Consider the following 47,831-nt stretch of genomic DNA (forward strand, 5'->3'; position numbering starts at 1 on the left):
GGCGGGCAAGCCTGTGCAGGCGCAAGTCGATCTGGCCATTGCCCGTAGCGCTGCAAACAATGCCGACCAGATGAACAGCGTGGCCTGGATATTGGTCATTCGCGACGCAGCCTTGCCTGCAGCGCTAGGGTTCGTGCGGTCGGCCCTGGACAAGGAGCCGCGCGCGGTGGCGTTTCTCGACACCTACGGTTTGGTTCTGCTTCGGCTCGGGCGCCACGCAGAAGCGGTGCAACAGTACGATGCCCTGCTGGCCATGCAGCCGGGTATGGCAGACTCCCGGTTCGCGCGCGGCATCGCCAAGCGCCGCCAGGGCCAGACTGCCGCTGGCGACGCCGATCTGGCGGCCGCGCGTGCAGTCAATCCCACCGTCGATGCGCTCTATGCCACCTACGGCATCACACCGTAAGCTGGCGCACCGAACTCCCCCAATGGCAGAGGTGCCAGGCTCCCGCGCGCGGTACACTCGCGGGAGCCTAATTCACAAGGAGTTGCCATGATCGACCGCCACACCGCCCACTACGTCCCGCTGGCTACCGCCCGCACCAAGGACGTGGTCAAGAACCTGCTCGCCCCCGGCGAGCGCCACAAGATCGACATCGTGCGCATCGGCGACCGCCACCAGCGCGCCGAAGTCGATGCCTGGATCGTCGCCGACGAAGACGGACCGGTGCACTTCTTCTACCAGGACGGCGTGGGCGGCCACGACGTGCAGTTCGGCTTTGCCGACGAGGTGCGCGAAGCCATCGACGAAGCGGAAACCGAAATCTAAGCAGTATCCTTAGCCCCGCCTTAATGGAGGTGGCGAAATAATGGCGGGCCTTTACCATTCATCTATCGGGAACCTCGTTTCCCATCCAAGATGACACGTAAAGGACCGCCATGAACCTCAACAAAACCCTGCTGCTGCCGCTGCTGGCCGCCTGCACCCTTCTTATTGCCGTGGCCAGCCAGGCTGCCGCGCCGCTGGTCAAGACCCAGGCGCCCGGCTATTACCGCACCATGCTGGGCGACTTCGAAATCACCGCCCTTTCCGATGGCAGCCACCCGTTCCCCATCGATACGGTGATGACCCATATCGAGGCGTCCATCATCAAGCAGGACCTGGCCAAGGCCGACCTGGCGCAGCCGGTGCAAGGCTCGATCAACGCCTTCCTGATCAACACCGGCAAGAAGCTGATCCTGGTCGATGCCGGCGCTGGGGTGCTGTACGGCGACTGCTGCAACAAGCTGCTGACCAACCTGCGCGCTGCCGGCTACCGGCCGGAGCAGGTAGACGAAGTGCTGCTCACCCACCTGCACAAGGACCACGCGGGCGGCATCATGTCGCAAGGGAAAGCCGTATTCCCCAACGCCGTGCTGCGCCTGTCGCAAACCGAATCGGACTACTGGCTGTCGGCATCCAACAAGGCCAAGGCGCCCGACTTCCTCTCGAGCTTTTTTGATGCCGCAAAGGCGGCCGTGGCGCCGTACCAGGCGGCACAACGCTACCAACCCTACAAGGAATTCGGGCCGCTCGATACCGGCATCGAAGCGCTGCCGGCGCCCGGCCACACGCCGGGCCACGCCATGTACCGCGTGCAGAGCGCCGGCCAGACGCTGCTGATCTGGGGCGATATTGTGCACGTCACAGCGATCCAGCTCGAACACCCCGAAGCGACCGTCAAGTACGACAGCAGCGAAGCCGACGCTGCCGCCACCCGCGCGCGCCTGCTGCAATCGCTGGCCAACGATCACACGCTGATTGGCGCCGCCCACATCGCCTTCCCCGGCCTGGGCCGCATCCGCCAGAACGGCAAAGCCTACGACTGGCTGCCGCTCAACTATGACGGCACGCCCGGCACCGTCAACTAACCGAGGAGATGCCCAGTATGAAACAGCCCAAGCAACCGCCAGCGCCATCGGAAAACCCGCCGGCAACGCCCGCCACGCCAGCGCAGCACCAGCAGGACGCCCTCGACGAAGCCCTGGCCGAATCGTTTCCGTCCAGCGACCCGATCGCCATCACCGTGACACGGGACGCCCCACCCAAACGTTAGCAATGGCCCTGCACTTTTGGCAGGAGCTTTTCAACAGTGCGATCACTACACTGGTTTCGTAGTCACCACTCACACACACCAAGGAGTCACAACATGGCAAACAGCAATCTCTCAGTCGACAGCGTCATCACCGAAGATGGCACCCGCATCCATTTCAAGGACTGGGGCACCGGCCCTGCCGTGGTATTCAGCCATGGCTGGCCGCTGCAAAGCGACGCCTGGGAAGACCAGATGATCTTCCTGGCCAGCAAAGGCTACCGCGTGATCGCTCATGACCGTCGCGGCCATGGCTTGTCGAGCCAGCCCTGGGGCGGCAATGACATGGACACCTACGCCGACGACCTGGCCACGCTGCTGAACGCCCTCGACATCAAGGAAGCCACGCTGGTGGGCCACTCCACCGGTGGCGGCGAGGTGGCGCGCTACATCGGCCGTCACGGCAGCGCCCGCGTCAAGAAGGCCGTGCTGGTGGGCGCCGTGCCGCCGCAAATGGTCAAGTCCGCAACCAACCCGGGCGGCTTGCCGATGGACGTGTTCGACGGCATCCGCGCCAGCGTGCTGGCCGACCGCTCGCAATTCTTCAAGGACCTGACCTTGCCGTTCTACGGCTACAACCGCCCCGGCGCCAAGGTATCGGAAGGCGTGCGCGATACGTTCTGGGCCCAGGGCATGCAATGCGGCATCAAGAGCGCGTATGACTGCATCAAGCAGTTCTCGGAAACCGACTTCACCGAAGACCTGAAAAAGATCGACGTGCCGGTGCTGGTGGTACACGGCAGCGACGACCAGATCGTGCCGATCGACGCCGCCGGCAAGGCCTCGGCCAAGATCATCAAGGATGCCAAGCTGGTGATTTACGAAGGCGCACCGCACGGCCTGCCTACCACCCACAAGGACAAGCTCAACGCCGATCTGCTGGAATTCCTGCAATCGTGATCACCCGATAGAGTTAATCAAAACCCTCCCCTGTTCAACTTTCTGCCTCACTCTTTCGGAGCTAAGCGCCATGGCGATCACGGTCCATAATGAATCGGCAGGCAGAAAGCATTTTTTAAAGGAAGCACATCATGAGCAAAGCAAACACCAAGGAAGTATTGCAGGATTTCGGTTCATTGACCGACGTGCGCATCGGCCTGTCGACCGAGACACGCGCCCACAGCGTGCGCGCCCTGAACCGCCTGCTGGCCCACACCATGGCCATCCGCGACGCCTACAAGAAAGCCCACTGGCAAGTGTCGGGCGCTACCTTCCACCAGTTGCACCTGTTGTTCGACCAGCACTACAACGAGCAGGTCGCCATCATGGACACCATCGCCGAGCGCGTGCAAACCCTGGGCGGCGTGACCTTCGCCCTGGCGCAGGACGTGGTGGAAGAATCGACCATTTCGCGCAACGCCCCGCGTGGCCGCGAAACGGCGGCAGCCCAGCTGTCCGGCCTGCTGGACGCCCATGAAACCATCCTGATCGAAGCCCGTCCGCTGGCGCGCGCTGCCGCCGACAACGGCGACGACGGCACCAACGACCTGATCATCAGCCAGGTTGTGCGCAGTAACGAGCTGCACAGCTGGTTCATCGGCGAACACCTGGCCGCGCAAACCCAGGCCGCCAGGTAGGCACGATGCCGGCGCCTGCAGACCTGGCGACGGACCAGTCGCTCGACAACGAGCAATTGTACCGTCGCTACCTGGCCGAAAAAGCCCGCCGCCTGCAGGCGGAAGAGGCGCTGCGGGAAACCGAGGAAGAACTGGCCAGGCTGGCGCGCATCTCGTCCATGGGCGAGTTTGCCGCCTCCCTGGCGCACGAGGTCAGCCAGCCGCTGGCGGCCATCGTGCTGCAGGCCGAAGTCGGACTGATGTCCCTGCAATCACAGAATACCGAGCGGGTGCGCGATGCGCTCCAGCTGATCCGCCACGCCGGCGCCACTGCGGCCGACGTAGTGCGCAGCATCCGCGGCATGTCCTGCCGCACCAATTCCGAACCCACCACGTTCGATCTCGATGAAGCGCTGCGTGAAGTGCTGCGCATGTTGCGCGCCGAATTCCACAAGCACGGCATCGAGGTCCACGACGCCCTGGCCCTGAACGGCCACCAGCTGTGCGCCGACCGCGTGCAGTTGCAGCAAGTGATGATGAACCTGGTCCTGAACGCCATCGAGGCGATGAAAGACGTCCACACCCGGCCGCGCCAGCTGCACGTGCGCTCGGTGCTGGCAGATATTGCCGGCACCGTGCGCATCAGCGTGGAAGACAACGGCGTGGGCGTGCCGGCCAAGCTGGCTGAACGCCTGTACCACCCGCTGTTTTCCACCAAGCCCGGCGGTACCGGACTGGGGCTGGCGATCTGCCGCACCATCGTCCAGGCCCATAACGGGCGTATCTGGTCCACCTCGCGCCAGCCGCATGGCGCCGCCTTTCACATCAGCCTCAAAGGACATCCCGGATGAACACTTATGCCGACGCCAACGCCGACCTTATTACCGTCCTGATCGCCGACGACCACCCGCTGATCCTGGCCGGCCTGGCCGCCCTGGTGGACGCCACGCCCGGCCTGACCCTGGTGGGGCAAGCCGATAACGGCGCGCGCGCGGTGGAACTGTACCGCCAGCATCGTCCGCAAGTGACCATCATGGACCTGAGCATGCCGGTGATGCACGGGCTGGAGGCCATCGGCCAGATCCTGGCGTTCGATGCGGCAGCCCGCATCGTCATCCTCACCACCTACCAGGGCGACGAAGACGTGCGCCGGGGCATGCGCGCGGGTGCACGCGGGTATTTACTCAAGGACAGCGGCCCGGAACAACTCGTGGCGTGCATCCACGCCGTGGCGCAAGGCCGCCAGTTTTTGCCGCCGGAAGTCGCCAGCAAGCTGGCCGAACGGACCGACGTGGCGCGCCTGTCGCCACGCGAACTGGAAATCCTGGCGCACCTGGCCACCGGCAAGAGCAACAAGATGATCGCCCGCAGCGCGGCCATCGAGGTGGGCACGGTGAAATTCCACGTCAACAATATTCTTGCCAAGCTCAACGTAGGAAGCCGCACCGAGGCCGCCACAGTGGCGTCCCGGCGCGGCTTGCTCAGCGCGTTCTGACTGCTTATTTTGCGGGGACCGGCGCCAGGGTTTTATGGTCCGGGTTGGCGCGCGAAGCGGCCTTGTGCACCATGGTGTAAGCGTAGTCCACGCCCATGCCGTAGGCGCCCGAGTGTTCCTTGACGATGGCCATCACGTCGTTATAGGTTTCCTTGTGGGCCCAGTCGCGCTGCCATTCCAGCAGAACTTGCTGCCAGGTCACCGGGATCACGCCGGCCTGCACCATGCGCAGCATGGCCATGTCGTGCGCTTCTTTCGACGTGCCGCCCGACGCATCGGACACCATGTAGATTTCGTAACCGCCTTCGAGCATGGCGCACAGGGCGAAAGTGGTATTGCACACCTCGGTCCACAGGCCCGACACGATCACTTTCTTTTTGCCGTTGGCAGCGAGTGCGTCGCGTACTTTCTGGTCGTCCCACGAGTTCATCGAGGTACGCTCCAGGATGTCCTTGCCGGGGAACACGTCCAGCAGTTCAGGGTAGGTGTGACCCGAGAACGATTCGGTCTCGACGGTGGTGATGGTGGTCGGGATATTGAAGACCTTGGCGGCCTTGGCCAGTGCAACGGTATTGTTTTTCAGAACCTGGCGGTCGATCGACTGCACGCCGAACGCCATTTGCGGCTGCTGGTCGATGAAGATCAGCTGCGAGTTTTGCGGGGTCAGGACTTCGAGTTTTGGGTTCATCATCATGCTTCCAGAGTGGTGTAAAAGAAGCTTCATATTAGGGACCGAAAAGACTCCACACCACTGCAATAAGATAGGCTCCACCATAGGGGGGACTCTGCTAAGCTGCGGCCATCCCATAGCCAACTTACCCACAGGAATCCGCCATGAGCATCGACGACACTGCGCAACGCGCCAAACTGACCGGCCTGGGCCGCGCCCTGCGCGACCTGCACAAGCAACTGATCCACATCGAGAGCCAGTATTTTGGCAATGTAGGCAGCCCGCTGGAACTGCTGCAACTGGTCACCAATCACCCCAACTTCGCCTGGCTGCAAAAAATGTCGGGCCTGATGGCGCAAATGGATGAGCGCCTTGACGATGAAGAACCGGTCACGGCCGAGGAAGCGGTGACCTTCCGGCGCGCCATCGAAGCGCTGATCGGCCCGTCCGAACAGGGCGACCTCGAGTTTCGCGCCAAGTACAACGCCATGCTGCACGACGGCCCGGAACTGGTGATGGCGCATGGCGCCGTGCGCAAGCAATTGTCCGAAATCGTCGCGGTATAAAGATATCCACACGTTTTGTGGATAAGCTTGTGAATAACCGCCACTTGACAGCCGGGAACGCCTTTAATGGCGGGCGTTTCAACAAAATGCTGAAACGGAAGGCAATATTTTAGGCGAATAAAATCAATGACTTACAGCGGGAGCCACGGGGCTCCCGTTTCTTTTTCAGCCTGCTTGAAAAATATTTTTGTGTGCATAAATACGGTGTATGAAACATCGGGCCTCGAAGTCTTTGACAAATCCGCACACGAGGAATAGTGTAACTCCGACGTTCGAAATTTCTTCCAAGAACTCGTTTCGGGATCGGTGCATGAATCAGAATGATGACGATACAGACTGGATGATCGACGACGGCGATGCTGGCGCCGACGAGGCGCACGCTGGCAGCAAGGAAGCGGCGGCCGCCCCGCTGCCGTGGAAGGTGCTGATCGTGGACGACGATGTCGATGTCCACGTGGTGACGAAATTTTCTCTGAGCAACGCCTGCTTCCGTGGCCGACGCCTCAGTTTCCTGCATGCCTACAGCGGCGAGGAAGCGCTGACCACGCTGCGCAATACCCCCGATATCGCACTGGTGCTGCTGGACGTGATCATGGAAACCAGCGATGCAGGGCTCAACGTCGCGCGGCAAATCCGCGACAGCCTGCACAACAGCCTGGTGCGCATCGTGCTGCGCACGGGCCAGCCGGGCCAGGCGCTCGAGCACAGCATCATCCTCGATTACGACATCAACGATTTCTGGTGCAAGACCGACCTGACCACCCGCAAGCTGTTTACCACCGTGATCTCGTCGCTGCGCGCCTACGCCGCCCTGCAGGAGGCGCAACAACACGCCAGCGCCCTGCAAGCCGAGCTGAACCATGCAAAACGGCTGTTGGGCGCTGTCGATCAGCACGCGGTGATCGCCGCGTTCGATGCGCGCGGCCGCATTGCCACTGTCAACGACAAGTTTTGCGCCAAGTTCCAGTTTGCCCGTCACGAGCTGGTGGGCGCCGACCTGCGCCTGCTGCACACCCCGCCCTATCCGCCCGACCAACTGGCCGACGCGCTGAGCGCGCTGCGCGCGGGCGAAACCTGGACCGACGTGGTGACCGCCTGGCGCCGCGACGGCCAGGAACTGCGGCTGCGGGTGACCGCCAGCGTGGTGGACGACCCGGCAGCACCGTACGTGGTGGTCGGCAGCGTGATGCAGCCCTTGAAGAAACCGCTTTGATCCGGCTCAGCGTCGCCGATGCTCGCTAACCATCGCTAAGTACAGGATTCTCAAGCGTTTTTTACGATATCCACAAGCTCTGTGGATATCTATGTGGATATCCCCCCATTGACAACGAAGCGCGCCTGTAACGGCGCGGGGTTCAACAAACTGCCCATCCAACAGGCAGTTTTTATCCCTATATAAATCAAGCACTTACGTTGATATATTTTTCGACACGAAAAATTTAAAAAATCATTCTTGCCATCATGATGTGTGCATAAGTAAACCTGCAACTAGTGGGTCGCTTGCCGCCGTTGCTCGGGATGGAGCAGCACCCGTTCGATGATTTGCGGCTGGACGTTGTGCGAGCGCAGGTATTCGATGGCACACACGGTGTTGAAGGTCGATTGCACGATGATGCCGCGCTCGACGATGGCGCTGCTGTGCTGGTCGCTACGCTGGTATTGTTGCTGCATCACCGGGGGAAAGTGCAAATCGTTCATCATGAGCCTCGCTAAAAAGATAGGGGTTTTGATTGAGATCAAGCGGATACGCTAGGGGAGTATGCGCGACCGTGCCGTAAAGTCAATGTCAGGCTCCTATCATTTCACAATTAAAATCTTACCCGGAATTGATGTGCGTGGACACGCAGCAACGACCGGGGTGATAATGCCAAGATGACGCCAGAATCACCACGCCCACAACCCAGTTCCCTCACCGACCTGTTCATTTCGTTCACCTTGCTGGCCTTGCAAGGCTTCGGCGGCGTGCTGGCCGTGGTCCAGCGCGAAATGGTCGAGCGCAAGCGCTGGCTCACCCAGGAAGAGTTCATCGAAGACTGGGCCGTGGCGCAGGTGATGCCCGGGCCTAACGTGGTCAACCTGTCGCTGATGATCGGCGACCGCTATTTCGGCCTGCGCGGCGCCATGGTGGCGCTGGCCGGCATGCTGACCCTGCCCTTGTTGCTGGTGCTGTGCCTGGCCGTGCTGCATTCGCACTACGCCAACCACCCGGGCGTGGCCGGCGCATTGCGCGGCATGGCGGCGGTGGCTGCCGGCCTGATCGCCGCCACGGGCGTCAAGCTCGCGTCCTCGCTGCGCGTGCACCCGCTGCCCGGCTGGTTCAGCGGCGCCGCCGCCGTGCTGTGCGTGGCGCTGCTGGTGGTGTTCAAGGTGCCGCTGGGGTGGACCCTGCTGCTGCTGGGCGGCGTGTGCGTGGGCCTCACCTACAGGATATTGAAACAGCGCAGCCTGAAAGCGGGCCATCTGATCAAGGAGCGGCCATGAGCGGCGCCCCGCTCCACATCGTCCTCAGCATGGCGGACTGGTGCAACCTGTTCGGTCACTACCTGCTGCTGTCGCTATTGTCGGTGGGCGGCGCGATTTCCACCACCACCGAGATGCACCGCTACCTGGTGCTCGAACAGGGCTGGCTCACGCAATCGCAGTTCAACGACTCGGTCGCCATCGCCCAGGCTTCGCCCGGTCCGAACGTGCTGTTCGTGGCGCTGATGGGCTGGAACGTGGGCCTCAATGCGGGCAGTTACGCTGCGGCGTTTGCCGGCGTGGCGGTGACCATGTTCGGCATCCTGATCCCCAGCACCACCCTCACCTACCTTGCCGCGCGCTGGGCCCGGCGCCACCGCGACAAGCTGGGCGTGCGCGCCTTCAAGCAGGGGATGGCGCCGGTGGTGGTGGGCCTGATGGTCTCGGTGGGCATTACGCTGGGCAGCGCGCACCGTGACTTCGCGCTCGACTGGCCGCTGTGGCTGCTGTCGGTGGTGGCCGGGGTGCTGATCTGGCGCACCCGCATCCACCTGCTGTGGCTGCTGGCGGCCGGCGCCTTGCTGGGCTGGTTCCAGCTGGTGTGATGCGCCGCTAGCGGCTGCGCGTCTGCGTGATGTTGAGCCGTTCGGCGTAGCGCACCAGGTCGGGCAGCGAGCGCGCGTGCATCTTGTCCATCAGGTTGCGCTTGTGGGTCTTGGCCATGATTTCGCTGATCCCCAGGTCGTTGGCGATCTGCTTGATCAAGAGGCCGCCGATCACCAGTTGCATCGCCTCGCGCTCGCGCGGGGTGAGCGTGGCATGGCGCCGGCGCAGCTCATCGAGCTCCTGGCGCTGCACCTGGCGCGCCGCCGCCACCACCAGCGCATCGCGCACCGCGCGCAGCAGGTCATCGGGCTCCACCGGCTTGGTCAGAAACTCCAGCGCGCCCGCCTTCATCGCCTGCACCGTCAGCGGGATCGAACCGTGGCCGGTGATGAAAATGATGGGCAGGTCGGCCCCCATGCGTTCCAGCTCGGCCGCCACGTCGAAGCCGCCCACCTCGGGCATGCGCATATCGAGCAGCAGGCACGCCGGCACGGCCGCCAGCGGCTGCGCAAAAAACGCGGCGGCCGAATCGTAGGCGTGCACCTGGTAGCCCTCCGAATCGAGCAGGTTGACAAACGACTGGCGCACCGATTCGTCGTCATCGACGACGTAGACTATTTGCTGCATGGTTTCCTGGTTCACGCTTGCTCCGGCAATCTGAAGACGATGCTGCAACCGTGCGGCTGGCGCGCGGTGGCGGCGATGCTGCCGCCATGGGCTTCGATGATGGAGCGGCAAATCGCCAGCCCCATGCCCATGCCATCATCCTTGGTGGTGTAATACGGTTCGAACATCTGGGCAGCGCTGGCGGCGTCGATGCCGCTGCCGGTGTCGTCCACCCGCACCGCCAGCTGGCCATCCTCCGACACCGTACTGATGGCCAAACTGCGTACTTGCCGTGGCACGGCGGCCATGGCGTCGATCGCGTTGACCACCACGTTGAGCAGCACCTGCTGCAATTGCACAGCGTCGCCCACCACCCAGCCGCTGCGCGCATGCAGCGCCAGTTCCAGCGGCACTTCCTGGCGTTCCAGTTCGCTGCGCGAGATGGAGACGATGTGACGGATGGTGTCGTGCAGGTCGAACGGCGCCTTTTCCTGAGTGCCCTTGCGGGTGAGCGCCCGCAGGCCGCGGATGATGCCGCCGGCGCGCTGGCTTTGCGCGGCAATTTCCTGCAGGCCGCTGCGCACCCGGTCCAGTTGCGGCGGATTGCGGTCGAGCCAGCGCAGGCTGGCGCCGGCGTTCGACGATATCGACATCAGCGGCTGATTGATTTCGTGGGCGATGGACGATGTCAACTGGCCGACCGTCGTCACGCGGGCTACCCGCGCCAGCTCGGCCTGGGCCTGGCGCAGCGAGTCTTCGGCCGCGCGGCGCGACGTGATGTCCACCGTGGTGCCGACAAAGACATCGCCGCCGGTGCCGGCCAGCGGTTCGCCCACGCAGCTCAGGTACCGCACGGTGCCATCGGGATCGACCACCCGGTAGTCCATGCCGTAGGCGCGGCGGTTGGCGATGGCATGGTCGAGGATGCGCTGCACGCGCGGCTGGTCGTCCGGGTGCAGCGCCTCGACAAAAATCGACAGCGGCATGGTGGGCTGCGCGTCGGCCAGGCCGAAGATGCGCGCCAGTTCCGGCGTGCCGTTGATGGTGGACTTGGACAGGTCCCAGGTCCAGCTGCCGCTGCGGTTGATCTGCTCCCCTTGCAGCATCATGGCGCGGCTTTCGCGCAGCGCCTGCTCGACTTCGCGCCGCTGCTGGTTTTCCGCCAGCAGTTCGGCGTACAGCGCCGCCGTCTCCAGCGACACCGCCGCCTGCGCGGCCAGCAGCAACAGCACCCGTTCCTGCTCGCCGGAGAAGGCGGCGGTGGCCAGGCGGTTCTCGAGGTACAACATGCCGACCAGGCGGCCCTGCCGCACCAGCGGGATGCAGATCGCGCCCGGTTCGGCATCGCGCGCCGGTTTGAGGGTGCGCATGGCGGTGTGCAATACCGTTAGAGGTAACCCTGGCTGCAGTTCGGTCGCCTCGCCGGACTGCGCCGCCAGTTCCACCTGCACGCCCTGGCCGGTGAGCACGGCGCTGGCCTGCAGCACTGGCGTTTCGCCGTCCATGCGCAGCAAGAGGCCCCGCTGGGCGCTGGCGTGCTCGAGCGCGATGGTCATCAGCACCCGCACCAGCGGCGCGGTTTCGATCTCCTCGGACAGTGCGCGCGCGGCGCGGATCACGCTGTCGATGTCGCGGATGTCCGCCGTTGCGACCAGCGCAACGGTGTCGTGTCCCGGATGCGGATGGCTGCTGTCGGCGCCAGCCTGCGGCCCTGTCCCCCACCGGGTCTCGAGCGCGGCGGCCCGCCCGGGCGCGCCGTAGCGGCGATAGGCAGCGGCAGCACCACGCACGTGCGCCTGGGCGCCGGTGGCATGGCCATGACGCCGGCACAGCGCTGCCGCCAGCTCGTGGGCAAAGGCCACGTAGTGATTGAAGCCCTGCGCCTGGGCATGGGCAATCGCGCTGTCGTACAAAGCCAGCGCGCCGAAACTGTCGTCCGCACGCTGGCGCAGCGCGGCTTGCGCCAGCAGGTGCTTGTCGGCGAAGGTGGCGGGGTTGGCTTCTGCCCATGCCGCCAGCTTCGCCACGTGGGCGGCGATGCGTGCCTCATGATCGTGGGCAGTATCGGCGCACAGCGCCAGCACGCTGAACAGGTGGTACTCCAGCAGGTGGATGTGCGCGGGCGCCGACCAGGCCAGCGCGTCCGCTGCGCGCAAACATGCCAGTGCCAGCGCATTGTCGCCGGCCAGGAATGCGGGGCCGGCCTGGTACACCCAGTGCCAGAAACGCAGCGTGGGCATGGTGCCCTCGTCCACCACGCCCTGCAGCAGCGGCGCATCGGGTACGCCGCGCAGGTGGTTGACGAAGTGCTGCTGCACCAGCAGGATCTTGTCCATGTCGCGGAATTCGAGCCTGCCGACGAACGCCCGCGCAGCGGCGATATCGGCAGCCACCGCGTCGAGCGGATCGCCGCGCGTGACCAGCATGCAGATGCGGTGGCAGTGTTCGAGGCTGGCCATGGTCAGGTCGCCCACCGCCAGCGCCGCCTCCAGGCCCGCCTGGGCGCAACCGAGCGCGTACGACAGCGGCTGGGTCCACACGCTGACCTGGTCGAGCGCCAGCAGCACCGGCGCCGCGTGGTAGCGGTAACCGTGGCGCTCCACCAGCGCCCGCGCGGCGGCCGCGTAGGCGTGCCCCTCGGCATAATCGCCATGACGCTCGGCCACCATCACACCGAGCCAGGCCAGCGCAATGGCGGTCTCGCCGCACATGCCGTGATCGAGGCTCACATCGAGCGTGTGGCACAGGTGCAGGAACAGCAGGCGCGGCGAGCTGAAACTGGTGGGCATCAACATGCCGGACAACAGCGCCAGCTGGACGCCGATGTCGGAGACGGCGCCGTGGTCGGCAGCCAGGTCCAGTTGTGGCAGCGCGTGCAGCGTGGCGCGCCAGTCCCCGTGCAGGCGCGCGCGCAGCGCTGCGTAGACCCGGTCGCATTCGGCATCGGTGGGGTGTTCCGGCATGTCGATGCCGAACGGTCGCAGGCCGTCCAGCGACAGCCGCACCGCTTCGGCATAATCGCCGCGCCGTACCGCAATCTCGGCCGCCAGCCGCAGCACCTGCCCCTGCAACCTGCGCTCCCACGGGCCGGCAAGCAGCACCGGCAGCATTGCCTGCGCGGCGTCCAGGTGGCCGCCGAAGCAGTGGCAGTGGGCGCGTTCGAGATCGGCGTCGAAGCGCAGGCGCTCGTCACCGTCCCCGCCGAGGGTGTGCGCCAATGCGAGATAGGACAGCGCCGATTCGTAGGCGCACGCGCGGCGCGCCTTGCGGCCGGCCAGCAACGCCGCCCGCGCCAGGTGCGGCCGCTCCTCACGCTGCAGCAGTCCGAGCGCCCGGGCCAGGTGATCGAGGGCGCCGAACAGCAGGTCGTCGCGGTTGGCGGCCAGCGCACGCTCGACCATCAGCCGCCCCAGCTGCGCGTGCAACTGCTCGCGGGTGGCGCGATCGAGGTCGGCGTAAGCCGCTTCCTGCAAGCGGTCGTGGGTAAACACGTAGCCGGACGATGCCGCCACCACCACGTCAGCGGTCATGGCTGGCGCCAGCAATGCAGCCAGCGCTTCCTCGCTGGCGCCGGCCAGTGCGCCAAGCAAGTCGGCGCCCTGCACCCGCCCCAGGCACGACAGCGCGCCGAGCACCTGGCGCGTGGCTGGCGGCAGTCGGGCCAGGCGCGCCAATGCCAGGTCGGCGACGTTGTCGGTGGAGCGCAGCGTGCCGATGGCAGCGAGGTCGAAGCGCCAGGCGCCGCTGGCAGCATCGCGCTGCGCCAGTCCTTCATCGACGATGGTTTGCACGAACTGGCGCACGAAATACGGGTTGCCGGCGGTTTTATGGTGCACCTGCGCCGCCAGCGCCCCGACCTGGGCGGCGGGAGTGGCCAGCGCTTCGGCCAGCATCGCTTCGATGGCGGCTGGCGCCAGCGGCGACAAGGCGATGTCCACCACGTGGCCGGCCAAGGCGCGCAGGCGTGCGGCGATGTCCGGTGGTGCGGCGATCGCGCCATTGGCCGACCCGGATAACGATGATGCCGGAGCACAGTCCTCGCTGCGGCTGGTCAGCACCAGCAGGAACGGCAGTTCGCAGGTGCGGGCGATCAGCGTTTCGAGCAGCGCCAGCGTGGCGGCGTCGAGCCACTGGACGTCGTCGATCATCATTACCAGCGGCCGCTCGGGCGCGGCAAACAGTTCGACCAGGCGCTGCACCGCCAGCGCCAGTCGGCCCGCCGATTCCGGCGCCACCGCAGCAGGCCCGGACGTGTCGGGCGCGACGTCGGTGCCGGCCAGTTGCGCCAGGCCGGCAGCCAGTTCCGGCGCCGATTCCAGCACCAGGTCGAGCACCGGCGCCAGCACTGTCGGATCGCGCTCCTGTACCTGGCGCAGCCGCTGGCGCCAGAATCCGGCGTCCGCGCCGCTGTGGCCCAGGATGCCCAGCAACAGGCTGCGCAACGCCTCGATCAGCGCCACGTAAGGCGCGGCGCCGCCAAACTGGTCCACCTTGGCGATGGCCACCGAGGCCGCGCGCAGTTGCGGGTCGCGCAAAAACTGCGCCACCAGGGCCGACTTGCCCACGCCCGACGGTCCGTGCACGAGCACCAGGGCGGCCGAACCGCCGTCGAACACGCGCCCGTAAGCGGCCAGCAGGTCGGTTGCAGCCTGGCCGCGTGCGTGCAGGCGCGCAGGGAACCGCACGGCTGGCGCACCCGCAAGTCCCAGCGCAAACGGCGCGATGGCGCCGTCACGCCGCCAGTCCTGCAGGCAGCGCTGCAAGTCGGTCGCCAGCGCCGCCGCGCCCTGGTAGCGGTCCTGCGGATCTTTCGCCAGCAGTTTCAGCAGCACTTGTGACAGCACCTGCGGCACCGTGCCGCCATCGGCAAACTGCGGCGGCGCCGGTTCGGACGCCAGGTGGGCGTGGATCCACTCGCCCGCGCTGGCCGGATGCGCCACGGCGAACGGCAGGCGGCCGGTAAGCAGTTCGTACAAGGTCACGCCCAGCGCATACAGGTCGCTGCGCGCATCGACCGCCAGCCGGCTGCGGCCGGTCTGCTCGGGCGCCATGTAGGCCGGCGTGCCGCGCACGGTACCGGGCGCCTCGGGTTCTGGACCGACTTCGGCTCCGGCTCCGAGTCCGGGTGCGGCTGCGGGCCGGGTAACGCCCGACAGCGAGGCCAGGCCGAAGCCACCGAGGCGGCAGCCGCCGGCCGGATCGATCAGAATGTTGGCGGGCTTGAGATTGCGGTGCAGCAGGCCGGCATCGTGCATGGCGCGCACGGCGCCGCAGATTTCCAGCGCCAGCACCAGGAAGGCGTCGACATCGCCAGCGACGTCGATCTGCGTGGCCGGCACATCGCCGTGGTCGGGGTACAGCAGCGCCATCGCGCCGTGGCGCCAGGCGATGCCCTGCGGCGGCCGCGCCCAGGCCGGAGACAGGCGCTCGCGCAGCGCATATTCGTTATTCAGGTAATGGACCGCCTCGGCGGCATGCGCGGTCGAGGCGGCGGTGGCGATCAGGATGGTACGGCCGGCAGCGTCAGCGCCGCGCAGCGTGGCCAGCACGCCGTCCCGGGACAGCTGCGCAAAGCTGGCGCCGGCCAGGTCGGCGTTGGCGACGGTATGGCTGGCGCCAGGCGTGGAGGAAGGTGGAGGCTCGGTCGGTTCGGAAGTCATGACGGTGGAGGATGGCCGACCAGCGCCTGGTCGATCAGCGCCAGCAGGCGGTCGACATCGATCGGCTTGTGCAGCAGCGCGATGGCGCCCGCCCGCGCCGCCAGCGCTTCCATGCCGCTGTCGGCATGGCCGCTGATGAATACCATGGGCAAGTCGAGGTTCATGGAGGACAACCGCTGCTGCAGCTCGAAACCACTCATGCCGCCCAGCTTGACGTCCACCACGGCGAAGTCCACGCCGTCGAGCTGGCCATAGGCCAGGCAGGCTTCGCCCGAGTCAAAGCACAGCGGCGTGTAGTCGGCCGACGTGAGCAGGTTGTCGAGTGCCTGGCGGACGGACGCATCGTCGTCCACCACGCAGATAAGCGCAGGCGCCGGAATGGCCGCCGCGCCAGCAGGCAAGTTGTCGTTATTCATCATGGTGGGTTTTATCTCTCCGAACCCCATCTTAGCGTCCGCGCGAGACCGCCGGCAGTATCTCAAGGTATACCCGCCGGTGCCTGCCCCTGCATGATGCGACAATAATGTCATGGTGTTACTTGTTCTGGTAGCCGCCGTAATACTTCACCGGGCTCCAGTCGGGCTTGACCTCGAGTGCCTTGGGCGCCAGTTGCTGGAACTGCTCGCCGGCGTACACCACCTTGCCGTTGACGATGGTCAGCGCGCTTTCCAGGTGCTTGATCTGCTCGACGTCCATGCTGAAGTAATCATGCGGCAGGATCACCAGGTCGGCGTACTGGCCCTTGGCCAGCGTGCCCTTGAGCTTTTCTTCGCCACTCATCCAGGCGCTGCCCTGGGTCATCAGTTTCAGGGCCTGGTAGCGGCTCAGCACGTCCTGTGGCTGCCAAAGCTTCAAGCCGCCGGCGGTCTTGCCGGTCACCGCCCAGTAGATCGACGGCCACGGACCGTAGCTGCTCACGCGGGTGCCGTCGGTGCCGAGGCCCACCGGAATTTTCATTTCCAGCATCTTCTTGATCGGCGGCATCTGGCGGGTCTGGGCGCCGTACTGCTTCCAGTAATGTTCGCCCTGGAAGTACATGCGGTTTTGCACGGCGATGCCGCCGCCCAGCGCTTTTACACGCTTCAGCTGCTTGTCGCTGATGGTCTCGGCATGGTCGAAGAACCAGCGCAGGCCGTTCAGCGGCAGGTCCTTGTTGACTTTTTCGATCACGGCCAGGTCGCGGTCGATGCTCTCGTCGTACGTGGCGTGGATGCGGAACGGCCAGCGGTTCTTGATCAACAGGCGCAGCACGGGCTCGAGTTCGCCTTCCATTTCGTGCGGCATGTCGGGACGCGGCTCGAGGAAGTTCTCGAAATCGGCCGCGCTCCACACCAGGTTTTCGCCGCCGCCCTCGGTGTTGTAGCCGTTGGCGTAAAACAGGTGTTCATTCTTGTCGGGCTTGGTTTGCGTGAGCCAGCGCTGGTAGTCTTCCAGCTCCTTGCCCGGCTTTTGCGCGAACAGGTAATACGATGTGCGCACCGTCAGCTTGCCATCTTTGGCCAGCTCCAGGCTCACGGCGTAATCGTCGGGATAGGCCTGGCCGCCGCCGCCGGCGTCGATCGCACTGGTCAGACCCAGGCGATTGAGGTCGCGGTAGTACTGGATGGTGGAATTGAGCTGTTGTTCGCGCGGCAGCACGGTGGTCCTGGCCAACGTGGTGTACAGGATCATGGCGTTCGGCTTGGCGATCAGCTTGCCGGTGGGCTTGCCGTCGGCGCCCACTTCCACCACGCCGTCCTTGAACCTGGTCTCGGCCGTGTAGCCGAGCGTCTCGATGCCTTTTTTATTCAGGAAACCGAGGGCGTAAAGGTACAGCAGGAAGACCGGCTTGTCCGGTACCGCTTCGTTGATTTCTTCCAGCGTGGGCAGGCGTTTTTCCTCGAACTGGAATTCGTTCCAGCCGCCTACCACCTTGATCCAGGCGCCGTCGGGCGTGCGCGCAGCCTGCTCCTTGAGCATTTGCATGGCTTTTTTCAGCGACGTCACGCCGTCCCAGCGCAGCTCGGCGTTGTAGTTAAGGCCTTCGCGGATGATATGGAGGTGCGAGTCGTTCAGGCCGGGAATCACGGTCTTGCCGTCGGCGTCGATGACTTGCGTGTCGGCGGTCTTGAGTTTCAGGACGCTGGCATTGCTGCCCACGGCGGTGATCTTGCCGTCCTTCATGGCCACGGCCTGGGCAAACGCGCCCTCCCTGGTCATGGTGGCGACCTTGCCGTTGGTGATGATCAGGTCGGTGGCATGGGCCGACAAGGTGGCCAGCAGAGATGCGGCAAACGCGAGCTGCGTCAATTTCATTGTGTTACTCCTAAAAAAATGGACTGCCGCGACGCGATGTCGCAACAGTCCAGATCAGTGCAATGAAATCGAGCCAGCCCAGCGGTTACCGTTGGGACCGGCCGGTTTCAATTACTCCTTGATCGCTTCGATGGCGAGGGTCAGGGTGACTTCGTCGCCGACATTCGGTGCGTATTTACCGGCGTTGAACTCGGTGCGCTTGATTTTGGCAGTGGCGTTGGCGCCGCAAGCCATTTTCTTCATCATCGGGTGATCGGCACAGTGGAAGTTCGTCACGGTCAGGGTGACTGGCTTGGTGATGCCCTTGATGGTCAGGTTGCCGTCGATGGTCGATGGCACGTCACCCTTGAAGTTGACCTTGGTCGACTTGTAGGTAATGGTCGGGAACTTGCCCGTGTCCAGGAAATCTTCGCCCTGGATGTGGCCGTCGAACAGCTTCGAGCCGGTATCGACCGACTTGGTGTCGATGGTCGCTTCCACCGAGCCGGTCTTGGCAGCGCGGTCCACCGTGAACTTGGCGGTAGTATTGTTGAAGCGGCTGGTCTGCATCGAGTAACCGAAGTGGCTGTAGCTGAAGCTCGAGAACGTGTGGTTGGCATCGGAGGTAAAGGTTTCCGGTGCGGCAAATGCGGACATCGAGATACCAGCGGCAACCAGCAGGGCAAAGATTTTTTTCATTGTCAGACTCCAGTGTGTGGGAACAGTGAGACGTGCGACCGGTCCGGGATTCCGGCAAAGTCCATGTCTCGGGTGGCAATGATTATGCTCTGCACTATTGATGTTGTAAAACGAAAAATTTGCCTCGTTACTATCGAGAAAATCGATCATAAGCAGCGGTTACGTTCAATCTGCTGCACAGGTGGGAATAATACTGGGGGATGGGAGGGAGGGGAATCTGTCGGAAGGATGAGGTTTACCTAACCTTGCGGTTCAATCATCCTGCTGCGGCCGACGGCTGCCTGATCAGGCATTCCGCAGGGATGCCAAGACCTTCATGCAGGCGCCAGATCATCGCCAGTGTTAATGGTCGGGTGCCATTCAAAATCTCGTACACCCGGTTCAAGCGGCCGATCATCGGCTGCAGATCCTTGGGCGTCAGGCCTTGCTGCTCCATCCTGAACTTGATCGCATCGATGGGGCTTGGCGAATCCATGGGGAAGTGCCTGGCTTCATAGGCTACAACGAGCGTCGCCAACACATCAAGTCGGTCACCTTCCGGTGTTCCCGGCTCGGCGGACATCAGTCCGTCGATCTCTTGCAAGGCTGCCGCGTGGTCCGCAGCGTTCCTGATAGGTTTGATTTCCACTTTGAACCTCATTCAGATTGTCTGCGCATCAATCGCGTCATACTGCTTATGTGTGCCGATGAATTTGATAAACAAAATGCCGTGCGGATAATTGATCGAGGTGACGAGTCGATACTTGTTTCCCGCGATATTGAAGACGACACGTCCATTTTTCAAAATGATGGCTGTTCCGAAGTCGGCCTTGACCTCTGCCGGTGATGACCAGCTCGCTTTAAGAACAAAACCATACCAAGCTGTCAGGGGAATCTTCGCATCCCTACAGGCTGGCTGCTCATAGAACGACTTAATCGTCTGGAGAGAAAGTATCCGCATGAATCGCATGCTAGTCCCGTTTTGGGACTATCGCAAGCAATTCATGCATCGTTTGTCGCAGCATTGCGCCGGGCAAATCGAATTGCCTCCGCGGCCAGATTCAACTTGAGGAAGGACCTGCCTCTCAGGGTATCAGGCCGCAGCCGCAATCTTGCTCGCCGGCCTGGAAGGCGCCGGATGCAGGATGCTTTCCAGCAGTTGCTGCTCCAGCGCCGCAAACGCTGCGTTGCCACGGGCGCGGGGACGTGGCAGGTCCACTTTCAGGTCGAGGGTAATGCGGCCTTCTTCGATCAGCACCACGCGGTCGGCCAGCGCCAGCGCTTCCTGCACGTCGTGGGTGACCAGCACCGCCGTAAAACCACGCGCCAGCCACAGGCTTTCGATCAATTGCTGCATTTCGATGCGGGTGAGCGCATCGAGCGCACCGAGGGGTTCGTCGAGCAGCAGCAACTGCGGTTCGTGCAGCAGCGCGCGCGCCAGGGCCACGCGCTGGCGCTGGCCGCCCGACAGTTCGGCGGGCCAGTCGTTGGCGCGTTCGCCCAGGCCCACGGTAGACAGCGTGGCAGCGGCCGCGTTCAGCGAGCGTGGTAATCCCAGCGCGACGTTTTCCAGCACCGTCTTCCACGGCAGCAGCCGCGCTTCCTGGAACATGATGCGGATGCTCGTACCGATGGCGCCCTGGCCCACCGCGATGGTGCCCTGCTCCACCGTCTCCAGCCCGGCGATGGCGCGCAGCAGCGTGCTCTTGCCGCAGCCGCTGCGGCCCACCACCGCGACGAACTCGCCAGGCTTCAGTTGCAACCCGATGTCGTGCAGCACCGCGCGCTCGCCGAACGATTTGCTCAGACCGTCGAGCGACAGCGACACGCCCTGGCGTCGCGCCGGTGGCCGGTTGGCGTCGGCCGCCGACAGCGACGCCAGGTTTTCGCGGGCCAATCCGCCCATATCGAACAAGTTGGTGGAAATATTCATACGGTTTACTCCAGTTCAAGATCGATTAGCGGTAGGCCGGATTCCAGCGCAGGAAGCGCTTTTCCATGCCGCGCGAGGCCAGGTCGGCAGCCTTGCCCAGCAGCGCGTACAGCAATATTCCCACCAGCACCACGTCGGTTTGCAGGAATTCGCGCGCGTTCATGGTCATGTAGCCGATGCCCGCCTGCGCCGAAATGGTCTCGGCCACGATCAGCAGCACCCACACCAGCCCGAGCGAAAACCGTACACCAACCAGTATCGACGGCAGCGCCGCTGGCAGGATCACGTCGCGGTACAACGGCCAGCCGGACAGGCCATAGCTGCGCGCCATCTCGATCAGGCCCTGGTCGGCCGAGCGGATGCCGTGGAAGGTGTTCAGGTATACCGGGAAGAACACGCCGACCGCCAGCAGGAACAGCTTGGCCGTTTCGTCGATGCCGAACCACAGGATCACCAGCGGGATCAGCGCCAGCGCCGGGATGTTGCGCACCATTTGCAGCGTGGTGTCGAGCAGCGTTTCGGCGCGACGAAAACTCCCCGTCAGCAGGCCAAGTAGCAGCCCGAGACCGGCACCAATGGCAAAGCCCGACGCCGCGCGCCACAGGCTGGTGCGCAAGTGCACCCATAGCTCGCCCGACACAGCCAGCACCCAGAAGGCCTTGGCCACCGCCCACGGCTCGGGCAGGATGCGGCTCGACAGCCATCCCGCCTGCGAGGCCCCCTGCCATAGCACGATCAGCGTGACGGGCAGTATCCATGGCGCGAGCGCGCTGGGCGCCTGGTTCTTTGCTGGTGCCATTACGCCGCCTTCTTCGGGATGATGTCGCTGGCCATGATCTCGCCGAACGGACCGCTGAGCGACTGGGCGCCGGCCGCCTTGCCCTTCCCTAGCAACGGGAACACCAGCTCGGCGAAACGGTAAGATTCTTCCAGGTGCGGATAGCCGGAAAAGATAAAGGTCTCGATGCCGAGGTCCGCGTATTCCTGGATGCGGGCGACGACCGTCTCGGCGTCGCCTACCAGCGCCGTGCCGGCGCCGCCACGCACCAGGCCCACGCCGGCCCACAGGTTGGGCGAGACTTCCAGCTTGTCGCGGCGGCCGCCGTGCAGCGCTGCCATGCGCTGCTGGCCCACCGAATCCATCTTGCCGAAGGCTTTCTGGGCCTTGGCGATGGTCTCGTCGTCGAGGTGGCTGATCAGTTCATCGGCTGCGCGCCACGCTTGCTCGCTGGTGTCGCGCACGATCACGTGCAGGCGGATGCCGAATTTGACGGTGCGCCCATGCCTGGCTGCGCGCGCGCGGATGTCGGCGATTTTTTCGGCCACTGCCGCCGGCGGTTCGCCCCAGGTGAGGTACACGTCCATCTGCTCGGCTGCCAGCGCGTGCGCAGGTTCCGACGAGCCGCCGAAATACAGCGGCGGATACGGCTTTTGCACCGCAGGATAAAGGGTCTTGGATCCCTTGACCTGGATATGCTTGCCCTCGAAGTCGTAGCCGGCGTCACCGCCCTCACCGGCCAGCGACGCGCGCCACACGCGGATGAATTCGTCGGAAATCTCGTAGCGCTTGGCGTGGTCGGCAAACAGCCCATCGGCTTCCAGTTCGCCCTGGTTACCGCCGGTGACCACGTTGATCAGGAGGCGGCCGTTCGACAGGCGGTCGAACGTGGCGGCCATGCGCACCGCCAGTCCCGGCGTGGTCAGTCCGGGACGGATGGCGACGAGGAACTTGAGCTTTTGCGTGACCGAGATCAGCGACGACGCCACCACCCACGCATCCTCGCACGAGCGTCCGGTGGGCAGCAGCACGCCGTCGTAGCCGAGCGTGTCGGCAGCGACTGCGCACTGCTTGAGGTAGTCGGCATCGACCGCTCGCGCGCCCTTGGTGGTGCCAAGATAGCGGCTGTCGCCGTGGGTGGGGATGAACCAGAAGATATTCAACGACATGATGTAATCCTTTATTTCCTGGCCAGCTGGCTGGCGCCGAGCTGCGCATCCTTGACCGCGATCGGCTTCGGAATCAGTTTTAGATTGGCGAAAGCGTCGGCCACCTTCTGCTGCTGTTCCAGCACGCCGGAGGTAATCGGTTTGACGCCGTAGGGGTAGCGCGACGCAGCCAGCGCCACGATATCGGTTTCCAGGCCGGTCTGGGTGGAGAGAATGGCGGCGACTTCCTTCGGATGCGCCGCACCCCATTCATCGACCTTGGCGATTTCCTCGAGCACGATGCGCACGGTGTCCTGGTTCTTTTCGGCGTAGGGCCGCGCGGCCAGGTAGAACTGGTAGTTGTTGACCAGCCCCTTGCCGTCGGCCAGCAAGCGCGCACCGATCTGCTTCTCGGCGGCGGCCAGGAACGGATCCCAGATCACCCACGCATCGACGCTGCCACGCTCGAACGCGGCGCGCGCATCGGCTGGCGGCAGGTAGATCACCTGTACGTCCTGGTAGGCGACACCCGCTTTTTCCAGCGCTTTGACCAATAGGTAGTGGACATTGGACCCCTTGTTCAGGACGATCTTCTTGCCCTTGAGGTCGGCCACGCTGCGCACGGTCGAGGACTTCGGCACGACGATCGCCTCGCTGGACGGCGACGGCGGCTCGTTGCCGACATACACCAGGTTGGCGCCGGCGGCCTGGGCGAAAATCGGCGGCGCCTCGCCCACGGTGCCGAAATCGACACTGCCCACGTTCAGGCCTTCGAGCAGTTGCGGCCCGGCCGGAAATTCGGTCCACTTGACGGTGACGTTTTTACTGGCCAGGCGCTGCTCCAGCGTGCCACGGCCCTTGAGCAGGGTGAGCGTGCCGTATTTCTGATAGCCGATACGGATTTCCTGCCTGCCCTGCGCGGTATTGGCTTGCGCCAGCGACGGCACGTGCGCGCTGGCGCCCAGCACGCCGGCCGCGATCAGCAAGCCCAGGGTGCGGCGCCGCGTGGTGCGTTGCTGCGAACGGCTGTTGGCGGAGCCGGTGGCCTCGGTGGCGTTGACGATTTTGATGGTTTGGGTGGTCATGTGGAAGCCCTCTCAGCGCGCCAGGCGGATCGGTGCGACCGGCGCCACGAACGACGCCTGCGCGAGTTGCTCCAGCCAAGACTTGTGCCCGTGCAGCGCGGCAGCCAGTCCCTCCACGCCGGCCTGCACACGCCAGGCGATGGCCTGATCGACCGCCAGGCCGCTGCCCTCGTTCCACACCAGCTGCGACGACGTGGCGTAGATCCCGGCCAGCACGTGGCGCGCGTCGAGTGCGTGCAGCACAGGGCGCAGCGCGTAGTCCAGCGCCAGCATGTGCGACTGGCTGCCGCCGGTGGCCAGCGGCAGCACCAGCTTGCCGGCCAGGCCGTCCTGCGGCAGCAGGTCGAGGAAGGCTTTCAATAGTCCCGTGTACGACGCCTTGTAGACCGGGGTGGCGATGATGACGGCGTCGGCGTCGGCCACGGCAGCGATGGCGCGCTTGATGGCCAGGTCCGAGGTCTCGGCCTGCAAGAGCGCGTGGGCCGGCAGTTCGCGTACCTGCACCTTGGTGTAGCGGTGGCCAGGGCGAATGTCACCCAACCTCTCTGCCAGTTTCTCGGCCACGTGGTCCAGCAAACGGCCGGTGCTCGATACCGCAGCCGGGCTGCCGCCTAAAAGAAGAATGCTCATGGTGCTATCCCCGTCAATTGTTTGTGCCGGCCAGAATAGAACCGTCCCGTTGAAATCAGAACGAATAGTTTTGCGCTTCCATATGCGGTTTACGACACATGACTTTTTTGCATATAAATAGCCGGAATTGTTCGTGTACGGGGTCGCCAGGCCGGTGCAATACTGCGCCACCGAATTCCTCCTGACGGACATACCATGTCTACTGCACTCAGAACAGCGGCGCCCGATCCGGCGCTGTCCACGTCAAGTAAAGATCCGCTCAAGGTGGCAGCCGACCTGGCGCGCCGCCTCGGCGACACCGCCAATGCCCGCGACCAGGCCGGCGGCCACGCGGCGCAGGAACGCGGCTGGATCCGCGCTTCAGGCCTGCTCACGCTCTCGATACCGGCCGAATTCGGCGGCCAGGGAGCCGACTGGCCCACCGTGCTGCAAGTGGTGCGCATTTTGGCCCGCGCAGACAGCGCACTGGCCCACATCTTCGGCTTCCACCACCTGCAACTGGCCGGCATCCGGCTGTATGGCTCGGCGCAGCAGCAGCGCCGCTTCCTGACGCAAACGGTCGAGCAAAACCTGTTCTGGGGCAACGCCCTCAATCCGCTCGACCGTCGCACTACCGCCGGGGATGCGGACGATGGCTACACGCTCGATGGCATCAAGAGTTTTTCGTCGGGCTCGGTGGGCTCGGACTGGCTCACCGTCTCGGCCTGGCATGAAGCCACCGGCACCGCCCTGATCGGCGTGCTCCCTACGCGCCAGCCGGGGGTGGAAGTACACGCAGACTGGGACGCCTTCGGCCAGAAGCAGACCGACAGCGGCAACGTCCATTTCAGCGGCGTCGCACTGCCGGCCACGCAGGTGTTGCAGGCCCCCAGGGTATCAGCCACGCCACAATCGACGTTGCGCTCGCAGGTGGCGCAGCTGATCATGACCAACCTGTACCTGGGCATCGCCGAAGGCGCTTTCGAGGCGGCGCGCGCCTACACCGTGGACGAGGCACGGCCGTGGTTTGCGTCCGGCGCGCCATCGGCGGCTGCCGATCCGCTGGTGCAGCACCGCTTCGGCCAGTTGTGGCTCAAGCTACGGCCGGCCGCCGTGCTGGCCGACCACGCCGCGCGCGAACTGGAACGCCTGTTCCGTCTCGGGCCAGACGTTACCGCCCGCCAGCGCGGCGAACTGGCGATCGCAGTGGCCGAAGCCAAGGTGCTGGCCCACACCGCCGGCATCGACATCAGCAACCAGATGTTTGAACTGACCGGCGCCCGCTCGACCTCTGCCCGTTATGGCTACGACCGGTTCTGGCGCAACGTGCGCGTGCATACGCTGCACGACCCGGTCGACTACAAGATCCGCGACCTCGGGCGCCACGCGCTCGACGGGTCGCTGCCCGAACCCACCGCTTACTCCTGAAGCCTACGATGACTACGCCACTGATCCGCATCGAACATGCGAGCAAAACCTTTACCCTGCCCGATGGCGGGCGCTTCGACGCCGTGCGCGACGTCACGCTGGACGTGCGCGAGGGAGACATTTTCGGCCTGATCGGCAAGAGCGGCGCCGGCAAATCGACCTTGCTGCGCCTGTTTAACCTGCTCGAACGGCCAGACGCCGGCGCCGTTACCGTGGCCGGGCGCGAACTGACGGCGCTATCGAAACACGACCTGCGCGGTGCGCGGCGCAATATCGGCATGATCTTCCAGCAGTTCAACCTGCTGCAAAACGCCACCGTGTTCGACAACGTCGCTTTCCCGCTGCGCATCCACGGCGGCCAGGGCGCGGAACAAGTCGCCGTGCGCGTCAAGCAGTGCCTGGAACTGGTGGAGCTTGCAGCAAAGGCCGACAGCTACCCGGCCCAGCTCTCCGGCGGCCAGAAGCAGCGCGTGGCGATCGCCCGCGCGCTGGCCAGCGGCCCGGCCGTACTGCTGTGCGACGAGCCGACGTCCGCGCTCGATGCCGAAACCACGCGCGCACTTCTGGCCACGCTGCGCGACATCAACCGCCGACTGGGCGTGACCATCGTCATCGTCAGTCACGAACTGTCGGTGCTGGCCGAGATCTGCAACCGCGTGGCCGTGATCGAGGATGGCGCGATTGCCGAGGAATTCGCCTTGAACCAGCCGGCGGGCCACAACGCCCCGCGCAAAACCGCGCTGGGCCGGGAACTGGCCGCCTTCAACGCTGCCAGTGCGCTGGCCGGCGCCCATCAGGAGCTCAGTTATGCTTGATACCTTGTCTGAACTGTTCTCCACCCTGGGCGCCTCGGCCAACGCCATTTCCGCCATGCTGCCCGAGATGGGCACCGCCGTCGGCCAGACCTTGACCATGCTCGGCATCGGCCTCTCCGCGGCGGTGCTGATCGGCGGACCGCTGGGCATCGTGCTGTTCCTGGTGGCCGATGGCCAGTCGCTGCAAAACCGTCCGGCCGCGCTGGTGCTTGGCTGGATGGTCAACACGGTGCGCTCGTTCCCGTTCATCATTTTGCTGGTCGCGCTGGTGCCGTTGACGCGCATGATCGCCGGCACCTCGATCGGACCGCTGGCCGCTGCCGTGCCGCTGTCGTTTGCGGCGATTCCGTATTTCGCCCGCATGGTCGAGCAGAACCTGCGCGAAGTGCCGCGCGGCGTGATCGAGGCGGCGCACGCCATGGGTGCCTCCGAACTGCAGATCGTGCTGCGGGTGCTGCTGGTGGAGGCGCGCTCCGGGCTAGTGCTGGCGCTCACCGTGCTGGCGATCAGCTTCCTGTCGTATTCCGCCGTCGCCGGCGTGGTGGGCGGCGGCGGCATCGGTGACCTGGCAATCCGCTACGGCTACTACCGCTTCGAGACCGACATCATGGTGGCCACCGTCGCCATCCTGATCCTCATGGTGCAACTGATCCAGTTCACCGGCAACCGCATCGCCAGACGCATCGACAAACGTTAAGGAACAACCATGATCAAACCAATTCGCCGCCGTGCCCTGCTGGCCGTACTTGCACCGGCGCTGGTACTGGCCGTCACCGCCAGCGCGCCGGTCTACGCCAAGGATCCGAAAGAAATAGTCATCGGCACCAGCGCCGGTCCGTACGCCGACCAGATCAAACTGGGCATCAAGCCGCTGCTGGAAAAGAAGGGCTACAAGGTAAAACTGGTGGAGTTCAACGACTACATCCAGCCCAACTTCGCGTTGGCCGAAGGCTCGCTCGACGCCAACGTGTTCCAGCACATCGTGTACCTGAACAAGTTCGCGACCGAGAACAAGCTGCCGATTACCGAGCTGGTAAAAGTGCCCACCGCGCCGATCGCCATCTACAGCAAGCGTCACCAGACGCTGGCGGAAGCCAGGGAAGGCACGACCGTGGCGCTGCCCAACGACCCGACCAACCAGGCCCGCGCGCTGGTGCTGCTCGACCAGCTGGGCTGGATCAAGCTGCGCGAAAAATACGATCCGGTGCGCGCGTCCGAGCGCGACATCGCCGCCAACATCAGGAAGATCAAGCTGATCCCGCTCGAAGCGGCGCAGCTACCGCGTTCGCTGCAGGACACCGACTACTCTTTCGTCAACGGTAACTACGCGCTGGCATCAGGCCTGAAGCTCAAGGACGCCTTGAAAACCGAGAAAATCTCGGACAACTACGTGAACCTGGTGGCGGTGCGCACGGTCGACAAGGACAAGCCGTTCGCCAGGGACATCGCTGCCGCCTACCGCTCACGCGAGTTCCTCGAAATCACCAACCTGCACTTCGCCGATTACGCCCGCACCGATTACCAGCTGGCGCTGGCCAAAGAGGCGCCAGCCAAGCCGGCCAAGCCTGCCAACTGACATGAGCAGGCTGATTCGCTTCAACGCCTTTCAGATGAACACGGTGAGCCACCAGTCGCCAGGCCTGTGGAGGCACCCGCGCGACACCGGCCACCGCTACACGGATCCCGACCACTGGACCGAACTGGCGCGCCTGCTCGAGCAGGGCCTGTTCGACGCCGTGTTCCTGGCCGACGTGCTGGGCGCCTACGATGTGTACCAGGGCAGTGCCGACGCGGCGCTACGCCACGCGGTGCAGGCGCCGCTCAATGACCCGCTGGCGCTGGTGCCGCTGATGGCGCAGGTAACCACGCACCTGGGCTTTGGCGTGACCTGCGCCCTCACCTACGAGCACCCGTACACGTTCGCGCGGCGCATGTCCACGCTCGACCACTTGACGCGCGGACGCATCGGCTGGAATATCGTCACCGGGTATCTCGACAGCGCAGCGCGCAACCTGGGCCTGGACCGGCAACTGGGGCACGACGAGCGCTACGACCTGGCCGACGAGTACATGGACGTGGTCTATAAACTGTGGGAAAAGAGCTGGGACGACGACGCCGTGGTCAACGACAAGGCGCGCGGCGTGTATGCCGAACCGTCGCGGATCCACCCGATCAACCACGCGGGCCGCTTTTACAAGGTGCCGGGGTTCCACCTGTGCGAACCGTCGCCGCAGCGCACGCCGCTCCTGTACCAGGCCGGCACGTCGCCGCGCGGCACAGCGTTTGCAGCGCGCCACGCTGAATGCACGTTCGTCAGTGGTCCCAGCAAAACGGTGGTGCGCAAGTACGCCGACGATCTGCGCGCCGCCGTGCGCAAGGCCGGACGCGATGGCGACGACCTGAAGATTTATGCGCAGGCGCTGATCGTCACCGCCCCTACCGAGGATGAAGCACAGGCCAAGTACGAGGACTACCGCAACCACGTCGACATCGAGGCGGCGCTGGCGCTGCTGTCGGGCTGGACCGGTATCGACTTCGGCCAGTTCCCGCTTGACGCCACCGTCGAGTACATCGAGTCGGATGCCGGGCGCTCGGCGCTGGCGTCGTTTACCGAGGCCGACCCCGAGCGCACCTGGACCGTGCGCGAGGCGGCGCTGTTCATCGGTCTCGGTGGCCGGGGTCCGGTACTGGTAGGCGATCCGTGCCAGGTGGCGGACCAGCTGCAAGCGTGGCAGGACGACACCGGCATCGATGGCTTCAACCTGGCCTTTGCGGTGGCCCACGACAGCATGCGCGACGTGGTCGAGCTGATCGTGCCGGAATTGCAGCGGCGCGAGCGGTATCGCACGGCTTATGAAGGCGGCACGCTGCGCGAACAGGTGCTCGGCAGCGGCTCCCGCCTGCCTGCCGGCCACGCGGGGCGGCAAGTTCGGATTTGACGCCAGGCGTTACCTGCAGCCGGTGCGGCAAGCGGGTTCGGCGGCAGCCTAATCGTTGCGCATCTGCGCCTGCGAGACATTGCTGTTGGGCGCCACGCTCTGCGTAAGCCACACGTTGCCGCCGATGGTGGAGCCAGCGCCGATGGTGATGCGGCCCAGGATGGTGGCGCCGGCGTAAATCACCACGTCGTCTTCGACCACCGGGTGGCGCGGCACGCCCTTGATCAACACGCCCTGGTCGTCAGCCGGGAAGCGCTTGGCGCCCAGCGTGACGTGCTGGTACAGGCGCACCCGCTGGCCCAGTATCGCAGTCTCGCCGATCACCACGCCGGTGCCGTGGTCGATGAAGAAGCTGCCGCCGATCTGGGCGCCGGGGTGGATGTCGATGCCGGTGAGCGAATGGCCGATGTCGGAGATCAGCCGGGCCAGGAATGGCGAACCCAAGCGGTGCAGGCAGTGCGCCAGGCGGTAGTACAGGATGGCGATGGTGCCCGGGTAGCACAGCATGATCTCGGCCACCGACGTGGCGGCCGGGTCGCCGGAAAACGCCGCGTGCACGTCGGAGACCAGCAGCGCACGGATGCCCGGCAGGTTGGCGGCAAACTCGCGCGTGATGGCGTGGGCCTGCTGGGTGAGTACGGCGTCGTCGGGCACTTCCTCGGTGGCCGAGAACTGCAGGCCACGCCGCACCTGTTCGGTCAGGCGGTTGAGGGTGGTGTTGAGGGTGTCGCCGACGAAGTAGTCGATGCTCTCGTCGGTCAGGTTGGGCCGGCCATAATGGGTGGGGAACAGCACCGCCGACAGGCCGTTGACGATGATTTGCAGCGCCTCGCGCGACGGCAGCTCGCGCACCCGGCCCTGGTGGCGGATATTGTGGGTGGCCTCGCGCGAGACGCGCAGCTGTTCGATCACGCTGGCCAGGTTCCAGTGCGATGGTTTGACGCCGGTGGCGTCGAAGGTATCAATAGTCATGTCTCGATAATCTAAAATTTCTGGCCATGGTGCTGCCGATGATGAAGCATACGCGCGCGGCACCGCCAGGTGAACGAATCAAAATGTCGCTCGATATGCGGTGACCGCATATCGCGTAAAATGCCGGGTCCAACGAACAATACGCCTTTAATGAATATTCTGCTGACCATCCTGCTGGCCGGCCTGACCATGGTCGGCCCGCTCGCTATCGATACCTATTTGCCATCGTTCCCCGCCATCGGCGTGGCCTTCGGCGCCAGCCCCATCATGGTCCAGCAAACCCTGAGCATGTTCCTGTTCTGCTTTGCCTTCATGATGCTGTTTTACGGCACCCTGTCCGACTCGTTCGGCCGCCGCCCGGTGATCCTGGTGTCGCTGGTGCTGTACATCGCCGCCTCGATCGGCGCCGCGCTGGCGCCGTCGATCGGCGTGCTGCTGGCCTGCCGCATCGTGCAGGGCCTGGCGGCGGGCGCCGGGTCGGTCGTGGGCCGCGCCATCGTGCAGGACCGCTTCACCGGCGCGGCTGCGCAAAAAATCCTGGCCCACATCATGATGGTGTTTGGCCTGGCGCCGGCGATTGCGCCGGTGCTCGGTGGCTGGCTGCAGGTCAGTTTCGGCTGGCGCTCGATCTTCTGGTTCCTGGCGGCCTTCGGCATCGTGATGTACTTTGCCGTCCAACGCCTGCTGCCGGAAAGCCTGGCGGTAAAAGATCGCCACCCGTTCCACCTCGGCGTTATCGCGCGCAATTACTGGAAGGTGCTGTGCCACCACCACTTCCTGCTGCTGGCCATCGCCGTGGGCATGAGCTTTGCCGGCGTAGCGCTGTACATCGGCTCGGCCGCGTACTTCGTGATGAATATCCTGCACCTGCCGGAAACCGCGTTTGCCTGGATGTTCGTGCCGCTGATCGGCGGCATGGTGGTGGGCTCGGCGCTGTCGGGAAAATTCGCGCACCGCTTTGCCCGCAAGACGCAAGCCTGGATGGGCTTTGCGGTGATGATACTGGCCGGCGTGATCAATGTCGGCTACAACCTGTACTTCACCGCTGCCGTGCCGTGGGCGGTACTGCCGCTGTTTATCTATTCGTTCGGCCTGTCGCTGATGATGACGCCGATTACGCTGATGGCGCTCGAGTACTTCCCCAACAATAGCGGGCTGGCCTCGTCGATGCAGTCGTTCGTGCAGATGCTGCTGTTTGCGCTGGTGTCCGGGCTGCTGGCGCCGCTGCTGTTCGACAGCGCGCTGAACCTGGCGTGGGGCGTGCTTGGGAGTTTGCTGGTGGCCGTGCTGGCGTGGTTACTGGCGCAGGTGGGCAAGCCGGTGGTGCATTGAGTTAGGCGGAGACAGCGCCGTCATCCTCGCGAAAGCGCGGATCCATGGACAGCTTGAGCAGCGCTAGGGTTCACATGTTCCATGGTTCACGTGTTCTATGGATCCCCGCGTACGCGGGGATGACGGATTCAGGCGCTGTCGCTTAAGGCCAAGGCGCAGGATTGAGGTTTTCATACTGCGCCCCGCCCTGCTCCGGCTCGCGCGCTTCGGGGACTTTGCCCGGTGCTTGCGACGGGTTGCGCAGGCCCAGGATTTCCTTGCGCGCTTCCACGAAATCGGCGCTGGTGAGCGGATTTTCCTGGTCGGGCCAGTTGGCTTCGGCCCATTGCTGCAATTCTTCGAAACGCTCCCACAGTTCGTTGATGAACGCTCGGCGTGCTTGGTCGTCGATCATATTTCCTCCTTGATATTAACGACAGTGTCGGTCGGGCCTGCCAAATCGTCGGTGCGTGGCCGCACAATACCCGGCTCGCAGTGAGATTAGCGGCCAACTCTGGCGGCGGCGCCTGCAGCCGGGCCCGTATCCTTAGCGATTGTTCTGGTTGACCCAGGCGATGATGTTGGTCGCATCCATCGCGCCGGGCTGGCGCGCGATTTCGCGGCCGCCCTTGAGCAGCGCCAGCGTGGGGATGCTGCGGATCGCATAGCGCGCCGCCAGGTCCTGCGCCTGCTCGGTATCGACCTTGACTACGCGGTAATGCGGCTCGAGCTGCGCCGCAGCCTGCGCATAGAACGGCGCCATGGTACGGCAAGGCCCGCACCATGGCGCCCAGAAGTCCACCAGCACCGGAATGTCGCTGCGCTCGATATGCTTGAGAAACCGCGCGCTGCTCAGATCGACCGGCTGGCCGGTAAACAGCGGCCTCTGGCACTTGCCGCACACCGGCTGCGCAGCCAGCCTGGCGGCGGGCAGCCGGTTGACGGTGTCGCAGTGAGGGCAAACGATGTGCAGGGAGTCTGCCTGATGGTTGGTCGGATTCGTGGCATTCGTCATATCTTTATCTCCAGGACAACAAGCCCCGATGATAAAGCATCGCCCACGGTCACGTCGTCTGCCTCAGGAGGGGGAACACACCATCAGGCTTCCTTGCGGGTGCCGCTTTGTTTGCCGCTTTGTTTGCCGCTTTGAGATGCTGCATGCGCTGCGGTTTGCGCTGGCGTGGCCTGGCCGGATGCCTGGCTGCCACTGCTACCATTGCTGGCATTGGACTGGCGATCCTGGCCGTCCTGGTTACCCTGCCCCTCCTGCATGCGCCGGCCACCGTTTTGCTGGAACGGATCGGACGCCCGATCCATGGCCGACTGCTGCTGTTGCATAGCGCGCTGCGCCTCTTCCTGGGCGGTGCGCGCCACTTCGTCGGCCAGGGCCTTGGCCGTGCGGCTGGTCGACTCCACGTGCTCACCGGCGACCTTGGAGATTTCCACCTGGGTGTCGGCAGCGATGCGCGACAGGTGCTGCTGGTAGGCGCGCATTTTGTCGGTGGCCGGTTGGGCGCGGTTGGCTGCGGCCGAGATCATGTCGGTCGGCCGGTTGGCGGTGAGGCACTCGCAGCTGGCGTGCGTGACGTCTTCCAGCATGGTTTGTGCCATTTGCAGGTTGAGGTCGTTGAACTGCTGGGCGGTGCGAAACACCGAGCGCGACATATCGTTGAAAAACGCCATCTGGGCATCGAGATGGGATTTGACGGCGGGCGTCACGGATTGCGAATATGGAAACATTGAGTAATCCTCCATGGATGAGGGTGTTGAAAGAAGCGAGCCGAGCGTATTGCGTTAGCGCAGATCGAACTGCAAGGCTACGCCGGCAACGCGCACGAAGCATGATCTGGATCAAAGGTGTACAATCGAAGTATTGCCTTAGGGGAATTCCATCATGGCTATTTCAGCTCTCAATATTGGCGCCAGCGGCGTGTCTGCCGGCCTCACCGCGCTCTCCAACAGCGCCAATTCCATCGCCAACGCCTCGACGCAGGGCTTCCAGCCGGCGCAGGTAAATTTCCGCGGATCGGCACCGGCCGGCGGTGGCGTCTCGATCTCCTTGCAGGGACAGCGACTGGCGGCGGGCGACCAGCCCAGTGGCACCGACCTGGCCGCCGACATCACCAACTCGCTGGTGTACAAGGCGCAGACCCAGGCCTCGCTGTCGGTAATCAAGACGTCCGACGAAACACTGGGCTCGCTGCTCGACATCAAGGCTTGACACTGGCGCGCTGCGCCGTCACATTGGCCGCTTTTTCGCCACCGACGCTGCCGGCACCATGAACGACTTCAATTCCCACACCCTGCTGGCCGCGCTGCCCGCGCGGCTCGGCGCCATCGTGCGCCGCTGGTCGCACGACACGCCCCACGCCCCCGCCCTGCACGACGGCAGCCGCCACTGGACCTACGCCCAGCTGGCCGCCGCCATCGACGAAACGGCCGCCACCTTGCGTGCACTGGATCTGCGCCCCGGCGACCGCCTGATGGTGGTCGGCGAAAACTGCGCAGCGCAGGTGGCGCTCACGTTTGCCGCCACCGATCTCGACGCCTGGATCGTCCATGTCAATGGCCGCCTGTCGGCGCACGAGGTGGACCAGATTCGTGATCACTGTGGCGCGCGCCGCGTGATCTACACCAGTGCACCCGGCGGTGCGGCCTCCCCTGACACCGCCGCCCACGGCCTGCGCCACGCGGCCACGGTGGCCGATTCGCCCTTCGGCGCCTGGATGGCCGGCGCCCTGCATACCGGCCGGGTACCGGAGCCGGTGCACGCGGCATCCGAATACCAGGTCGCGGCGCTGGTGTACACCACCGGCACCACCAGCGCCACCGGCGCGCCCAAGGGCGTGATGCTCAGCCACCGCAACCTGCTGTTCGTCGCCGCCGTCTCGAGCCGGCTGCGCGGCCTGGTCCCATCGGACCGTGCGTACGGCGTCCTGCCGATCACGCACGTCTATGGCCTGACATCGGTCATGCTCGGCACCCTGTACGCCGGCGCCTGTCTCTACCTGTGCCCGCGGTTCACGCCCGAGGCGCTGCTGGCCGCGCTGCATGATCGCCAACTGACCATTGTCCAGGGCGTGCCGGCCATGTACGCCAAGCTGCTGGAAAAGCTGGGCAGCGTGGATGCGCCCCTGCCGAACCAGTTGCGCTTCGCCTACGCCGGCGGGTCACCGCTGTCGCCCAGCCTCAAGGCGCGCGTGGAGCGGGTGCTTGGCGTGCCGCTGCATAACGGCTACGGCCTGACCGAGACGGCGCCCACCGTCAGCCAGACCCGCCTCGACCAGCCGCGCAGCGACAACTCGGTGGGCCAGCCGATTCCGGGCGTGCAGGCGCGCGTGGTCGATGCGCACGGCGAACAGGTGGCGCCCGGTGTCGATGGCCAGCTGTGGGTGCGCGGCCCGAACGTCATGCTTGGCTACTACCGCGAGGCGCAGCTGACGGCGGCATGCATGCGCGACGGCGGCTGGTTCGATACCGGCGACCTGGCCCGCAGTGATGCCGATGGCGCACTGTTCATCGTCGGCCGCAGCAAGGAATTGATTATCCGCGCCGGCTTCAACGTCTATCCGCTCGAAGTCGAAACGGTACTGAACGCCCATCCGGGCGTAACCCAATCGGCGGTGGTGGGACGCCCCGGCGCACAGGGCGACGAGGACGTGGTGGCGTATATTGAACTTGATGCGCGCCATCCGGTCACGCTGGAAGCGCTGGATGCCTGGCTGGCGCAGCACCTGGCGCCCTATAAACGGCCGGCCGAGATCATCGTGATGGATGCGCTGCCGGCGGCGGCCACCGGCAAGATCCTCAAGGCGAAGCTGGCGGCCGGCGGATAGCGGCCGAGTAGTCGGGCGCCTGGTCTGCCGCTTTCGCGCGCGCGGTGATGTGGGCGGCCTGGCGCAGCGTGTCGAAATTTTGCGGGCCGGCCAGCGCGCCCAGGTCGAACAGGTAACGGTCCAGGTAGCCCGAGGCCAGCAGGCGCCAGTCGAGCGGCAGCGCGGTGTCGATCCGCCGCGCCATCTCGAACACGATGGTGGTGCAGTTGGCGGTGAGCGTGTTGTAGAAGCGCGGTGTGCGCTTGAGCTGCGCGCCTTCGTCCAGGTACGCCAGGAACAGCGAACGCATGGTTTTCTGCGGAATGTTCAAACGATATAAATACATATCCTCGCCGCGCGCATTGGTGCGCACGCGCAGGATGTCGCGCTCGTCGGCGGCGATCAGCACCGTCTCGTAGCGCTTGAAGAAGCCGGCGATGGCGTCGAAACTTTCGCCGCGTTCCTTGCGGATCTCGATCGAGAACGTCAGGTAGCGGCCGTCGGCAAAGCCGAACGACACCAGCGTGTGGGCGATTGCAGGCCCCATCCAGTACGACAGCGCTACGTCCACCGAGCGCAGTTGATCGAGGTCGTAGCTGCGGCGCTCCCAGCGCTGGGTGTAGTCGTCGTCGCTGCGCCAGTCGAAATTGCGCACCTGGTCGAGCGTGACCACGCTGCCCTGCACCTCGCCGGTGACCATGCGCGACACGTCGTCGGCCCACACGCGATCGTGGCTCGGCTGCAGCGTGCCCCACCACACCAGCAGCGCCACCATGGCCGCGCCCCACGGCAGCAGCACGCGCGCGCGCTGCAGGCGCCACCACCAGAACAGCGTGACCGGCGCGATCGACACCCACAGGCCCATGGCCGGCACGCGCAGCGCCTCCACCTGGAACGGCGGCTGGAACCACAACGCCAGCGCGCCCCAGGCAGTGGCCACGCCGATCGCAATCGAGGCGACCACGCGGCCGATGGTTTTCCATATTTTTCTCATGGCCCGATTATAGGGCCGGCAAGGCGGGCCGGGCTTTCCGTTTGATACCGGCTGACATGTAAGGAATTGTGAACCGGGCGACTGCCGACGCTGGCTTGTGGCACACTGACAACACGTCTACAGCAAATGAGGAACAGCATGACTGACGGCCCTGACGACAAGGACAGCACCCCGCACCGTCGCGCCTCTGATCAAGAACGCCGGCCAGCGCGCAACGACAGCAGGACCAATACCGCAACACCGCGCTACCTCGACCCCGGCGACACCGTGTTCAGCTTGTGGGGCCGGGTGCTGATGGCCCGCTACCGGCGCGTGGCCGCCTCGGTCACGCGCCACATCGTGCAGCGCCCGCTGCACATCGGCATCTCGGCACGCATCTTCCATCCCGAAGCCGGCTCCACCGGCCTGCGCAGCAAGAACCTGCAATACCTCGAAGAGTCGATCGCCCAGTGGGTGATGTCGCGCGACGTACTGGTCTTCATGATCCCCACCGTGAACACCGACGGCCTGCTGCACCCGTCCAACATCCGCCTGCGCGACTACGCGCGCCATCTCGACGGCCTGGTGCTGCAAGGCGGCGCCGACGTCTCGCCGCAAAGCTATGCCGAAACCCCCACCCGCCCGGAATGGAGCGGCGATCGCGCGCGCGACATGTACGAACTGGAACTGCTGCACGAATTCGTGGAAGCGGGTAAACCGGTGCTGGGCATCTGCCGTGGCTGCCAGCTGATCAACGTGGCCTTTGGCGGTACGCTGTACCAGGACATCGCGTCCGACGTACCCGATTCGCTGGCACACGTCAACGACGACTACGACCGCAACCGCCACGACATCACCTTCCCCGCCGGATCGTCGCTGTCACGGATGTTCAAGGGCCAGGCCAGCGGCACGGTCAACTCGATCCACCATCAGGCGGTCAAAACCCTGGGGCGCGACATGATGGTGGAAGCGCTGTCGGTGCCCGACAACATGGTGGAAGCGATCCGCTACCGCAAGGCGCCATTCGTGATGGGTCTGCAATGGCACCCCGAATTCCACCGCGCCGGCGGCGTGGAACTGCTCGACTGCACGGGCATCCTCGACCAGTTTTTACGGGTTGCGCGCGAGACGCGATTCTGATCGATTGGACTTTTGACGTCGCTACCCAGGTAGCGGACGCGCTGGCCGCAACTGACGCAGTTGCGCGTTGGTCATTGGCAGCGCGTCGGGATCACTGAGCGCGGCGGCGGTGATCAAGCGATCCTCGGCGGCTGAGGGAATGATCAGTGCAGGAACAATGCTCCGCTCTGGCTGAGCCCGCCTGAATTTGGCGTCGCCTGTCAAAACGACGCTCGAGTCTGCATCTTTAATTTTTTGCTTCGACATGGTATTTAACCTCCCTGGCATTTGCCTTTTCCGGGTCATAAACGACGTCCATGCTTGCGAGTCCGCGTTCTTTCACAACAGTTCCGCGAAGTTGGAAGCACCGCAGGTGAGATTGACTTCTCGTTGTTGCAAATCAGCATTAAATTGTCGCGCCCCTCAATAATGGCCGTTCGCCAACGCGGCCATGGTGACCGGGACGACAATGAAAGACCTGCTGAAATATTACGAAGCGGAGCTGGCGCTGTTCCACGCGCTGGCCGCTGATTTTTGCGTGCGCTACCCTGCTGTGGCGGGCCGCCTCGGCATGACTGGCGAAGGCTGCCAAGACCCGCACGTGGAACGCCTGGTACAGGCTTGCGCCCTGCTCAACGCGCGCACCGCCAAGCGCCTTGATGACTCGCACGTGCAGTTCATCGAAGCGGTTTTGCAGAATAACTTTCCGCACTACCTGCGCCCATTTCCATCGTGCTCGATCATCCACGCCGCCACGGAAGATCCGCTTGACCGCACCGCCGTGATCCCGCGCGGCACCGTCATGAGCGCCGCCGAACACCAGGGCGTGCTGTGCAAATTCACCACCACCGACGACCTGGTGCTGCAAGCTGCGACGATCACCAGCGTTCGCCTGCAAGCCGTGCTTGATGTACCGCGCACACTGCTCCTGCCTGCCAATGCGGGGCCGGCCATCAGCATCGCGCTCACTGCGACCGCCGCCGACACCGCCAACACACTGCGCCTCTACCTCAACGCCGACGCCGGCCTGGCCGCCGTGCTGCGTGACGCGCTGTACCTGCACACTGTCTGCGCGCTGCTGGAGAGCGACGACGGCCAGTGGTCGCTGCTGGCGCAGCCACCGCTGCGCGCGGTCGGCTTCCAGCCGGAACAGGCGCTGCTTCCCGCTAGCAGCCACCCCTCGGCCTACCGCCTGCTGACCGAGTACTTCTGCTTCCCCGAAAAATTCAACTTCGTCGATCTCGACCTGGGCGCCATCGTGGCCGCACTGCCGCCAGGCTGCCACCGCTTCACCGTGCACCTGGTGCTGGACGACGCCAACCGCGACCAGCACATGGCGCAACTGAAGCAGCTCACGGCTAAGCATTTGCTGACCGGCTGCGCGCCAGTGGTCAACCTGTTCCGCCACCCGGCCCGCCCGATTGAACTCGACCACACCCGTGCGGAATATGCGCTGATGGTCGAACATCCGCGCGCCCACACCTACCAGGTCTTCAGCGTGGACCAGGTCAGCATGCTGCGCCACGACGGCGCCGGCAGCCGCGTGCTCGACTTCCAGCCGCTGTACAGCATGCGCCATGGCGAAGCCGGCGACCGTTACTGGAGCATTCGCCGCGACGAAGCGCTGGCCATTTCCGCACCCGGCCACGACATCACGATCGCCTTCATCGACAGCACCATGCAGCCCTTGCATGCCACCAGCGCCTCGGTATCCATCGACCTTACCTGCACCAATGGCGAAACAGCGTGCCGGCTGGCGTTCGGCAAACCAGGCGGCGACCTGCACCACGAGGGACCGGCCAGCGACGTGCCGATACTGCTGCTGCGCCGACCAAGCCGCCCGCGCCGCTTTGCCATCAACCCGGCTACCCAGTGGCGCCTGGTGTCGCTGCTGACGCTCAACCACCACGGCCTGACCCGCGACGGTCTGCCGGTCTTCAAGGAGATGCTGGCGCTGCACGACCTGGCCGCCACCGCCATCACGCAGCGCCAGATCGACGGCATCACCGACCTGCAACACCGCAGCGCCAGCGTGTGGCGCGAGGACGCCAGCGGCGGCAGCCTGGTATATGGCATCGACATCATGCTGACCGTGGACGACAACGCGTTCGCCGGCGCCGGCCTGTCGCTGTTCGCCCAGGTGATCGACCAGGTGCTGGCCATGACCGTGCAATTCAACAGTTTTACCCGCCTGATCGTCGTGTCGAAGCAGGGAAAGGAGCTGCTGCGATGCCCACCCCGAAGCGGCCAGCTGGCCCTGGCCTGATCGAACAACTGCTGGCCGAGCCCACCCGGTTCGAGCTGTTGCAGGCCGTACGCCTGCTGCTGCGCTGGCTCGAACAGGCGGGCGTGGCCAACCCGCCAGCGCGCCTGCACTTCCACAGCCGCACGGCCAGCAGCTTTGCGCCCAGCGAACTGGCGGCGCTGTGGGCCCGCACCAGCGACAACCGCGAAGTGCACACCGACGCGCAGTTGCTGCAGCTGCTCGCCGACGATCCGGCGCAAGCAATCCACCTGGTCCCGGCATCATTGGGCCTGCTGGGCAATAGCAGCGCCCTGCCGGCCCACTACACACAAGCCATCGTCGACGCCGAACGCCAGCACCACGACGCCGGCCCGCGCGCCTTCCTCGACTTGCTGGGCACGCGCGCCACCATGCAGTTCTACCAGGCCTGGGCAACGCACCGCATCGACAGTCAAGCCCCCGGACACGACCAGTTCCTGGCGCTGCAACTGGCGCTGGCTGGAACCACGGCCACCACCACTGCGCTGCCGCCACAGGCGCTGGCCCGCCATGCGGCGCTGTTACGGCAACGCCCGGTCACGGCGCAGGCCATCATCGCCGTAATCGCTGTCTATTTCGATGTACCCGTGACGTTTCAGCCGCTCCTTGGCGGCTGGTACCTGCGCGAAGACCGGGTGCACCTCGGTGTCGAAAACTGCACGCTGGGCCAGGGCGCCATGCTCGGTGAACGCTGCCACCGCGCCGACCTGGCCGCCGAGATCAGGCTAGGTCCCTTGCGGCGCGACCGCTACCGGCAATTCCTGCCGGGGACAATGGACGCCAAAGAACTGGCCGACATCCTGGCCATGTTCGGCGTCGTCAATGTCCGTTACCGGGTACGACTGGTCCTGCTGGCTGCCGACATTGCTCCCTGCCAGCTGCCCGCCAGCGCGGGGCTGGGCCAAGGTCTGTTCCTGCACGGTCGCAGCGGCGACAGCGACGATCTCTGCTACGACATCGTTCATCCCGGCACGGCCTGCGTCGCTCCATAAAATTGCGCATTCGCAATAACTTGCCAACAGGAATAGCAATACTGGGGGACCGACCGCAAAGGAGCCGCCATGTCCACCGACCCAGCGTTAGCGCTGCTCACGAGCAGCCACCGTCCGCTGCGGCTGCGGCTCGCCTTCGACGAGGGCATCCGCGACGACCTGCTGCTGCCGCATCGCATCTCGGGCACGGAAACTGTGTGCGGCGGTATCGAGTACCGGGTGCTGTGCGTGGCCACCGATGCCCTGCTCTCCCTCAAACAATTCATCGCCGTGCCGGCCGAGCTGCAACTGGTCACCGATCGCGGCGACCTGCATACAGTCTGCGGCATCGTCGCCGCAGCGTATGCCGGCATGAGCGACGGCGGCCTGGCTACCTACCAGCTGGTGCTGCGCGATGGCCTGGCGCTGATGGATCAGCGCACCAACACCCGCATCTTCCGCCAGCAGAACGAGCTGCAGATCGTCGCCACGCTGCTGGCCGAGTGGCGCCAGACCAACCCGGTGATGACCGCCACGTTCCAGGTCGAGATCGACGCCGCGCTGGCGCAGCGCCCTGGTCCCGAGCGCGAATTCACCATGCAGCACAACGAATCGGACGCGCAGTTCGTGCGCCGCCTGCTCAAGCGCCGCGGCATCTCCTGGTACGTTCGGCCCGGCGTCACCGATGACGAACACCCGGTTCACCAGCTGGTGCTGTTCGACGACGCCGCGCGCCTGCCGGCCAGCAGCGCAGGCACCATCCGCTTCCACCGCAACCACGCCACCGAGCAGCGCGACGCCGTCACCGCCTGGACCGCCGCACGCCAGTTGCGCGCAGGCGCCGTTATGCGCTTCAGCTGGGACTACAAGCGTCCGCACAGCGTGGCGTTCATGCAGACGAACAGCGCGGCGCTGGCTGACCAGGGCCGCCATGGCAACTGCTTTGCCGCCACCCTCGCCGACTACCTGGTCGAGACACCGCACGCCGGCAACGACAACGACGACCTGCGCCAGCTGGGCGCGCTGCGCATGGCGCGGCTCGATGTTGAGACCAAGTGCTTCCACGGCGAGAGCGGCGTACGCGATCTGCGCGCCGGCGAATGGTTTATCCTGGCCGACCATCCCGAGATCGACCAGCACCCGCAGACCGAACGCGCCTTCGTGGTGACCGCGCTGGAGGTGGAAGCCCGCAACAATTTTCCGCAAGCGCTCGATGCCCGCCTCGATGGACTGTACGCGCAGAGCGGCTGGCGTGCTGCCGCCCACGCGCACGGCGACCGCTATCGCAACCGGTTTACCTGTGTGCGCAAAGATGTGCACTTGGTGCCCGCCTACGATCCACGCACCGACGTGCCCAATGTGCGGCCGCAAAGCGCCATCGTGGTGGGCCCGGCCGGGGAGGAAGTCCATTGCGATGCGCTGGGCCGGGTCAAGGTGCGCTTTCCGGCGGCGCGCATGCAGGACCATCGAGACTCGGCCGCTGACGACATCCACAGCGCCTGGATACGCGTGGCTACCTCGTGGGCCGGCGCGGGACCGGCGCGGCAGCAAGCGGGCAGCTTGACCCTGCCGCGCGTGGGCAGCGAAGTACTGATCGACTTCCTCGGCGGGGACCCGGACCGACCGGTGATCGTGGGCCAGCTGTTCAACGGCGTCGGCGTGCCGCCGGAGCTAGGTAAAGGTGGCGGTCTGCCCGGTAACCGCTACCTGTCCGGCATGCGCAGCAAGGAGGTTCGGGGCAAACGCAAAAGCCAGTTGCGCTTCGACGACACCACCGGCGAGATCAGCGCGCAACTGGCCAGCGACCATGCAGCCAGCGCCTTGAACCTCGGCTACCTGACCGCACCGCGCCAGGCGGGCAGCGCAAGCAAGCGCGGCGACGGCTTCGAATTGCGCACCGACGGCAGCGGCAGTCTGCGCACCGCCCGTTCGCTCTTGATCTCGGCATGGCAGCGGCTCGATGGCGCCGGCGAGCAGCTGGACCAGCAAGAACACCTGGCCCTGATGCAGGACTGCCTCGAGCTGTTCAAGTCCCTGGGCAGTTACGCCGCGCAGCACCAGGCGCTGGCGACCGATGCCGCCGGCGTGACCGAACTGCAGCAACAGCTATCGAGCGCCAGCGCGGCCAAGCCGGCCGAAGCCGCGACCATCGCCATCACCGCGCCCGACGGTATCGCTGTCGGTACCCGCAAAACCCTGCTTCACTACGCCGTGGGCAATATCGACCAGGTGGCGCAACAACAGCTGCAGTTCAGTGCCGGCAAGTGCTGCACCATCAACGCCGGCCAGGGCATCTCGCTGTTCGCACACCAGCAAGGCATCACCCAGATCGCCCACCACGGCAAGTACCGGATGCAAAGCCAGCACGACCTGATGCAGCTGGACGCCGCACGCGACCTGCGGCTGACCTCCGCCACCCGCATCGTCGGCGTGGCGCAAGACGAAATCACCCTGATGACCCAGGGCGGCGCCTACCTCAAGCTCTCGGGCGGCAGCGTGGAACTGGGCGGCCCCGGCACGCTTACCGTCAAGACCAATGGCCACCACTGGAACGGCCCGGCCAGCGAGCGTGGCGACCTTCCCACCTTCGGCCAAGGCGAACTGGGACGCACGCCGCGCCTGGTAAGTCCACTCGACGGCGCGCCATGCGAAGGCGTGCAGGTGTCGGTGGCAACCGAAGATGGCAAAGTGGTTTCCGGCGTCACCGACGCCGACGGCAAAGGCCCGACCATCACCGGCGACCAGCTGCAACAGCTGACCGCCACCTTTTTCATTCCGCGCGATTGAGCGCGCAAGGTACTGACATGGCTCTGAAAACCTGCACCGACAGCACGATTTTCGCCACCGGCTGCGCCCATACCGATTTCGACACCTCCCACTACGACATCCCGCACGCCTTGCCGCTGCCGGGCATCATCATCCTGGTCCACGGCGTCAACTCCGACGGCGAATGGTACGACGCCTGCGAGCAAGGCCTGTGCGAAGGTCTCAATACCCGGCTGGCGCGCCGGAGTGAGCAGATGAAGTACCCGGGACCGGCGTCGGGGCAGCTGAAAGCGATCACGTATGCGCAGGAATTGACGGACGACGGCTACATCAATCCCGAACTCAATTCCAACAACTTCTTCGACATGGGCAACGCCTGCTCGCCGGTGATCCGCTTCCGTTGGGGTTACAAGGCTGGTGGCGAAGAGTTGCAGCTGTTCGGCGACAAGATCTACCTCAATGAGCAAAACTATTGGGGCGGCGGCCCGTTCGCCAACGGCTGCACCGCGCTGCCAGATTTATGGAACGAAGGTCTGTCCGAACAACTGTTCCTGTGGATTCAGGTGCAGCACCTCAACCCGGTCAACGAGCGCGACGTGTACGCGTGCCCGGCGCGCGGCTACTTCGTGTTGGCAGCCTATCGGCTCGCCAAGCTGGTCGAAGCGATCCGCAAGGCGCAGGCCGATGTGCCGATCACCATCGTGTGCCACAGCCAGGGCAATATGATCGGCATGGCGGCCGCGTTTCTCGGCGAGCGCATGGCCGAGGTGACGGATGGCGACGGCAAAAGCGGGCCGTGCGTGGCCGACAATTACGTGCTGGCCAATCCACCTTACAGCCTGGTCAAGTCCAACCTCTCCGAGGACTGGACCCAAAGCAACCTGGTGGACCCGGACGGCAATACCGGGCGCCAGACCCACGCAGCACGCATCGCCACGCTGGCCGCCTTCTTCGACATCGTGCGCACACGCAAAAGTCTCGATGCCATGCAAACCGCCGAGCGCATCGACCGCCGCATGGCCAACCGCGCGAATGGTTTCGCTGCGCAGGCCGACCGCGAAAAATACGGTGTCGAAGACTCCACCTATGGCCGCGTCACGCTGTATGCCAATCCCCATGACCAGGTGATTTCAGCGGTGACGGTACGGGGCATCGGCTGGCTGGGGCTCACGGAACGCGACACATTCAACGAGATCAAGGCAACCAGGGCGCAGGGCGTGCTGGTGCAGCGCGTGTTCGCCCAGGGCTTCGAGGTGGGCAAGCAGGAAACTTACCACTACTGGCACAACCACTGGCGCCAGCCGAAGGCCGACAGCGACGACTACTGGCTGCCGCACTCGAAGATCGCCCGGTACTCGATCAAGAAGGGGCTGGAAGCGAGCGAATCATTTTTTGGCCGCTTTTTCACGGTCGTCCTGGCGCCGTTGGGGATGGCGATCACCGCCCTGTCCAGGCAACGGGTCAATGCCTTGCCGGACGCCGACTGGCAAGTGCGCGCCGATGCGCCTGCACTCTCCCCGCCCTTCCTGCCGCAAGGCATGCGCTTCGGCCAGGTGAGCGATGCCTTCGACCAGGGGTACGACCCGCCCGGTGCTGCGCGCGACGGCAACCGGACTCGTGAAGCTGGCGACGCTTATGCGAGTGTCCACAAAGCGCCGGACAACACCACCGATGCGGCAATGGGGAACAACCGCGACGAAGCGTCGCTGCGCTACGAACAGCACGCCATGCTGCGTTTGCGGGCCAAGCGGGAAAAGCTATATGCGGCCGATGCCAAGGTGATCGAGGAAGATGACCCGTCCAAGGCGAGCGCGAAGCACAAGGCCTGGCGCACAGAGCACATCAAGGTGAGCCTGGCCGAGACCGTGGATGCGGCAGCGACTGATCATTCGACGATTTTTACCAATCCGATGCATTCGGAGCGGGCGTTGGCGTTTGACGTTGCGGTGGGGGTTTGCCAGATACCGGAACAAATCCTGAGCGGATTTTTAAAATTTGCAGATTGGCGATATTTAGATGATTTAAAAGGCATAGAAAATAATGTCTATTTGCAGCATTTTAAATCTGGAAGCATAGATCGATTAACAGTGAGCGAATGGATAAAAAGGACGGAGAATAATTTACTCATTCCTAATAAAATTATCGATAAACGCAACTAGAACCCCATAAACACAAAGGAGAGAAAATGTTTAACAAAATTTTAGGCAACGCACTTCTAACATCTGTCGCTTTACTAACTGGGTGCAAAAATTCATCTCCCCTCACCCAGAATTTGGCAATGAAAGAAAATCTCAATATGACGCCAACAAAAACACATGGTGTACAAGTCGTAGGAATCATATGGCTAAATCCACTTCACCGAAAGGATTACCCGACTGAATGGCAGACCTTGTGGACGATGGGTTTAGCCAAGCCAAATGCAGACGATGACATGCTACGCAAGAAACCGTCTAGTTATTCCACAGTGAAGTATGTCTCATTGATTGCGGATGGAAGCCACGGCGAAACATCCAAGCTGAGCTATCATCTCCGATATCAATACGAACTTATTGGACTATTACACGACAATTATTATGGCGACCCCGACTATTTCTACAACGTCAACGGTATAAATCGTAAAAAACTCTGGCATGAGCTCGCGGGCATACGGGTCGAATATGCGCTGCCTTCCGGCGATTTCGATGCCGAAGCAGCCAGAAAAGAGACGCAAAAAATTCTTCAAAACACATTCGCGATGGGCAATCCAAATCGCCCAACCTTATGGACCCGCCCCGAGCCTCCCGAGGTAAAGGTCACTACAGGCGGCCCCAACGCCGGTTTCACCTCCCTCAAAGCCGCCATCGATTACCTCGAAGCCCATCCCGACAGAACTGCATGGGCCATGAACTGGGATGCACCAAGCCGGCCGCTCGACCATCAAATCAACGAGAACCTTGTGGTGCTGGTATTGGCCGGACCGACCTACAAGACCGGCCGCAAAGCACTGGCCTGGCTATCGCGCCCGGAAACCACGCAGGTCTCGGAGGTGGGCGACGGTGGCGATACGCCGCGCATTGTTAGGGCATGGACGGCAACGCTACACAAAGCGGCCGACAATGCCACCATCAAACCGAACCAGGTCGGCTACGTGATCCACGACGCCAACAATGCCCACACCGACTCCTCGCGTCGACTCGGCCCGCTGGCACAAACGCTGACGACCGAAGTGCCCGACCTCGACCTGCTCGAGCAATCGTTCAATACGCCTGCCCTGCTGGGAGAAATGGGCGCCGGTTCCGCATTGACCAACGTCGCGCTCGCCATCGGCTATGCCAACCACTTCGGCCAACACGTTATTGTGGCGGGCACCACCGATCCCGAGCAGCCAACGGCCGTAGTGGTCTCGCCGCCGGCAGTGGTTCGTCCTATCGATCCCGACAAACCCTGGTTCCGCGCCCGCAGCATGAACGATGCTTACCTGCCCTGGTGGGGCTTGCGCGATGACGCGCCCGCTTATCCGCAGGGCTATTCAAGATAATCGAGCAAAGGAGAACCTGCCATGAAAGGCGTCATCCGTCTCAACGACCCAACCAGCCACGGCGGCAAAGTCATCTCCGCAGCGCCCAACAGCAAAGTGCAGGGCATCGCGGTGGCGCGACAGGGCGACCGGTGCATCTGCCCAATCAAGGGGCATGATCAATGCAAGATCGCCGAGGGCGATCCGAAAGTGCTAATCGATGGCGTGCCGGTCGCGTTCGAGGGACACAAAACCACTTGCGGCGCGACACTGATCTCGACAGTTTCAACCACCGGGCGCGGATGACGAGGGTAGTGATAAAGCGCGTTGTCAGACGCCATCCTGCGTGCCCGCGCGCCCCTCGGCCAGCACTCGCCCCAACGCCGCATGATCCACCGGCTTGACGAAATGGTGGTCGAAGCCGGCCGCCTTCGACAGCACCCGGTCATGCGCCTGGCCGTAGCCGGTGAGCGCGATCAGCAGCTTGCCAGCGGTGGCGGCTTGCGCGCGCAGGCGGCGCGCCAGTTCGTAGCCATCCATGTCGGGCAGGCCGATGTCGAGGATGAAGGCATCGACCGGCGCGACTGCACTGGCGCGCAGCGCGGTTTCGGCATCCTCGAAAATCAGCACCTGGCGGCCCTGCGCCTCGAGCAGCGCGCCGAGCGTGCGACCCGCATCCTGGTTGTCGTCCACTACCATCAGGCGCAGGCTGGGCCCCCCGGCCGCCACGATCGGCAGCGGTGCGG

General features: G+C 64.5%; 47 protein-coding genes and 1 pseudogene. 27 read left to right on the forward strand and 21 right to left on the reverse strand.

The window, feature by feature from the left end:
- From DUPY_RS28320 to DUPY_RS05460, 8 genes and pseudogenes are all read left to right on the forward strand, one after another.
- Window positions 1-406 (forward strand): annotated as a pseudogene (locus DUPY_RS28320) (hypothetical protein); the annotation flags it as partial.
- An 87-nt stretch (window positions 407-493) separates the two neighbouring features.
- A complete protein-coding gene (locus DUPY_RS05435) occupies window positions 494-769 on the forward strand; it encodes a hypothetical protein (RefSeq protein WP_070246817.1) in 276 nt (91 codons plus the stop codon).
- Between the two features lie 110 nt (window positions 770-879).
- Window positions 880-1,851 carry an MBL fold metallo-hydrolase gene (locus DUPY_RS05440; RefSeq protein ID WP_070246818.1) on the forward strand — a complete coding sequence of 324 codons (972 nt, stop codon included), beginning with the start codon at window positions 880-882 and terminating at the stop codon, window positions 1,849-1,851.
- A gap of 17 nt (window positions 1,852-1,868) precedes the next feature.
- Entirely contained in the window at window positions 1,869-2,036 is a 168-nt protein-coding gene (locus DUPY_RS28325; protein WP_167359033.1) for a hypothetical protein, read from the forward strand.
- Window positions 2,037-2,129: 93 nt separating this feature from the next.
- Entirely contained in the window at window positions 2,130-2,972 is an 843-nt protein-coding gene (locus DUPY_RS05445) for an alpha/beta fold hydrolase (protein ID WP_070246819.1), read from the forward strand.
- Window positions 2,973-3,103: 131 nt separating this feature from the next.
- Window positions 3,104-3,649 (forward strand): Dps family protein, encoded by a 546-nt coding sequence (locus DUPY_RS05450; protein ID WP_070246820.1) that lies wholly within the window; start codon window positions 3,104-3,106, stop codon window positions 3,647-3,649.
- A gap of 5 nt (window positions 3,650-3,654) precedes the next feature.
- Window positions 3,655-4,479 carry a sensor histidine kinase gene (locus DUPY_RS05455; protein ID WP_070246821.1) on the forward strand — a complete coding sequence of 275 codons (825 nt, stop codon included), beginning with the start codon at window positions 3,655-3,657 and terminating at the stop codon, window positions 4,477-4,479.
- Complete coding sequence (locus DUPY_RS05460; protein WP_070246822.1) at window positions 4,476-5,123, forward strand: response regulator; 648 nt, start codon at window positions 4,476-4,478, stop codon at window positions 5,121-5,123. Before DUPY_RS05455 ends, DUPY_RS05460 begins: the two co-directional genes overlap by 4 nt.
- Before the next feature lie 4 nt (window positions 5,124-5,127).
- Here DUPY_RS05460 and DUPY_RS05465 read toward each other — a convergent pair whose 3' ends face one another.
- Window positions 5,128-5,814, reverse strand: a complete 687-nt coding sequence (locus DUPY_RS05465; RefSeq protein ID WP_019922489.1) for a hydrolase — start codon at window positions 5,812-5,814, stop codon at window positions 5,128-5,130.
- Window positions 5,815-5,957: 143 nt separating this feature from the next.
- Here DUPY_RS05465 and DUPY_RS05470 point away from each other — a divergent pair, with 143 nt between their 5' ends.
- Together DUPY_RS05470 and DUPY_RS05475 are read left to right on the forward strand one after the other, a co-directional pair.
- The gene (locus tag DUPY_RS05470; protein WP_070246823.1) at window positions 5,958-6,359 is read left to right on the forward strand and encodes a hypothetical protein; all 402 of its coding nucleotides are present in this window, start codon (window positions 5,958-5,960) and stop codon (window positions 6,357-6,359) included.
- A gap of 310 nt (window positions 6,360-6,669) precedes the next feature.
- A complete protein-coding gene (locus DUPY_RS05475) occupies window positions 6,670-7,572 on the forward strand; it encodes a PAS domain-containing protein (protein ID WP_070246824.1) in 903 nt (300 codons plus the stop codon).
- Window positions 7,573-7,847: 275 nt separating this feature from the next.
- Here the strand turns inward: DUPY_RS05475 and DUPY_RS05480 are convergent, their stop codons facing one another.
- Complete coding sequence (locus DUPY_RS05480; protein ID WP_229255248.1) at window positions 7,848-8,060, reverse strand: hypothetical protein; 213 nt, start codon at window positions 8,058-8,060, stop codon at window positions 7,848-7,850.
- A 171-nt stretch (window positions 8,061-8,231) separates the two neighbouring features.
- Between DUPY_RS05480 and DUPY_RS05485 the strand changes: the two genes are divergently transcribed.
- Both DUPY_RS05485 and DUPY_RS05490 read left to right on the forward strand, forming a co-directional pair.
- Window positions 8,232-8,840: a chromate transporter gene (locus tag DUPY_RS05485; protein ID WP_070246825.1), complete on the forward strand. Its 609-nt coding sequence runs from the start codon at window positions 8,232-8,234 to the stop codon at window positions 8,838-8,840.
- A complete protein-coding gene (locus tag DUPY_RS05490) occupies window positions 8,837-9,424 on the forward strand; it encodes a chromate transporter (RefSeq protein WP_070246826.1) in 588 nt (195 codons plus the stop codon). The genes DUPY_RS05485 and DUPY_RS05490 overlap by 4 nt, the downstream gene beginning before the upstream one ends.
- 7 nt (window positions 9,425-9,431) lie before the next feature.
- On the opposite strand, the gene DUPY_RS05495 is transcribed toward DUPY_RS05490, so the two are convergent.
- The 12 genes from DUPY_RS05495 to ssuE all read right to left on the reverse strand — a co-directional run bounded on the left by DUPY_RS05495 (window position 9,432) and on the right by ssuE (window position 24,217).
- Window positions 9,432-10,067 carry a response regulator transcription factor gene (locus DUPY_RS05495; protein ID WP_307188186.1) on the reverse strand — a complete coding sequence of 212 codons (636 nt, stop codon included), beginning with the start codon at window positions 10,065-10,067 and terminating at the stop codon, window positions 9,432-9,434.
- Window positions 10,064-15,691 carry an ATP-binding sensor histidine kinase gene (locus DUPY_RS05500; protein WP_070246827.1) on the reverse strand — a complete coding sequence of 1,876 codons (5,628 nt, stop codon included), beginning with the start codon at window positions 15,689-15,691 and terminating at the stop codon, window positions 10,064-10,066. Before DUPY_RS05500 ends, DUPY_RS05495 begins: the two co-directional genes overlap by 4 nt.
- Window positions 15,688-16,110 carry a response regulator transcription factor gene (locus DUPY_RS05505; protein WP_167359034.1) on the reverse strand — a complete coding sequence of 141 codons (423 nt, stop codon included), beginning with the start codon at window positions 16,108-16,110 and terminating at the stop codon, window positions 15,688-15,690. The genes DUPY_RS05500 and DUPY_RS05505 overlap by 4 nt, the downstream gene beginning before the upstream one ends.
- Window positions 16,111-16,225: 115 nt before the next feature.
- A complete protein-coding gene (locus tag DUPY_RS05510; RefSeq protein ID WP_070246828.1) occupies window positions 16,226-17,986 on the reverse strand; it encodes an amidohydrolase in 1,761 nt (586 codons plus the stop codon).
- A 111-nt stretch (window positions 17,987-18,097) separates the two neighbouring features.
- Entirely contained in the window at window positions 18,098-18,664 is a 567-nt protein-coding gene (locus tag DUPY_RS05515) for a YceI family protein (RefSeq protein WP_070246829.1), read from the reverse strand.
- 256 nt (window positions 18,665-18,920) lie between these two features.
- A complete protein-coding gene (locus DUPY_RS05520; protein WP_070246856.1) occupies window positions 18,921-19,292 on the reverse strand; it encodes a helix-turn-helix domain-containing protein in 372 nt (123 codons plus the stop codon).
- Window positions 19,293-19,304: 12 nt separating this feature from the next.
- Window positions 19,305-19,604 (reverse strand): type II toxin-antitoxin system HigB family toxin, encoded by a 300-nt coding sequence (locus tag DUPY_RS05525; RefSeq protein WP_070246857.1) that lies wholly within the window; start codon window positions 19,602-19,604, stop codon window positions 19,305-19,307.
- Between the two features lie 132 nt (window positions 19,605-19,736).
- Window positions 19,737-20,576, reverse strand: coding sequence for an ATP-binding cassette domain-containing protein (locus DUPY_RS05530; RefSeq protein WP_070246830.1), 840 nt, complete (start codon window positions 20,574-20,576; stop codon window positions 19,737-19,739).
- A 25-nt stretch (window positions 20,577-20,601) separates the two neighbouring features.
- The gene (gene ssuC / locus DUPY_RS05535) at window positions 20,602-21,375 is read right to left on the reverse strand and encodes an aliphatic sulfonate ABC transporter permease SsuC (protein ID WP_070246831.1); all 774 of its coding nucleotides are present in this window, start codon (window positions 21,373-21,375) and stop codon (window positions 20,602-20,604) included.
- A complete protein-coding gene (ssuD, locus tag DUPY_RS05540; protein WP_208600004.1) occupies window positions 21,375-22,517 on the reverse strand; it encodes an FMNH2-dependent alkanesulfonate monooxygenase in 1,143 nt (380 codons plus the stop codon). Before ssuD ends, ssuC begins: the two co-directional genes overlap by 1 nt.
- Before the next feature lie 17 nt (window positions 22,518-22,534).
- A complete protein-coding gene (locus tag DUPY_RS05545) occupies window positions 22,535-23,587 on the reverse strand; it encodes a sulfonate ABC transporter substrate-binding protein (RefSeq protein WP_208600003.1) in 1,053 nt (350 codons plus the stop codon).
- 12 nt (window positions 23,588-23,599) lie between these two features.
- On the reverse strand, window positions 23,600-24,217 hold the full coding sequence (gene ssuE / locus DUPY_RS05550) for an NADPH-dependent FMN reductase (RefSeq protein ID WP_070246833.1): 618 nt from the start codon (window positions 24,215-24,217) through the stop codon (window positions 23,600-23,602).
- A gap of 195 nt (window positions 24,218-24,412) precedes the next feature.
- Here ssuE and DUPY_RS05555 point away from each other — a divergent pair, with 195 nt between their 5' ends.
- The 5 genes from DUPY_RS05555 to DUPY_RS05575 are packed head-to-tail and all read left to right on the forward strand — an operon-like array spanning window position 24,413 to window position 29,378.
- Complete coding sequence (locus DUPY_RS05555; protein WP_070246834.1) at window positions 24,413-25,624, forward strand: acyl-CoA dehydrogenase family protein; 1,212 nt, start codon at window positions 24,413-24,415, stop codon at window positions 25,622-25,624.
- 8 nt (window positions 25,625-25,632) lie between these two features.
- Entirely contained in the window at window positions 25,633-26,439 is an 807-nt protein-coding gene (locus DUPY_RS05560; RefSeq protein ID WP_070246835.1) for a methionine ABC transporter ATP-binding protein, read from the forward strand.
- Window positions 26,440-26,494: 55 nt separating this feature from the next.
- The gene (locus tag DUPY_RS05565; RefSeq protein WP_070246859.1) at window positions 26,495-27,136 is read left to right on the forward strand and encodes a methionine ABC transporter permease; all 642 of its coding nucleotides are present in this window, start codon (window positions 26,495-26,497) and stop codon (window positions 27,134-27,136) included.
- Window positions 27,137-27,145: 9 nt separating this feature from the next.
- A complete protein-coding gene (locus DUPY_RS05570) occupies window positions 27,146-28,015 on the forward strand; it encodes a MetQ/NlpA family ABC transporter substrate-binding protein (protein ID WP_070246836.1) in 870 nt (289 codons plus the stop codon).
- A 1-nt stretch (window position 28,016) separates the two neighbouring features.
- The gene (locus DUPY_RS05575; protein ID WP_070246837.1) at window positions 28,017-29,378 is read left to right on the forward strand and encodes an LLM class flavin-dependent oxidoreductase; all 1,362 of its coding nucleotides are present in this window, start codon (window positions 28,017-28,019) and stop codon (window positions 29,376-29,378) included.
- A gap of 48 nt (window positions 29,379-29,426) precedes the next feature.
- On the opposite strand, the gene epsC is transcribed toward DUPY_RS05575, so the two are convergent.
- Window positions 29,427-30,350 (reverse strand): serine O-acetyltransferase EpsC, encoded by a 924-nt coding sequence (gene epsC, locus DUPY_RS05580; RefSeq protein WP_019922470.1) that lies wholly within the window; start codon window positions 30,348-30,350, stop codon window positions 29,427-29,429.
- A 150-nt stretch (window positions 30,351-30,500) separates the two neighbouring features.
- On the opposite strand from epsC, the gene DUPY_RS05585 reads away from it, so the two are divergent.
- Window positions 30,501-31,682: a multidrug effflux MFS transporter gene (locus DUPY_RS05585; RefSeq protein WP_070246838.1), complete on the forward strand. Its 1,182-nt coding sequence runs from the start codon at window positions 30,501-30,503 to the stop codon at window positions 31,680-31,682.
- 142 nt (window positions 31,683-31,824) lie between these two features.
- Here the strand turns inward: DUPY_RS05585 and DUPY_RS05590 are convergent, their stop codons facing one another.
- The 3 genes from DUPY_RS05590 to DUPY_RS05600 form a co-directional block, all read right to left on the reverse strand.
- Complete coding sequence (locus DUPY_RS05590; RefSeq protein WP_070246839.1) at window positions 31,825-32,076, reverse strand: hypothetical protein; 252 nt, start codon at window positions 32,074-32,076, stop codon at window positions 31,825-31,827.
- 132 nt (window positions 32,077-32,208) lie between these two features.
- On the reverse strand, window positions 32,209-32,676 hold the full coding sequence (gene trxC, locus DUPY_RS05595; RefSeq protein WP_070246840.1) for a thioredoxin TrxC: 468 nt from the start codon (window positions 32,674-32,676) through the stop codon (window positions 32,209-32,211).
- Window positions 32,677-32,759: 83 nt separating this feature from the next.
- The gene (locus DUPY_RS05600) at window positions 32,760-33,401 is read right to left on the reverse strand and encodes a phasin family protein (protein ID WP_070246841.1); all 642 of its coding nucleotides are present in this window, start codon (window positions 33,399-33,401) and stop codon (window positions 32,760-32,762) included.
- A gap of 154 nt (window positions 33,402-33,555) precedes the next feature.
- Here DUPY_RS05600 and DUPY_RS05605 point away from each other — a divergent pair, with 154 nt between their 5' ends.
- The gene (locus tag DUPY_RS05605; protein ID WP_070246842.1) at window positions 33,556-33,882 is read left to right on the forward strand and encodes a hypothetical protein; all 327 of its coding nucleotides are present in this window, start codon (window positions 33,556-33,558) and stop codon (window positions 33,880-33,882) included.
- 58 nt (window positions 33,883-33,940) lie between these two features.
- Window positions 33,941-35,497, forward strand: coding sequence for a class I adenylate-forming enzyme family protein (locus tag DUPY_RS05610; protein ID WP_070246843.1), 1,557 nt, complete (start codon window positions 33,941-33,943; stop codon window positions 35,495-35,497).
- Here the strand turns inward: DUPY_RS05610 and DUPY_RS05615 are convergent.
- Window positions 35,469-36,470, reverse strand: coding sequence for an Lnb N-terminal periplasmic domain-containing protein (locus tag DUPY_RS05615; RefSeq protein ID WP_070246844.1), 1,002 nt, complete (start codon window positions 36,468-36,470; stop codon window positions 35,469-35,471). The genes DUPY_RS05610 and DUPY_RS05615 overlap by 29 nt on opposite strands.
- 138 nt (window positions 36,471-36,608) lie before the next feature.
- Between DUPY_RS05615 and DUPY_RS05620 the strand changes: the two genes are divergently transcribed.
- The gene (locus DUPY_RS05620; RefSeq protein ID WP_070246845.1) at window positions 36,609-37,589 is read left to right on the forward strand and encodes a gamma-glutamyl-gamma-aminobutyrate hydrolase family protein; all 981 of its coding nucleotides are present in this window, start codon (window positions 36,609-36,611) and stop codon (window positions 37,587-37,589) included.
- A 21-nt stretch (window positions 37,590-37,610) separates the two neighbouring features.
- Here the strand turns inward: DUPY_RS05620 and DUPY_RS05625 are convergent, their stop codons facing one another.
- Window positions 37,611-37,835 (reverse strand): hypothetical protein, encoded by a 225-nt coding sequence (locus DUPY_RS05625; protein ID WP_070246846.1) that lies wholly within the window; start codon window positions 37,833-37,835, stop codon window positions 37,611-37,613.
- A gap of 202 nt (window positions 37,836-38,037) precedes the next feature.
- Between DUPY_RS05625 and tssF the strand changes: the two genes are divergently transcribed.
- From tssF to DUPY_RS05655, 6 genes are all read left to right on the forward strand, one after another.
- On the forward strand, window positions 38,038-39,834 hold the full coding sequence (gene tssF / locus DUPY_RS05630) for a type VI secretion system baseplate subunit TssF (protein ID WP_070246847.1): 1,797 nt from the start codon (window positions 38,038-38,040) through the stop codon (window positions 39,832-39,834).
- Window positions 39,798-40,844 carry a type VI secretion system baseplate subunit TssG gene (gene tssG, locus DUPY_RS05635; protein WP_070246848.1) on the forward strand — a complete coding sequence of 349 codons (1,047 nt, stop codon included), beginning with the start codon at window positions 39,798-39,800 and terminating at the stop codon, window positions 40,842-40,844. Before tssF ends, tssG begins: the two co-directional genes overlap by 37 nt.
- 69 nt (window positions 40,845-40,913) lie before the next feature.
- Complete coding sequence (locus DUPY_RS05640; protein WP_070246849.1) at window positions 40,914-43,610, forward strand: type VI secretion system Vgr family protein; 2,697 nt, start codon at window positions 40,914-40,916, stop codon at window positions 43,608-43,610.
- Window positions 43,611-43,627: 17 nt separating this feature from the next.
- Window positions 43,628-45,748: a T6SS effector phospholipase Tle3 domain-containing protein gene (locus DUPY_RS05645; protein ID WP_070246850.1), complete on the forward strand. Its 2,121-nt coding sequence runs from the start codon at window positions 43,628-43,630 to the stop codon at window positions 45,746-45,748.
- A 26-nt stretch (window positions 45,749-45,774) separates the two neighbouring features.
- Window positions 45,775-47,106, forward strand: a complete 1,332-nt coding sequence (locus DUPY_RS05650) for a hypothetical protein (RefSeq protein WP_229255249.1) — start codon at window positions 45,775-45,777, stop codon at window positions 47,104-47,106.
- Between the two features lie 21 nt (window positions 47,107-47,127).
- Window positions 47,128-47,391: a PAAR domain-containing protein gene (locus DUPY_RS05655; protein WP_070246852.1), complete on the forward strand. Its 264-nt coding sequence runs from the start codon at window positions 47,128-47,130 to the stop codon at window positions 47,389-47,391.
- Window positions 47,392-47,415: 24 nt separating this feature from the next.
- Here DUPY_RS05655 and DUPY_RS05660 read toward each other — a convergent pair.
- Window positions 47,416-47,831: response regulator (locus DUPY_RS05660; protein WP_141749429.1), on the reverse strand; the 416-nt coding region annotated here is incomplete at its 5' end.

The organism is Duganella phyllosphaerae, from assembly GCF_001758785.1.
In the GTDB taxonomy this organism is placed as follows: Bacteria; Pseudomonadota; Gammaproteobacteria; order Burkholderiales; family Burkholderiaceae_D; genus Rugamonas; species Rugamonas phyllosphaerae.

Coding starts and splice junctions, on each gene's coding strand:
- DUPY_RS05435 (WP_070246817.1), top strand. CDS start 494: ATGATCGACCGCCACACCGCCCACTACGTCCCGCTGGCTACCGCCCGC.
- DUPY_RS05440 (WP_070246818.1), top strand. CDS start 880: ATGAACCTCAACAAAACCCTGCTGCTGCCGCTGCTGGCCGCCTGCACC.
- DUPY_RS28325 (WP_167359033.1), top strand. CDS start 1,869: ATGAAACAGCCCAAGCAACCGCCAGCGCCATCGGAAAACCCGCCGGCA.
- DUPY_RS05445 (WP_070246819.1), top strand. CDS start 2,130: ATGGCAAACAGCAATCTCTCAGTCGACAGCGTCATCACCGAAGATGGC.
- DUPY_RS05450 (WP_070246820.1), top strand. CDS start 3,104: ATGAGCAAAGCAAACACCAAGGAAGTATTGCAGGATTTCGGTTCATTG.
- DUPY_RS05455 (WP_070246821.1), top strand. CDS start 3,655: ATGCCGGCGCCTGCAGACCTGGCGACGGACCAGTCGCTCGACAACGAG.
- DUPY_RS05460 (WP_070246822.1), top strand. CDS start 4,476: ATGAACACTTATGCCGACGCCAACGCCGACCTTATTACCGTCCTGATC.
- DUPY_RS05465 (WP_019922489.1), bottom strand. CDS start 5,814: ATGATGAACCCAAAACTCGAAGTCCTGACCCCGCAAAACTCGCAGCTG.
- DUPY_RS05470 (WP_070246823.1), top strand. CDS start 5,958: ATGAGCATCGACGACACTGCGCAACGCGCCAAACTGACCGGCCTGGGC.
- DUPY_RS05475 (WP_070246824.1), top strand. CDS start 6,670: ATGAATCAGAATGATGACGATACAGACTGGATGATCGACGACGGCGAT.
- DUPY_RS05480 (WP_229255248.1), bottom strand. CDS start 8,060: ATGATGAACGATTTGCACTTTCCCCCGGTGATGCAGCAACAATACCAG.
- DUPY_RS05485 (WP_070246825.1), top strand. CDS start 8,232: ATGACGCCAGAATCACCACGCCCACAACCCAGTTCCCTCACCGACCTG.
- DUPY_RS05490 (WP_070246826.1), top strand. CDS start 8,837: ATGAGCGGCGCCCCGCTCCACATCGTCCTCAGCATGGCGGACTGGTGC.
- DUPY_RS05500 (WP_070246827.1), bottom strand. CDS start 15,691: ATGACTTCCGAACCGACCGAGCCTCCACCTTCCTCCACGCCTGGCGCC.
- DUPY_RS05505 (WP_167359034.1), bottom strand. CDS start 16,110: ATGATGAATAACGACAACTTGCCTGCTGGCGCGGCGGCCATTCCGGCG.
- DUPY_RS05510 (WP_070246828.1), bottom strand. CDS start 17,986: ATGAAATTGACGCAGCTCGCGTTTGCCGCATCTCTGCTGGCCACCTTG.
- DUPY_RS05515 (WP_070246829.1), bottom strand. CDS start 18,664: ATGAAAAAAATCTTTGCCCTGCTGGTTGCCGCTGGTATCTCGATGTCC.
- DUPY_RS05525 (WP_070246857.1), bottom strand. CDS start 19,604: ATGCGGATACTTTCTCTCCAGACGATTAAGTCGTTCTATGAGCAGCCA.
- DUPY_RS05530 (WP_070246830.1), bottom strand. CDS start 20,576: ATGAATATTTCCACCAACTTGTTCGATATGGGCGGATTGGCCCGCGAA.
- ssuC (WP_070246831.1), bottom strand. CDS start 21,375: ATGGCACCAGCAAAGAACCAGGCGCCCAGCGCGCTCGCGCCATGGATA.
- DUPY_RS05545 (WP_208600003.1), bottom strand. CDS start 23,587: ATGACCACCCAAACCATCAAAATCGTCAACGCCACCGAGGCCACCGGC.
- ssuE (WP_070246833.1), bottom strand. CDS start 24,217: ATGAGCATTCTTCTTTTAGGCGGCAGCCCGGCTGCGGTATCGAGCACC.
- DUPY_RS05555 (WP_070246834.1), top strand. CDS start 24,413: ATGTCTACTGCACTCAGAACAGCGGCGCCCGATCCGGCGCTGTCCACG.
- DUPY_RS05560 (WP_070246835.1), top strand. CDS start 25,633: ATGACTACGCCACTGATCCGCATCGAACATGCGAGCAAAACCTTTACC.
- DUPY_RS05565 (WP_070246859.1), top strand. CDS start 26,495: ATGCTGCCCGAGATGGGCACCGCCGTCGGCCAGACCTTGACCATGCTC.
- DUPY_RS05570 (WP_070246836.1), top strand. CDS start 27,146: ATGATCAAACCAATTCGCCGCCGTGCCCTGCTGGCCGTACTTGCACCG.
- DUPY_RS05575 (WP_070246837.1), top strand. CDS start 28,017: ATGAGCAGGCTGATTCGCTTCAACGCCTTTCAGATGAACACGGTGAGC.
- epsC (WP_019922470.1), bottom strand. CDS start 30,350: ATGACTATTGATACCTTCGACGCCACCGGCGTCAAACCATCGCACTGG.
- DUPY_RS05585 (WP_070246838.1), top strand. CDS start 30,501: ATGAATATTCTGCTGACCATCCTGCTGGCCGGCCTGACCATGGTCGGC.
- DUPY_RS05590 (WP_070246839.1), bottom strand. CDS start 32,076: ATGATCGACGACCAAGCACGCCGAGCGTTCATCAACGAACTGTGGGAG.
- trxC (WP_070246840.1), bottom strand. CDS start 32,676: ATGACGAATGCCACGAATCCGACCAACCATCAGGCAGACTCCCTGCAC.
- DUPY_RS05600 (WP_070246841.1), bottom strand. CDS start 33,401: ATGTTTCCATATTCGCAATCCGTGACGCCCGCCGTCAAATCCCATCTC.
- DUPY_RS05605 (WP_070246842.1), top strand. CDS start 33,556: ATGGCTATTTCAGCTCTCAATATTGGCGCCAGCGGCGTGTCTGCCGGC.
- DUPY_RS05610 (WP_070246843.1), top strand. CDS start 33,941: ATGAACGACTTCAATTCCCACACCCTGCTGGCCGCGCTGCCCGCGCGG.
- DUPY_RS05615 (WP_070246844.1), bottom strand. CDS start 36,470: ATGAGAAAAATATGGAAAACCATCGGCCGCGTGGTCGCCTCGATTGCG.
- DUPY_RS05620 (WP_070246845.1), top strand. CDS start 36,609: ATGACTGACGGCCCTGACGACAAGGACAGCACCCCGCACCGTCGCGCC.
- DUPY_RS05625 (WP_070246846.1), bottom strand. CDS start 37,835: ATGTCGAAGCAAAAAATTAAAGATGCAGACTCGAGCGTCGTTTTGACA.
- tssF (WP_070246847.1), top strand. CDS start 38,038: ATGAAAGACCTGCTGAAATATTACGAAGCGGAGCTGGCGCTGTTCCAC.
- tssG (WP_070246848.1), top strand. CDS start 39,798: ATGCCCACCCCGAAGCGGCCAGCTGGCCCTGGCCTGATCGAACAACTG.
- DUPY_RS05640 (WP_070246849.1), top strand. CDS start 40,914: ATGTCCACCGACCCAGCGTTAGCGCTGCTCACGAGCAGCCACCGTCCG.
- DUPY_RS05645 (WP_070246850.1), top strand. CDS start 43,628: ATGGCTCTGAAAACCTGCACCGACAGCACGATTTTCGCCACCGGCTGC.
- DUPY_RS05650 (WP_229255249.1), top strand. CDS start 45,775: ATGTTTAACAAAATTTTAGGCAACGCACTTCTAACATCTGTCGCTTTA.
- DUPY_RS05655 (WP_070246852.1), top strand. CDS start 47,128: ATGAAAGGCGTCATCCGTCTCAACGACCCAACCAGCCACGGCGGCAAA.